Source organism: Azospirillum sp. CT11-132 (assembly GCF_047302835.1).
Classification (GTDB): domain Bacteria; phylum Pseudomonadota; class Alphaproteobacteria; order Azospirillales; family Azospirillaceae; genus Azospirillum.
In genome coordinates, this window is the sequence record NZ_JBGLZA010000003.1 from 1,359,828 (window position 1) to 1,416,406 (window position 56,579).

Genomic DNA, 56,579 nt, shown 5'->3' on the forward strand with positions numbered 1-56,579 from the left:
ATTGGGCTGCGCGGCCGGAGATGGCGGCACAGGCTCCAGAGTGGTGGTGTCGGGTGCGTCGCTCATGCCCCGGAGTCTGGCCCGACCGGAGCGCCGCCGCAAGAGGGCGCGCGAACGCCGTCGTCAGGGGTACCGCGGACGTCGACTTATGGGCCGGTCCCGGCAGACCTCAACCCTGCGCCTTCAGCGCCTTCAGCACACCGGGCAGCGCCCCCGCCAGATCGTCGGAGATCAGGCCGGGGCCGAGCGCGCGCCCCGCCTCGCCATGCAGCCAGACGGCGGTGCAGGCGGCCTCGAACCCGTCCATTCCCTGCGCCAGCAGGCCGAGAACGATGCCGGCCAGCACGTCGCCGGTGCCGGCGGTCGCCAGATCGGGCGGCGCGTTGACATTGACGACGGCACGCCCGTCGGGCGCCGCGACCACGGTGTCCGCCCCCTTGAGGACGACGACCGCGCCGGACCGCGCGGCGGCGGCCCGCACCCGCGACAGCTTGTCGCCGTCCATGCCGACCGAATCACCGAACAGCCGGGTGAACTCCCCCTCATGCGGGGTGAGGACGCAACGCTTGTCGAGCCGGTCGAGCAGTTCGTCGGCCGACTCGGTGAAGCTGGTCAGCGCGTCGGCATCCAGGACGCAGGCCCGCCCGGCGTCCAGTGCCGCCATCACGGCAGCGCGGGTCTGCGCGCCCCTGCCCGCCCCCGGCCCGATCAGCACGGCGTTCTTGCGCGGGTCCTGCAGCAGCCTGGCGAAGGCGCCGGCATCCTCCAACGGATCGACGATCACGCTGGCGCAGCCGGCGGCATAGATGGGGAACGCTTCCGGCGGGCAGGCGATGGTGACCAGTCCGGCCCCGGCCCGCAGCGCCGCGACCGAGGCCAGGCGCGCCGCGCCGGTCATCCGCGCGCCGCCCAGCACCACGGCATGGCCGCGCGCATATTTGTGGCCGTCCAGCGCCGGCCAAGGGAAACGGTGGTTCCAAAGCGACGGCTCGTTCACCGCGGTCTGCGGGGCGATGCTGTCCAGAACCCGCTCCGGGATGCCGATGTCGGCGACCACCACCTCGCCGCACAGGGTGCGGCCGGGCAGCAGCACATGGCCGGGCTTGCGGCGGAAGAAGGTGACGGTCAGCGCCGCTTGCGGAGCGGCTCCCAGCACCCGGCCGCTGTCGCCGTGAAGGCCGCTCGGTACGTCCACGGCGACGACGGTGCGCCCCTCCATCGCCTCGACGATGGCGCGAGCAAGCCCGTCGAGCGGCCGGGACAGGCCAGCGCCGAACAGCGCATCGATGACCAGCGGGTTGCCCTTGAGGATGTAGGGATCGGCCGCCTCGATCGGGCCGGGCCAGCGCTCCGCCGCCACCGCCGCATCGCCGGTCAGCGCCGAGCGCGTGCCGAGCAGCGCCAGCCGCACCGGCCAGCCGGCCTCCAGCAGAAGCCGGGCGATGACGAAGCCGTCGCCGCCATTGTTGCCGGGGCCGCAGAGCACGGCGGTCGGGTGCGGCGCCCAGCGCTCGCACACGGCGCGGACCACGGCGGCGCCGGCGGCCTCCATCAGGGCCGGGCCGGGCACCCCGGCGGCGATGGCCAGCTGGTCGGCCCGATACATCTCCGCGACGGATAGAAGCTCATCCATCCCCCACTCCCCCCGACCCTGGCTTGCCTTGCCGTTCCTTGGGCGGGCGAAGATGCGTACGCCCGCTCTACCCGTAGGCAGTGTCTTCACCCGGAACAAATGATGCGGACAAGCATAAACGTCCGCAAAACGGCGGGCCAGCCGTGCGGACGTTTATAAAACCGAAATTTTCCAAGACGCGAAGAAGAAGATGGGGCGATGGATGGGACTCGAACCCACGACCGCTCGGACCACAACCGAGAGCTCTACCAACTGAGCTACCACCGCCGCCGTCAGCGTTTCCGCCGTCGGGAGCCGCGTTATGCTCCACCGCGGCTGGCCGGTCAAGCGCCTTTTTCACGAAAAGTGAAAAAACTTCTTTCGGGGCGGAACGGCACCCCTTTCGCCCGGCCAAAAAGGCCGTGACACGCCCAGCGCCGCGGAGCGCTTGCACCAGTTGCACAAATATTGTTCACTCCGCTGAATCCTTTGGCAGCACCCTGCCCCATTGGACGGCACCCGTCCGTCTTATGACCAGCGTCGATGCCGCCGGATCGGACCGGCCGAATGTGGCACGCTCCATGCTTATCGTCGTCGCTGTCGGCAGTGCCGTGGACGGTGCCTGCCGGCGTTGGCACCTCGTACACGAGAGACCCATGAAGAAGATCGAAGCCATCATCAAGCCGTTCAAGCTCGACGAGGTGAAGGAAGCCCTTCACGAAGTCGGGATCAAGGGGATCACCGTCACCGAAGCCAAGGGCTTCGGCCGCCAAAAGGGCCACACGGAGCTTTACCGCGGCGCGGAATACGTCGTGGACTTCCTGCCGAAGGTGAAGATCGAGGTGGTGATGGAGGATTCCCTGGTGGAACGGGCGATCGAGGCGATCCAGCAGGCCGCCCATACCGGCCGCATCGGCGACGGCAAGATCTTCGTCACGCCCGTGGAGGAGGTGGTCCGCATCCGCACCGGGGAGAAGGGCGCCGACGCGATCTGATCGCGCCCGGATAGCATCGTCCACCGGCTCCTCCCTTCCGACCGGCACCCTCCCGACCAGCATCCGCCAACATGCGCCACTTTCCCCATCACCTCCTGCCGGCCCCGGCCGCACACCTCGCCGAACGGCCGATGGCCGCCTATGGCGAACGTGCGACTTTTTGGGTTGGCGCGTTGTGCGGGGAAGAAAGGCGTGAGATAACGTCCGCCGCGAGCGCCGCCCTCCGCCGCCAAGACCCCGACGGGGCTTGGGCAGCGGCTTGACGCAGCGGGATCCAACCCTCTTAAAGCGTGGAAAAAGAGACATGTCCGACATCAGCAAGGTCTTCGACCTGATCAAGGAACACGACGTCAAGTACGTGGACCTGCGCTTCACTGACCCGCGCGGCAAGCTGCACCACACGGCCCAGCACGTTTCGACCATCGACGAGGACGTGTTCGAAGACGGCATCATGTTCGACGGTTCCTCGATCGCCGGCTGGAAGGGCATCGAAGAGTCGGACATGATCCTGAAGCTGGACCCGACGACGGCCATCATGGACCCGTTCGCCGCCCAGCCGACGCTGAACATCCTCTGCGACGTCTATGATCCGGGCACCGGCGGCTCCTACGCCCGCTGCCCGCGCGGCATCGCCAAGGCCGCCGAGAAGTACACCGCTTCGGCCGGCATCGGCGACACCGTCTTCTTCGGTCCGGAAGCCGAGTTCTTCATCTTCGACAACGTGAAGTACACGGTCGAGATGAACAAGGTCTCCTACCAGTTCGATTCGGACGAGGGCACCTACTCGTCCGACAAGGACTATGAGGACGGCAACCTGGGCCACCGTCCGGGCACCAAGGGCGGCTACTTCCCGGTCGCCCCGATCGACAGCTGCAACGACCTGCGCGCCGAGATGCTGAGCGTCCTGGCCGAGATGGGCGTTCCGGTCGAGAAGCACCACCACGAGGTGGCCGCCGCCCAGCACGAGCTGGGCATCAAGTTCGACACGCTGGTCCGCACCGGCGACAACATGCAGTACTACAAGTACGTGGTGCACAACGTCGCCCACGCCTACGGCAAGACGGCGACCTTCATGCCGAAGCCGGTCTTCGGCGACAACGGTTCGGGCATGCACTGCCACCAGTCGATCTGGAAGGACGGCCAGCCGCTGTTCGCCGGCAACCAGTATGCCGACCTGTCGGAACTGGCTCTGTACTATATCGGCGGCATCATCAAGCACGCCAAGGCGCTGAACGCCTTCACCAACCCGTCGACCAACAGCTACAAGCGTCTGGTCCCGGGCTATGAGGCTCCGGTGCTGCTGGCCTACTCGGCCCGCAACCGTTCGGCCTCCTGCCGCATCCCGTACGTCGCCTCGCCGAAGGGCAAGCGCGTCGAGGTCCGCTTCCCGGATCCGTCGGCCAACCCGTACCTGGCCTTCGCCGCCATGCTGATGGCCGGCCTGGACGGCATCCAGAACAAGATCCATCCTGGCGACGCGATGGACAAGAACCTGTACGACCTGCCGCCGGAAGAGCTGGCCAAGGTCCCGACCGTCTGCGGCTCGCTGCGCGAAGCCCTGAACTCTCTGCGCGAGGACAACGAGTTCCTGCGCAAGGGCGATGTCTTCTCGCAGGACATGATCGACGGCTACATCGACCTCCGCACGGAAGAGATGATGGCCTTCGAGACCATGCCGCACCCGATCGAGTACAAGATGTATTACTCGGTCTGATGTTGCCTCGCGGCGTCCGGAAGCGGGCGCCGCGGCCGGCATTGCATCAATCGAAAGCCGTTCCCGGTTCGCGCCGGGGGCGGTTTTCTTTTTTGGCCTGTTCGATCCAGACGCCGACATCAGGCGGCGCACCGCCCGCCCGCTCCGCGCAATCCGCCTTTGCGCAATTGCAGGCCGGGAACAGGCAGCCGTCGCCGTTCAGATCGGTCGCCCGCACCGCGAGGTCATAGCGCACGCCACGCATGATGGCGGGGCCGGCGGTGCTGTGGCGCTCGTAATGCTCGACGACATGGCGGACGCGGGTGAGCAGTTCGCGCCGTTGATCGTGTCCCGGGTCCATGCCTTCGCCCCCAATCGCCAGTGATTGCAGCCATGAACAGGGACGCCGGAGAGCCGCGTCCTGTTCCAGCATCCATGCGCAGTACGGCGCATGGGGAACTCAACGCACAGGAATGATGCGGCGGCCCGGCTGTTGGCACAGCAGTGATCAAGATGGGTGACCAAGACGGGAGGGCAAGATGGATCGCGACAGGCTGCACCGCGTCGCCAAGGCGCTGGGCGATGTCCGCCTTTACGAGAAGCACCACACCGGGGAGTTCATCACCATGCGCCTGCGCGATTCGCTGGCCGACACCCCCGGCTATGATGAGGCAGAGGTGGACAAGAAGTTGTTGGAACTGGCCCGTGTGGCGCTGGAAGCCGCCGAATAGTGGGCGCGCAGGGTGACGAAGCGGCGGAGGGCCTGTTGGGTGGAGGTGAACCAAGCCAACAGAGGGAGAATGCCGCCATGGCCGAAGACAAGAGGTCCGATCTGCCGCAGAACGACCGGTCCGGCACTGATCGTCCGGCGACCAAGCCGATCCCGGTGAAGCCGGCGGTCGAGCCAATGAGCGACAAGGACGAGGCACCGCCGGGGACGCCGGGGACGGGCGAGAACATCGATCCGAAGACCGGCGAAAGCTATGTGCAGGGGATCGGCGGGGCGTGATGAGCAGGCGTCGGCCAACGACACTCCAAACGAAAAGGGCCGGCTCCTGCGAGCCGGCCCTTTCGCTGTCACATCCCCCGCGTCACGCCACAAAGGGCGGAAGCGCGGTGAAGTTGGCGGCCTTTTCGACGACGTGGCCGACGCGCAGCAGCGTCTCCTCGTCGAAGGGTCGGCCGATCAGCTGCAGGCCAAGCGGCAGGCCGTCGGCGCCCAGACCGGCCGGGACCGACATGGCCGGCAGGCCGGCAAGGTTGATCGGAACGGTGAAGACGTCGTTCAGGTACATCTGCACCGGATCGTCCATCTTCTCGCCGATGGCGAAGGGCGTGCTGGGCGCGGTCGGCGTCAGGATGACGTCGCAGCTCTTGAACGCCTCGTCGAAGTCCCACTTGATGCGCGTGCGCACCTGACGGGCCTTGTTGTAGTAGGCGTCGTAATAGCCGGCCGACAGCACATAGGTGCCGATCAGGATGCGGCGCTGCACTTCCTTCCCGAAGCCGGCGCCGCGGGTGTTCTCGTACATTTCCTTGAGGTTGCCGCCCTCGACCCGCAGGCCGTAGCGCACGCCGTCATAGCGCGCGAGGTTGGACGACGCCTCGGCCGGGGCGATGATGTAGTAGGCGGCCAGCGCGTATTTGGTGTGCGGCAGGCTGACCTCGACCGGCTCGGCGCCGGCCTCCTTCAGCCAGGCGATGCCCTGGTCCCACAGCGCGGCGATCTCGGCCGACAGGCCCTCGACCCGGTATTCCTTCGGAATGCCGACGCGCAGGCCGCGGATGTCGCCGGTCAGCGCGGCGCGGAAATCCGGAACCGGCATATCGACCGAGGTGGAGTCCTTCGGATCGAAACCGCACATGGAGCGCAGCATGATCGCCGCATCCTCGACCGTGCGGGTCATCGGCCCGGCCTGATCCAGCGAGGAGGCGTAGGCGACGATGCCCCAGCGCGAGCAGCGGCCGTAGGTCGGCTTGATGCCGACGGTGCCGGTGTAGCCGGCCGGCTGGCGGATCGAACCGCCGGTGTCCGTGCCGGTGGCGCCCAGCGCCGCGCGCGCGGCGATGACCGCGGCCGAACCGCCCGACGAACCGCCGGCGACGATCTTCTTCTCCCAGGCATCCGGCGCGCCGGGGCTCCACGGGCTGACCGTCTCGCCCTGATAGGCGGTGATGGTGGCGGAGCCCATGGCGAATTCGTCCAGGTTCACCTTGCCCAGCATGACGGCGCCGTCGCGCCAAAGCTGGGAGGTCACCGTGGACTCATATTCCGGCTTGAAGCCGTCCAGGATATGGCTGCCGGCGGTCGTCGACACGCCCTTGGTGCAGAACAGGTCCTTCACCGCGATGGGCAGGCCGTCCATCGGCCCGGCCGAGCCCTTCGCGCGGCGCTCGTCGCTGGCCTTGGCCATCGACAGGGCGGCGTCGGGGGTCTCGGTGATGAAGATGTTGAAGGGTCGCACGGCCTCGACCGCGCGCACGTGCGCCTCGGTCAGTTCGACCGCGGTGAACTCCTTCTTGGCGAGGCCATCCAGGGCCCCGGCCATCGTCAGATGCGTGAGCGCCGTCATCACTCGACCACCTTGGGCACGACGTAGAAGCCTTCGGCCGTTTCCGGACCGTTCGACAGGACCTGCGCGGCGTAGCCGCCGTCGGTGACCTCGTCCTTGCGGCGGCGCAGCTTCTGCGCGGCGACGCTGGTCATCGGCGGCACGTCCTTCGTGTCGACCTCGTTGAGCTGTTCCACGAAGGTCAGAATCTGGCTCAGTTCCCCAGCCAGGGATTCCAGTTCCTCGTCCGGCACCTTGATGCGGGCCAGATGCGCGATCTTGGCCACCGTGGCCTTGTCGAGCGACATGCCTCTACTCTCTTCCAAAACATTGGAAATCGGCCGCGAAGCTATCACCCGCGCACGCGCACCGCAACGATTGCGGCCATTCCGCCGCTCAGAAGGCGCCGGATCATGCGGCGATGCGGGTCGCCGACTGCCAATTGGCGCGTTCCATGCGCAGTTTGAACAGCGCGATCGGCTCGCCCCAGGGCGTCACCCGCGTCTCCAGCGCGATCGGCGTCATGCCGAGCTTGGCATAGAGCAGCAGGCCCGGCGTGTTGGTGTTGAAGCAATAGAGCGTCAGCTCAGGCAGGTGATGGTGATCGAAAGCGCGATCGATCATCGTCCGCACCAGATATTCGGCGATACCGCGGCGGCGCAGGGTCGGGTCGACGCTGACATTGCCGATGCTGGCGGTGCAGCCATCCTCGAAGGTGGCATAGTTGGCATAGCCGACCACGCGCTCCCGCCCATCCTCGGTCAATGTGACCACGGTCGGATCGCGGCGGAGCCCCAGCGTCGCCCGGACCTGATCCGGGGTCAGCGGCCAGACGGCGCGCGGGAACAGGAAATACAGCTCCTCCGCGTTGCGTGGGAACCCGCAGATGGTGGGGATGTCGGCGTCGGCGAGCGGCCGGTGCGACAAGGCGGTAAGGGATAGTGCGCTGCTCATACTTAGAAGAATAAGTATCTTTTACAACAACTCAAGCGATCTTGCAGTGACAAGGCTGCGGCCTTATGGTCGGATCATGATCCATACCCTCTCCGAACTCGCGGCCCGGCTGGGCAAAAACCAACGTTTGCTTGGCCTTGACGTCGGCACCAAGACCGTCGGGCTGGCGGTGGCCGATCCGGGACTGATCGTCGCATCTCCCATCGGAACGCTGAAGCGCACCAAATTCACCCAGGATGCGCGCGAGCTGGGCAAGACAATCCGCGATTACGGCATCGGCGGGCTGGTGGTCGGGCTGCCGCTGAACATGGACGGAACGGAGGGGCCGCGTGCCGAGTCGGTGCGCGCCTTCGCCAAGAACCTGTTGGAACGTCCCGACCTGCTGGGCTGGGAGGCCGAAATCGCCTTTTGGGACGAGCGGCTGTCCACCTCGGCCGTCGAGCGCTTCATGATCGGCGAGGCCGACATGACCCGCAAGCGCCGGGACGAGGTGGTGGACAAGATGGCCGCCGCCTACATCCTGCAGGGTGCGCTCGACATGCTGGCCAACCAGCGCCGCCTCGCCGCGGAAGCAGATGAAGACGAAGGCGAGGAAGAGCGGGATGACGATTACGACCGCGATTGAAGCGGTCGCCGACAAAGGCTGACCTCAGTCGAAGTTCAGGGCGAAGGACGCCCGTCCCTGCCCCGCCGCGGCGCGCTGCCACATGGCGCCGAAGGCCGCCTCCAACGCGCGGGTAAAGCGCACGCCATCCAGCGCCGGCGAGGCGGCGAGCCGGTCGCGCAGGCGGCTGCGGATGCTCGCCAGCCCGTCCGGATCGGACACCAGCGCGGCGGCCATGGCGATGTAGGCTTCCTCCCCCTCGACCGCCAGCGCCGGAAGCCCGGCGGAGGTGAGGTGGGTCACCGTGTGGCGGGCGCAGAAGCGGTCGCCGCCCAGCGTCACCACCGGCACCCCCATCCACAGCGCCTCCAGCGTCGTCAGCCCGCCCGAATAGGGGAAGGGGTCGAGCGCGACATCGATCTCGCCATAGGTCGCCAGGAATTCGGCATGCGGGGCCGCGCCGTGCAGCTCGATGCGGGCCGCGTCGGCGCCGGCGGCCGTGAACAACGCCAGCGTCCGTGCCCGCAAATCCGCATCATCCAGGCCGGGCGTGCGCAGAAGCAGCCGCGACCCAGGCACCGCCGCCAGAAGGCGGGTCCACAAGGAGGCGACCTGCGCGTTCAGCTTGGGCAGGGCATTCAGCGACCCGAAGGTCGGAGCGCCGCGCGCGATCATCGGCAGCGGCGCCACGGCGGGTGCGGCGGCCGGCGGCGACCAGGGGACATAGGCGTCGGGCATGCGGACGATGCCCTCGATGGCCCAACCGTCGGCGCCCTCCGGGCTCTGCCGCGGGTCGGAGATCAGGTAATCCATCGCCGGCAGGCCGGTGGTGCCGACATAGCCGGCCCAGGTGACCTGCACCGGCGCCGCCCGCCGGGCGAAGACGCCCAACCGGTTGCCCAGCGTGTGGCCGGCCAGATCGACCAGGATATGGATGCCGTCGGCGCGGATGCGCTCCAGCAGGGCCGCGTCATCCATCGCCACGCTGTCGACCCAGCCCTCGGCCAGACCGCGCAGCCGCGCCGTCACGGCGTCCGGGTTGGCGGTGTTGGAATAGCAGATCGCCTCGACGACAGCACGGTCATGGGCGGCCAGCACCGGTTCAAGGAATGCGCCGACCGGATGGGCACGGAAATCGGCGGAGACGTAACCGACGCGCAGCCTCGGCGCCGGCGCCGCCACCGCGGCGGCCGGCCGGTCGGGATAGCGGACACCCCAATCGGCATGGGCCTGGGCGATCTGCGGCATCGTCCGCGCCGGATCGTACTGCATCAGGAACAGCCGGGCGCTGTGCAGCGAATCAGCGCCGGGTGCCAGCCGCAGCGCACGGTCGAGCGCGGTCAAGGCCTCGCCGATGCGGGCCTGAGGGGCGAGCGACCGGCTGGCACGGTTGGCCCACAGCTCCACCCGCGACGGCTCCAGGCACAGCCCGGCGCGATAGGCGCGGTCGGCCTCGCCAAGCCGGTTCATCTCGGCCAGCGCGTTGCCGATGTTGTAGGGCGGGATCCAGTTGTCGGGTTCGAGGATCGCGGCGCGGCGGTGCAGCGCCGCCGACTCGGCCCTGCGCGCCTGCGCCCGCAGCAGATTGCCGGCATTCACCAGCGCGGCCAGCGTGGCAGGGCTGAGCGCGGTGGCGCGGCGGTAGCAGCCTTCCGCCAGATCGGCGCGCCCGGCGCCGGCCAGCGTCTCCGCCATCACCAGCAAGCCGTCCATCGCCATGGCGAGACCGCCGTCGAGGTTCAGCGCCCCGGCATAGGCCTGCGCCGCTCCCGGAATGTCGCCCTGACTTTCCAGCACCAGCCCGTAATTGGCCCACCAGACGGCGACGCCCGGCCGGGCGGTGATGGCCTGGGCGAGAAGGTCCTGAGCCTCGGCCCAGCGGCCGGCCTGCGCGGCGATCAGGCCCTGGCGGTAGATGCTTTCGGCCTGATCCGGCGTCATCGTCTTCGGTTCCGTCTTAAGCTTCGGTCCGGCCCAGTTGGTCCATCAGCTCGCGCCATTCGCGCTTGGACAGGCCACTGGCCTCCTGCGTCACCGGCTCCCCGGCCAGCAGGCGCTTCACCACGTCAAGGCCGGTGCGCGACAGGTGGGCGCCGCCCATGCGGTATTCGGTGAAGGACTCGTAGACCGCCGGAACCCAGCGCTTCACCACGTCCAGCATCGCGTCGGCATAGACGCGGATCTCATACTGGGCGTGGGCATCGGCGCGCAGCGACAGGAAATGCAGAAGGTTGTGGAGATCGACCTTCCAGTACCACTGCGTGTAGTAGTTCAAGGACAGGTTCATCCGCGCCAGTTCGCGCGCCAGACCCTGGCGGGTCGGATCGATGACGCTGCCGTCCTCACGGTGATTCAGCATCTCTTCGTAGTGGCTGTAGGCGCGTTCGGAATCCTCGCGCAGCAGCCGCATGACGTTGGCCGCCTCCTCGCCTTCCAGGACGTCGCCGCGGCCCTGGCGGTTCACCACGGCCTGGGCGCCCAGCTGTTCCGGCGCCGGCACGTAGAATTCGCGGTCGAGGATGGAGTAACGCGCCGAGTACTCGTTCACGTTCGCGGTGCGGTGGCGAATCCACTGGCGGGCGACGAAGATCGGCAGCTTCACATGGAACTTGATCTCGCACATCTCGAACGGGGTCGAGTGGCGGTGGCGCATCAGATACTTGATGAGGCCGGAATCCTCGCTGACCTTCTTGGTGCCCTTGCCATAGGACACGCGCGCCGCCTGCACGACCGCCGAATCGTCGCCCATATAGTCGATGACGCGGACGAAGCCGTGGTCCAGAACCTCCAGCGGCTGATAGAGGACCTCTTCCAACGCCGGGACGGTGGCGCGGCGGGTGGTGGCGGTGACGGCGCGCAGGCGATCGATTTCGTCGCGCTGCTCGGGCGTGATCGGCATGGTGACTCCGGGGTTACGGTGCCGGCTGTCTTACCAGACCGCGTGGCTGTCGGGAACGGTGAACGAACGAAGTGCCCCGCGTCAACGCAACGCATTCGGCGATCATGCACACACCCCCTTCCCTTGCCGAACGGGAGTGCCTATATTCGCCTCGTCGGTTCGCCGACTATGGCGATAAACGCCTTGTGGAATAAGCGTTGTGGACCCGGGGGCGGTACCCGGCGCCTCCACCAACCATACACCGGACTCGTTGACCGGGGTCGTTGGGGGCGAAATAGGATCGACACGCGTGGTAAAGGCATGGTTTTCGCTCGGCATGGTTCCGCCGTTATCGGGCCGTTGCAATAGTTGCCAACGACAACGTTGCTCAGGCTCGCCTCGCTGCCTAACGGCGGCTGGTAGCCTAAACCTAATCCCCGAGGGTTAGCGCCTAAGGGTGGGGCCGTGGGCCGCCTAGCAACAGAAGGCCCACACCTCTTCTTTCCAGCGTTTCGTGCCGGCCCTCGGCCAAGGCGGGACGCCGGACCGATCGCGTTATCAGGGACCCGCCCAAGCATGCCGAAAGAGCAGCTCCGCTATGACCGCATGGTCGAGACCGCGTTGCGCGGCGTTGTCCGCGACGCGCTGACCGAGGTTGCCGAGCGCGGCTTGCCGGGCAATCACCATTTCTACCTGACCTTCCGCACCGGCTTCCCCGGCGTGGAGATCCCGGATTACCTGGCCTCCCAGTATCCGAACGAGATGACCATCGTCCTGCAGTTCCAGTATTACGGGCTGGACGTGACGGACGATCATTTCGAGGTCACGCTGAGCTTCAACAACGTGCATGAGCGGCTGGTGATCCCGTTCGCCGCCATCACCACCTTCGCCGACCCGTCGGTGAATTTCGCGCTGCAGTTCCAGCCGCTGGCCGCCGCCGAATCGGCGGAGGTCTCGACCATGCCGCCCCGCCCCGCCGCCGAGCGTGTCGAGGAAAAGGCTGAGGAAAGCGCCCCGGCCGAGGAGCCGAAGCGCGGCGAGGTCGTGGCCCTGGACGCTTTCCGCAAGAAGTAACCGCTTCCCACACATGCCGTCCCAGCCGCCCAGCGAGTATGTCGTCACGCTCTGCGAGATGATGGCGCCGCTGGGCGATGTGCGGGCGCGCCGCATGTTCGGCGGCTATGGCCTGTCCATCGACGGGCTGACCTTCGCGCTGGTCGCGGACGAAACCCTGTATTTCAAGGCGGACGACGTGAACCGCGCGGCGTTCACGGAGTTGGGGCTAGAGCCTTTCCGGCCGATGCCGGACAAACCGACCACCCTGTCCTACTACCCGCCTCCCGACTCGGCTCTGGACGACCGCGATGAACTGCTGCCCTGGGCCCGGTCGGGGTTCGAGGCGGCCTTGCGGGCGGCGGCAAAGAAGGCGGCGAAGGTGAAGCGGAAGAAACCTGCCATAGCGGAATAGGCCCTCCCCCCCGGAGAGGGAAGGGACCCGCGCCGTCAGGCGTGGGAAGGGTGGAGGGGTGATCCAAGAATCAAGAACCGCATGGTTCCCTGTACTACCCTTCACCCTTCCCACGCGCCCCCTCAAATATTCTCCGCCATGTGGATCGTCGCGTTGCTCGCCTGGGCACCGGCGGTGCGTTGGCGCATCTGGCGGGCGAAGCGCAGCGGGTTGGGCAGGAAGTTCAGCATCGAGCCGAGCTTGCCGACCGACGAGGTCGCCTTGCCCACCGCCATCACGTCGGCCAGCCGCCGGTCGATGAAGGCGCGGGTCTCCGCATGGTCCTCCGACTTGTCGTCCAGCCAATAGAAGGTGGAGGAGCTGACCACCGCCGCCAGCAGCGCCCGCTTGGTGTAGTGGTTGTAGTCGGTGGAGGTGTCGCCGGCGGCGAACCACATGGCGTCCACCGTGCGGTAGAGCAACCGCAGGCCGAGCGTCACGTTCTGTGGCATCGCCAGGTAGGAAAGCTGCCGGCGCTTGGCTTCGCGATAGGGCTCCAGAACCTCGAAATAGGTGCGGACGGCGAGAGAGATGCGCTCGCGCACCTTCATCTCGGCCATCGGCTGGGCTTCCAGCCGGTCCAGCATCTGGCGGTCGGCCCAGTCGGCGAAATGCTCCACCGCGTCGGTGACGCCGCCGGGAAAGGCGCGAAGCAGCGCCGACGGCTCGTGCCCCGCCATCTCGGTGCCGTCGCGCAGAGCCTGCAGGCTCCAGCCGTCGAAGACGACGTTGGGCAGGCTGGCCACCAGGATCTCGTCGCGAAGCGTGTCGATGCTCATCGCCAAATCTCCCTGCGCTCGCCCTCAGGCCGGGGTCGGCGCGTCCGTGGCCGCGCCCGGCGCGGCCGTGATATGAGTCGCCGCGGCCAGCGCGGCGTTGAGGTGATGCATCTCCTCGGTGCAGACGAGGAGCCGCAGATCGTCCATGCGATCAAGATAGAGCACGCCATCCAGGTGGTCGACCTCGTGCTGGACCACACGGGCATGGAATCCCGACGCTTCCCGATCGATCCGGGCGCCGTCCAGGCCATAACCGCGGTAGCGGATGCGGGCATAGCGCGGCACCAGCCCGCGCAGGCCGGGAATCGACAGGCAGCCTTCCCAGCCCATGACCATGTCGTCGGTCAGCGGCTCGATCACCGGATTGACCAGGACGGTGTTCGCCACCTCCTCCCCCTCGCCGCGGTCGGCGGGGATGCGGAAGACGATGATCCGGCGCGACTCCGCGATCTGCGGCGCGGCCAGCCCGACTCCGGGAGCATCGAGCATGGTGGCGATCATGTCGGCCGCCAGCCGGGCGACGGCCGGATCGGTCGGGTCGGCGATGGGCTCCGCGATCTTGCGGAGTACGGGATTGCCCATCCGGGCGATTGGAAGCACTGGCATGCCGCTATATCTGGAGTGTGAATGCGGCCGGAGCAACCGATTCCTGTGGTTATGCCACAGCGGTTCTGGCCGGGCTTATGCTTGCGGGCCGAAGACTCCCCTTCACAAAGGCGGTGGAGCATGCTACACACTGCGCCCACACAAGGGGTGCGCCCGCCGCGCATACCTATCTGTTGCCTTTGCGCAACACGGCACACTTGGAAGGGTGACGGTAAACGTGCAAGTTCTGGTCCGAGATAACAACGTCGATCAGGCCCTCCGCGCGCTGAAGAAGAAGATGCAGCGCGAGGGCATTTTCCGTGAAATGAAGCTGCGTCGCAACTACGAGAAGCCCTCGGAGAAGCGTGCGCGTGAGAAGGCTGAAGCGGTGCGTCGCACCCGCAAGCTGCTCCGTAAGCGGATGGAACGCGAGGGCTATTAATCGTCGGTCGCACGTAGCGACTGCGAAGGGCGCGTGTGATGCGCGCCCAAGACCCCTTGTGTCTTGCACCCGACCGTCCCGCGATCCTCGCGTGGGCGGTTTTGGTGTATCTGCGCCATTTCGCTTGGCCTGATTGTGCGTCGGTCAAGCGTATTGAACGGTCAGCGAGCCAAAACGTCGCAGCCCGTACCGGAAAGGCCCGATCATGAGCGCTTCCAACCTCACCGCCCGCCACTCGGTCCCGGCGTTGCGCGCCCGCAAGGGGGGCGAGCCGATCGTCTGCCTGACCGCCTACACCGCCCCGGTGGCCCGGCTGCTCGACCCGCATGTCGATATCCTGCTGGTCGGCGATTCGCTGGGCATGGTGGTCTATGGGCTGGACAGCACGCTGCCGGTGACGCTGGACATGATGATCGCCCATGGCGCCGCGGTGGTGCGCGCGTCGGAACGGGCCTGCGTCGTCGTCGATCTGCCCTTCGGCAGCTATCAGGAGAGCAAGGAGGCCGCTTTCCGCGCCTCCGCACGCGTGATGGCGGAAACTGGTGCCCAGGCGGTCAAGCTGGAAGGTGGGCTGGAGATGGCGGAGACGGTGGCCTTCCTGACCGCCCGCGGCATTCCGGTGATGGGCCATGTCGGGCTGACGCCGCAGTCCGTCAACACGCTCGGCGGCTACAAGGCGGTCGGTCGCGATGCCGAGGCGGCCGAGCGGATCGCCGCCGACGCCCGTGCCATCACCGAGGCCGGCGCCTTCACCCTGGTGATCGAAGGCACGATGGAGCAACTCGCCCGCCGCATCACCGAAGAGGTGGCGATCCCCACCATCGGCATCGGCGGCTCACCAGCCTGCGACGGTCAGGTGCTGGTCACCGACGACATGCTTGGCCTGTTCGGCGCCTTCCAGCCGAAATTCGTCAAGCGCTACGCCAACCTCGGCGAAACGGTCGGCGAGGCCGCCGCGACCTACGCCGCCGAGGTGCGCAGCCGCGCCTTTCCGGGGCCGGAGCATTGCTTCGGGATGAAGAAGGCGGCGGCGGTGTAAGGCTCTGTCCCGCACATCGTTCTTCCTCCGTTCCAGGCGATCCGCTACAGTCCGATCGCCATGGATGCACCCTCCCCTGCCCTGATCCCGCCCAATGTTGCCGCGTGGTTCCGGTCGCGCGGCTGGGCGCCGCACCCGCATCAGGTCGCCATGGTGGAGGCGGCGGAGCGGGGTGAAAGCGCCCTGCTGATCGCGCCCACCGGCGGCGGCAAGACGCTGGCCGGCTTCCTGCCCTCGCTGATCGAACTGGCGGAACGGCCGCGCGAGGGGCTGCATACCCTCTACATCTCGCCGCTGAAGGCGCTGGCGGTCGATATCCAGCGCAATCTCGAACAGCCCATCGCCGAGATGCGGCTGCCGATCCGCGCGGAGACCCGCACCGGCGACACGCCGGAAGCCAAGCGCAGGCGACAGCGCACCCATCCGCCGCACATGCTGATGACGACGCCGGAAAGCCTGGCGCTGCTGCTGTCCTACACCGACGCCGACCGGCTGTTCCGCAATCTCCGCTGCGTCATCATCGACGAGTTGCATGCGCTGGCCGGAACCAAGCGCGGCGACCTGCTGGCGCTCGGTCTTGCCCGCCTGTCGCGGCTCGCCCCCGCGGCCCGCCGCGTCGGGCTGTCGGCCACGGTGGCGGAACCGGAGCGGCTGCTGGCCTGGCTGTCCCGCCGCGGCCGGCATGACGGAAGCGACTCCGACGACGTGCGACTTGTGCTGGGCCGCAGCGGCGCCCAGGCTGAGGTGGAGATCCTGACCTCGCAGGAGCGGGTGCCCTGGGCCGGCCACATGGCGATGCACGCCATGAAGGAAATCTACGAGCGCATCAACCGCCAGCGCACCACCCTGCTGTTCGTCAACACCCGCGCCCAGGCCGAGTTGGTGTTCCAGGCACTGTGGCGGGTCAACGACGACAATCTGCCGATCGCGCTCCACCACGGCTCGCTGGCGGTGGAGCAGCGCCGCAAGGTCGAGGGCGCCATGGCGCGCGGCGAGTTGCGGGCGGTGGTCGCCACCTCCTCGCTGGACCTCGGCATCGACTGGGCGGCCGTCGACCTCGTGGTGCAGATCGGCGCGCCGAAGGGATCGAGCCGGCTGGTCCAGCGCATCGGCCGTGCCAACCACCGCCTGGACGAGCCCAGCCGCGCCCTGCTGGTCCCCGCCAATCGCTTCGAGGTGCTGGAATGCCGCGCCGCGCTGGAGGCGGTGCACGACCACACGCTGGACGGCGAGGCGCCGCGGCCGGGTGGGCTGGACGTGCTGGCCCAGCATCTGCTTGGCATGGCCTGCGCCGCCCCCTTCTTGGCCGATGAACTGTATGAGGAGGTGGTCTCCGCCGCCCCCTATGCCGCGATGACGCGCGACGAGTTCGACGACGTGCTGGATTTCGTCGCCACCGGCGGCTACGCGCTCGGGGCCTATGAACGCTTCCAGCGCCTGAAGCTGCGCGAGGACGGGCGGGTGGCGGTGGCCGGCCCGGCGGTGGCGCGGCAGTACCGCATGAATGTCGGCACCATCACGCAGGAGGCGCTGCTGCGCGTCCGGCTGAACCGCGGCCCGGTGCTGGGCGAGGTGGAGGAGTATTTCATCCAGGGCCTGACCCCAGGCGACACCTTCCTGTTCGCCGGCCAGCTGCTGAAGTTCCTCGGCGTCCGCGAGATGGAGGCGCAGGTCGCCAAGGGCGGCAGCGGCGACCCGAAGGTCCCCGCCTATGCCGGCGGGCGATTGCCGTTGACCACCCATCTGGCAGAGCGCGTGCGTGCCATGCTGGCCGATCCGCGCCAGTGGGACGGGCTGCCGGAAGACGTGCAGGAATGGCTGCGGCTGCAACGCTACCGCTCGGTCCTGCCGAACCGCGACGGGTTGCTGGTCGAGACCTTTCCCAAGGCGGGCAAGCAGTTCCTCGTCGCCTACGCCTTCGAAGGGCGGAATGCGCACCAGACGCTGGGCATGCTGCTGACCCGGCGGATGGAGCGCTTCGGGCTGGGACCGCTGGGCTTCGTCGCCACTGATTACGTGCTGGCGATCTGGTCGCTGCGCTCGCCCACCGACATGGATGCGCTGTTCGACCAAGACATGCTGGGTGACGATCTGGAAGCCTGGATGGACGAATCGTCGATGCTGCGGCGGACCTTCCGCAATGTGGCGCTGATCGCCGGGGTGATCGACCGCCGCCATCCGGGGCAGGAGAAGACCGGGCGGCAGGTCACCTTCTCCTCCGACCTGATCTATGACGTGCTGCGCAAGCACGACCCCGGCCATGTGCTGCTGCGGGCGACGCGGGCCGACGCGGCGGGCGGGCTGACCGACATCCGCCGCCTGTCCGATTTCCTGGCGCGGGTGCGTGGCCGCATCACCCACAAGGACCTCGACCGCATCTCCCCCTTGGCGGTACCGGTGATCCTGGAGATCGGGCGCGAGCGGGTGGACGGCAGCGCCACCGATGAACTGCTCGCCGCCGCCGAGGCAGAGCTGCTGGCGGAGGCGATGCCGGAACTGGCTGCGCCCAAGCGTGCCAAACCGGAACAGGGCCGGTTGATCCTGTGATGAGCCTCACCGAGAGCACCAGCCGCGCGGCGCTGAGGCTGTGCGGCGCCGATCTGCTGGCCGATCCGTCGGGCGCCCTGCTGTGGCCGGAGGAAGGCATCCTCGCCGTCGCCGACCTGCATCTGGAGAAGGGATCGGCCTTCGCCGCGCGCGGCCGGATGCTGCCGCCCTATGACACGCGCGCGACACTGGGCCGGCTGGCGGAGATCATCGCGATGGCGCGGCCGGCGCGCGTGCTGTGCCTGGGCGACAGCTTCCACGACCGCCGCGCGGCGGAGCGGATGGACCCGGCCGACGTGGAGCGGCTGCGCGGCCTGACCGCCGCCGTCGCCGACTGGGTGTGGATCACCGGCAACCACGACCCCGAACCGCCGCAGGGCCTCGGCGGCCGGGTGGCGGCGGAGCTGTCCATCGGCCCCCTGACCTTCCGGCACGAGGCGCAGCCGGGCGCGGTCGGCGAGTTGTCGGGCCACCTGCACCCGGCCGCCACGGTGGCGCTGGCCGGGCGGCGGGTGCGCGAACGCTGCTTCGCCCATGACGGTGCCAAGCTGATCCTGCCGGCCTTCGGCAGTTTCACCGGCGGGCTGAACGTGCTGGATGCCGCCTTCGACGGGCTGCTGGCGCCGGGCTTCGAGGTGCTGATGACGGCGCGCGGCCGGGTCTACCGCTTCCCCTGCGCCCGTTTGTCGCCGGACCGCGCGCGCTGACGCTCTGGCCGAAGCGTGAGCGCGGCCTATATCGGTGGATCCGGATGAGACCAATCGAGCACCGCGCATGCCCGCCCCCATCATCGTCTGGTTCCGCAACGATCTGCGCCTTGCCGACAATCCGGCGCTGACCGCCGCCGCCCAGGCCTCCGCCGAACGCGGCGCCCCGGTCATCCCGCTCTACATCCTGGAGGAGGAAACCGGGGATCCCCCCTTGGATCCATGGACGCTCGGCGGGGCGCAGCGCTGGTGGCTGCACGGCAGCCTGGAACGGCTCGCCACCTGCTGCGCCCGCCATGGCTCGCCGCTGGTGCTGCGCCGGGGCGAGCCGGGGGCGGTGCTCGACGCGCTGATCGCGGAGACGGGGGCGGAGTGCGTTCTGTGGAACCGCCGCTATACCCCCGCCAAGACCGCCCGCGATTCGGCGATCAAGGAGCGTCTGAAGGCGCGCGGCATCGACACACGCAGCTTCAATGCCGGCCTGCTTGCCGAACCCTGGACCGTCCGCAACAAGAGCGGTGGTCCCTTCAAGGTCTTCACCCCCTTCTGGCGCCATCTGTCGGCCACGCTGAACCCACCGCTGCCGACCCGCGCCCCATCCGAACTGATGGCGCCGGGCACCGCACCGGCCAGTGACGATCTCGACGGTTGGGGCCTGCTGCCGACAAAGCCCGACTGGGCGGCGGGCCTGCGCAAGCGCTGGGTGCCGGGGGAGACGGCGGCGCTGTCCCACCTTGCCGATTTCCTCGACGGGCCGGTCGGGGTCTATGCGACGGAGCGTGACCGGCCGGACCGCCCCGGCACTTCCGTCCTGTCGCCCTATCTGGCCTTCGGGGAGATCGGGCCGCGGCAGATCTGGCATGCCGCCCGCCATGCCGCCGAGGCCCGGCCGGAACTGGCGCCCGGCATCGACGCCTTCCTGCGCGAGATCGGCTGGCGCGAGTTCCAATACCACCTGCTGCACCATGCGCCGGAACTGCCCGACCGGCCGCTCGATCCCCGCTTCGCCGACTTCCCCTGGCGCGAGGATGCCGCCGGCCTGCGGGCTTGGCAGCGCGGGCGCACCGGCTATCCCATCGTCGATGCCGGTATGCGCCAGCTGTGGGAGACCGGCTGGATGCACAACAGGGTGCGGATGATCGTCGCCTCCTTCCTGATCAAGGATCTGCTGCTGCCATGGCAGGAGGGGGAGCGCTGGTTCTGGGACACGCTGGTCGATGCCGATCTGGCCCAGAATGCCGGCAACTGGCAGTGGGTGGCCGGCTGCGGCGCCGATGCTGCCCCCTTCTTCCGCGTCTTCAACCCGGTCCTGCAGGGCGAGAAGTTCGACCCCCAGGGCGATTACGTCCGCCGTTACGTCCCGGAACTGGACCGGCTGCCGCCGCGTTGGATCCACCAGCCCTGGGCCGCGCCGACCGAGGTGCTGCGGCAGGCCGGCGTCCGGCTGGGCGACGATTACCCGCGCCCGATCATCGACCATGCCGTCGCCCGCGACCGCACGCTGGCCCTCTACAACGAGCACAAGGGCAAGGTGGAAGCCGAGTCCTGAGTGTCGATCTTCATCGAAGAGTCATGGCGTCGCCCGCAATCGGTCACGCGCATTCGCTATCGTGTGTTCAGCGGCCCGGTGCGGTCGCGCCATCCCAAAAAGAAAGAACGACCGCCACCTGACAAGGCGGCCCCTCCCCCGGGGCCGCCTTTTCCCTTGTCGCGTTGCATCAGCCGACAGAGTGTTATAAAGTAACACCCATGTCCGCGCTTCACGACCATACCCACTGCATCGCCGATGCCCTGACCCGTGCCGACGCGCTGTGCGCCGAACGGGGCGCGCGGCTGACCGCATTGCGCCGCCGCGTGCTGGAGCTGGTGTGGTCCAGCCACCGGCCGCGCGGCGCCTATGCGATCCTGGAGGATCTCAGCCAGCAGGACGGCAAGGCGGCGGCACCGCTGACCGTCTATCGCGCGCTGGAGTTCCTGGTCGAACAGGGGCTGGTCCACCGCATCGAATCGCTGAACGCCTATGTCGGCTGTGCCGCGCCGGGGGATGTCCATTCCGGGCAGTTCCTGGTGTGCGAGGCCTGCGGCGACGCCGCCGAGATCGACGATCCGGGCGTCGGCGCCGCCATCATCGCCGCGGCGGCCGAGCGCGGCTTCCGCGTCCAGCGCCCCACCGTCGAGGTGCGCGGCCTGTGCAAATCCTGTCAGGAGAATCCCCGTTGAGCGCTCCCGCCGCCTCTCCCGCCCGTCTTCCCGTCTCGGTGCTGACCGGCTTCCTCGGCAGCGGCAAGACCACGCTGCTGCAGGCACTGCTGCGCAATCCGGCGATGGCTCGCACCGCCATCGTCATCAACGAGTTCGGCGAGGTCGGGCTCGACCATCTGCTGGTCGCCAAGGCGTCGGAGAACATGGTGCTGATGGACAGCGGCTGCCTGTGCTGCACCATCCGCGGCGATCTGGTCGACACGCTGCGCGACCTGTTCCTGAAGCGGGTGAAGGGCGAGATCCCCGAATTCGACCGGGTGGTGGTGGAAACGACCGGGCTGGCCGATCCCGCCCCGATCATCCACACCCTGATGTCCGATCCGTTGCTGGCCGCCCGCTTCCGCCTGGACGGCGTCATCGCCACGGTGGACGCGGCGCACGGCTCGCTCCAGCTCGACCGCCAGCCGGAAAGCGTGAAGCAGGCCGCCGTCGCCGACCGCATCGTCCTGACCAAGACCGACGTCGCCACCCCGGCGGCGACCACCGCCTTGATGCAGCGCCTCGCCGCCATCAACCCGGCCGCCCCGATCATCCCCGCCGCCCATGGCGAGGTCGATCCGAACAAACTGTTCGACGCCGGTCTGTACAACCCGGAGACCAAGAGCCCCGACGTTGCCCGCTGGCTGCGCGAGGAGGCCTATCGCGACGAGCTGGCCAAGGCGCAGGGGCATGGGCATGGGCATGGGCATCATGACCATGATCACCATGGACATGATCACGACCATGACCACGACCACGGCGACCATTGCGGTCCCGATTGCGGCCATGACCATCATCACGACGCCAACCGCCATGACGACCACATCCGAGCCTTCTGCATGGTGATCGACCGGCCGATTCCCTGGAACGGATTCGTCGATTTCATGGAAGCGCTGATCGCCCAGGCCGGCGAGAACCTGCTGCGGGTGAAGGGCCTGCTGAACGTCCAGGAAAGCGAGCTGCCCGTGGTCGTCCACGGCGTACAGCACATGTTCCATCCGCCCGTCCGCCTGGAGGACTGGCCCAGCGACGACCACCGCACCAAGCTGGTCTTCATCACCCGCGACCTCGGCCAGCCGGTGATCGAGCCGCTGTTCAACGGGCTGGTCTGGGGTGAGGGGAAAGAGGGGTAAGTGCGGGCTATGGGGTGCCCCCTCACCACATTGGTTGCCCCCTCCCCATCCCTCCCCCGCTTCGCGGGAGAGGGGGCAGGACCTTTGCAGAGGTTAGCAAAGAACGGCGGCAGTCCCCTCTCCCGCGAAGCTCTCGCACAAAGCTTTGCTTTGTGCTGACGCGACAGGCGGACCATAGGTCCGCTGAGAGCGGGGGAGGGTTAGGGAGGGGGCACTCGAAGCCGACACCGCCCCACCACCCTCACTTCCCCACCACCCGCCGCAACGGGCTGTCGCCGACCGCCCAAACCCCGCGGTCCGTCGCCTTCGCGCCCTCAAACACCAGCCAGCTCTGCCGCCCGTAATGCGGCAGCGGCCGGAGCAGCGCCTTCAGCGCCTCGGCATCGGCGCCCGACACCACCAGCGCCGTCCGCCCATCCGCCGCACGTGACACCCACACCCGTGCGCTGCCGCGCCCGGCCAACTCCGCCGGCACCGGCGGCAGCCTGCGCGCCTCCAACGTCCGCGCCACCGCCGCGTCGGTGCCGACCAGCAGCAGCGGCGCCGCTCCACCGCCACTCTCCCTGCCGCCACTCTCCCGACCGGAAGCGTCGATCAGCCGGCCGGCCAGCGTCCCTGCCGCCTCCGCCGCCTCGCCATCCATAGGGCCATCAACGGCGATCACCCGCTCCGCACCCGGACGCAGGGTCACGTCGCGCAGGATCGGCGGCGCCTCCCCCGGAGCCAGACGGCGGAACAGGTCGAAGTCGGGGTCGACCGCCACCGCCCGGACCTCCGCTTTCGATGGAATGCGCAACGTCGCCTGCCGGCTGTCGAATTGGACGCTATGCTCCTCCACCCCGGCCGCCGTCTCCAGCCGCACCGGTAGGGTCAGGGCATAGGGCGCGTCGGCCTCCTGCCGCAGGGTCAGCTGTACACCGTCGCCCACGGCACGGGCATCGACCAGGGTCAGCATCGGTGCGCCCCGCCGCCCCACCCATTGACTGAACAGCCCGCTTAGGTCACGGCCGGACGCCGCCTCGAAGGATTGGCGGAGGTCGGACCAGCCGGCATTGCGAAAGGCAAACCCACTCCAGAATTTCCGGATGCCGGCGTCGAAAACGTCGTGCCCGATCTCCGCTTCCAGCATGTGGAACAGCATCGCCGCCTTGCCGTAGCCGACGATCTGCGAGGCATCGTGCGTCTTGGACAGGAACTCCGTCAGCGGGCGGTCGCGCTCGGCCGGCAGGGCGGCATAGTCGCGCAGCCAGTCCAGCCGCATCGCCCGCGCCGCGTCGGCGCCGAGTTCGCGGGCGGCGGCATAATCGGCCATGTAGGTGGTCAGCCCCTCCGCCCAATTGCCGCCCTCACCGACCCGCACGCCGTTGCCCCACCAGTTGTGCATGATCTCGTGGGTCAGCGACTGGCTGCGGATGAAGGGCAGCGGCAGCACCGCACGGCCGATGGCGGTCAGGCCGGGGAAACCCAGCCCCACCGGCGGTGGAACCGATACAACGCTGAAGCCGTCGAAGGGATATGCGCCGATGCGGGCGGACCCGGCGGCGATCGCCTGCTCCGACAGTCCGAGATAGCCGTCGGCCAGCCCCGCCTGATCCGAATGGCGGTAGAGCCGCAGGCGCAGGTTCCCCGCCATCCGCTCCTCCACCGTCCAGGGACCGGCGAAGACGGAGGGTTCTTCCACGCTGCGGCTTTCCTCGAACACCGCGCGGTAGCCGGCGGCGTCGCGCCCCTCCTCCACCAGCCGGCCGGTGGCGACCGCGACATAGGGCGCCGGCACCCGCACCGACAGCCGCCAAGTCGGTGGTTCTTCCGATGCCGAGGCCGGATCGGGCAGCCAGCCGCCGAGTCCCGGCAGGAAGGCGCCCTCTCCATCCAGCGCAAGGCCGGTGCCGGCGGTGAAGCCCGGCAGCCGGCCGCCATAGCGGATGGTCACCGGCCCGCCTCCCTCCGGCACCACCAGCCGCAGCCGGTCGCCACGCCGATCCACCGGGACGGGCTTGTCGCCGGCCCGCGCCTCCTCCAGCGTCAGGGCCGGGTCCAACCGCAAGGACTGAGTCCCGGCCGGCAGTGTCAGCCGATCTACCGCCTCTATCCGTCCGGCGGCGGGATCGAGCGTCAGGTCGATGTCGTGGTGAAGCGGTGCGGCACCGGCCGGGGCGACCACGCCCAGGACCAGTGCCACTCCCACCAGGGTCCCCAGGGCAGGGAACCGGATGCGCAGGATCGTCGTCATGGCCCTGAAGATGGTCGCCGGACCGGCAAGGCGCCAGCGCGGCGTCATGCCGCGCGGATGCTCTCCAGGAAGCCGTCCACCTCGCGGCGCAGCCGGTCCGCGACGCCGGTCAGGAGCCCGGATTCATCCAGCATCTCGTTGGCCTTGGCACCGGCATCGGTGGTCGCCTCGCTGGCGCCGGCGACATTGACCGAGACCGCCTGCGCACCCTGGGCCGCCTGATGGACGTTGGCGGAAATGTCCCGCGTCGCAGCCCCCTGCTGTTCCACCGCCGCGGCGATGGCGCTGGAGATGCTGGTCATCTCGCCAATGACATGGCCGATGTCGCGGATCGCCACCACCGCCACGTTGGTCGCCTGCTGGATTTCGGCGATCTTCTTCTGGATGTCGTCGGTGGCACGGGCGGTCTGGTTGGCCAGTCCCTTCACCTCCGACGCGACGACGGCGAAGCCCTTGCCGTGCTCGCCGGCACGCGCGGCCTCGATGGTGGCGTTCAGAGCCAGCAGGTTGGTCTGCCCGGCGATCGAGTTGATGAGGCTCACCACCTCGCCCACCTCGTTGGCGGCGCGGACGAGGCCATTCATCACCTCGTTGGTCTTGGCCGCTTCGGTCACCGCCTGGTTCGCCACGTCGTTGGAGGCGCTGACCTGCCGGCCGATCTCGCCGATGGAACTGGACAGCTCCTCCGTGGCACCGGCGACGGTGTTGACGCTCACTGCCGCCTCTTCCGCGGCCTGGGCGGCGGCGCTGCTGCGGCTGGTGGCTGTGCCGGTGCTGACGGTCAGCGACTGGGCGGTCTGGCGCATGGTGCCGGCCGAGGCCGTCACCTGCCGCACCACCTCGCCGATGGACCGTTCGAAGCCGTCGGCCAGCCTGGACAGCAGGGCCACCCGCTCGGCCTCCGCCTTGACGTGCATCTCCTCCTGCTGGGCGCGCAGGCGGCGGTTTTCCAGCCCTCGTTCCTTGAACACGCCGACCGTCGCGGCGATCTGCCCGATCTCGTCCCGGCGGTCGGTGTCGGTGACCTCGACATCCAGGTCGTCATTGGCCAGCCGCCGCATCGCCGCGGTCAGCCGCGACAGCGGATGAGTGATGGAGCGCGCAATCCACAACGACAGCAACAGCGCCGCGATGCCCAAACCACCGCCGAGCAATCCGGCCTGCAGCGCATGGCGGCGGAACTCGGCCTCGATGTCGTCGACATAGACACCGGTGGCGACGATCCACTTCCAGCCCGGCGTCATCTGCGAATAGGCGATCTTGGGGCTTGGCTGGGCCCCCGCCACCTTCGGCCAGGAATAGGAGACGTACCCGCCACCCTTGCGCCCCTCTTCGACCAGAAGCTGTGCGAAGGGAATGCCATTCGGGTCCTTGGAGTCGCCGAGATTTCGTCCTTCGATTTGCGGCTGTCCACCGTGGACTTCAACCAAGCCATCGGCATCTGTGGCGAACAGATATTCGTTCCCGGCGTAACGCATCGAACGTATGGCGTTGCGGGCCGCGGTACGGGCCGCGTCCAAGGGCATCTCACCCTTTGCAGCACGGGTTTCAAAATCTTTGACGACACCGATGGCAGCCTCGACGATCGAACGAACCTTTGCCTCGCTGGCCTCCTGTTGAGTGGTGTGAAGAGAAGAGAGAAGGATGGCGGCCACACCTATGATTGCGCAGAGCATAACTGCGGAAATGGTGAGGAATTTTTTTCCTATGCTGACGTTCTGCATTCACACGACCTCCCGGATAGAATATTAGAATTCTATGGATTCGGTCGGTCAGTGTCAAAACGGAATAGTGAAGACACAATTGAACGTCAAATGCGTCAGAAGATTACAGGCTGCTAAGAGATTGATAGCAAATCATCACAATTGATCGGAAAGACTCCAAAAACAGATCCCAAGCCTAGGTCAACCCGCATAGGCGCGCACCCGATCATACAACTTTGACAACCGGACATCGCAGATCTCTAGCTCTTTCAAGTGATCAACTGTGTTGGCCAAGTAATCGATGTTGGGCCCGCGTTGGCCGCAGCAGCCGGCGATGCGACAAACGACCGCAGCCTCGTCCAGGCCTCGGCAGTATTGCGGGTGGTTGCGGTCGACGACGAAGCAGCAGGCGCTGACCGACTCCAGCCCTTCCGCCGAGCGGCCGTCACGCAGGCGCACGCGCAGCAGCCTCGGCCGGTAGACCCGGCTGTCCATCTCGCGCTCCCACAGATAGTCGAGGGTCGAGGGCACCTCCGCCGCGGCCACCCGGAAGACGATGCCCCGACAGGAGCCGCCGCGGTCCAGCCCCAGCACCAGCCCCGGCCGCTCCGGTGTTCCGCGATAGCGATAGGAGGCGACGCAGAAGCTGCGGTGATATCCCGCCAGGGTCGCCGCATGCCGCTCCGCAAACAGGAAGCCGGGGTTCCACATCAGCGAGCCATAGCCGAACACCCACAGGTCGGCGCCGGGTTCGACGGCGATGTCGCCGGTCCAGGCGGGAGTCGGAATCGGTGAATCGGGAGCCATGGCAGATCGCAGAAGGAAAGATCGCTTGGGACTGGTTGGAACCGAATCGGCGGCCACCGAGCCTAGCATGCGGGTTCCGGGGTCGCTATAACGGTACGGAGATGGAACGGACATGCCACCGATGCGACCCAACGCCACCTCTTCCGTCCCGCGCCGCCTGCTGACCGGGCGCCGGATCGCGACCATCCTGGTTCTGATGGTCCTGCTGCTGCCTGCCCTTCTTTATTCATTGTGGTGGTGGCAGGCGGCCCGTTCCGTGCGGGAAGGGCTGGAGACCTGGGTCGCGGACCAGCGTGCCAACGGGGCGGTCGTCGAACATGGCGGGCTGACCGTAGGCGGTTTCCCCTTCACCCTGCGGGCCGAGCTGGAAAAGCTCCATCTGGCGACCCGTGGCGCCGACTGGCAGGGAGCGGGCCTGGTGGCGGAGGCAGCCCCTTGGAATCCGACGCGCATCGCCCTGACCTTTCCCGGCGAGCAGCGCCTCTCCATCGTCCAGCCCGGTCAGCCGCCCGTCGACATCCTGGCACCGCAGGGCGGCAGCGGCGACGTGACGATGCGGATGTCGGGCACGCTGGAGCGGCTCGCCCTGCACTTCACCGGTCTGACCGCGCAGGTCGCCGGACAGCCGGTGCCGGTCGCCGCGTTCGACGTCAGCGCCGCCCAGCCGGACCAGCCGCCGGCCGAACGCGGCACCGCCGGCCTGACCGTGACGCTGTCCGCCGACGGGCTAACCCTGCCCGACGGCATGCCGCCGACGCTGGGCCGCGAGGTGAAACGGACGGAACTGACCCTGCGCGTCATGGGCATACCGCCACGACCGGAACCGGCGAGCCTGTCGGCCTGGAGCCGCGACGGCGGCACGGTGGAACTGGACCGGCTGGCGCTGGATTGGGGACCGCTGGGAGCGGTGCTGTCCGGCACGCTGGCGCTGGATGCCCAGTTGCAGCCGCAGGCGGCGCTGACCGCGGAGATCCGCGGCGCGCCGGCCATCCTGGACGCGGTGAAGCCGATGATGCGCCCGAACGAGGCCGCCATCGCCAAAACCGTGCTGGCCATGCTGGCGCGTCCGACCGGCCCGAACGGCGAACCGGTGGTCACCGCCCCGGTGACGGTGCAGGACCGCGCCCTGTATGTCGGGCCGCTGCGCGTCGCAGCGTTGCCCAAGCTGGTCTGGTGACAAGTATCGGGCGGTGCTGTCGATAACCGGCGGAAATGCAACAGGTGTCGGCGGGCATGACGCTTCCATGACTCCGCCCCCTTGTTTCACACGGCGCGTCAGGTCAAATTGACGCAGTCCCTGTCGCGGCTGCCATGGTGCGTCGGTCGATGTGTCGGTTTCTTGCCTATTGCGGCGAACCCGTGTTCCTGGAAACGCTGGTCTGCACGCCCTGTCATTCCCTGATCGAACAGTCGATGCACGCCGCGGAGGCGAAGACCGAAACCAACGGGGACGGCTTCGGCGTCGGCTGGTACAGCGAGCGGACCGAGCCCGGCCGCTATTGCGAGATCCGCCCGGCCTGGTCGGACGAGAATCTGCAATCGATCTGCAGCCATGTCCGCTCCCACCTGTTCTTCGCCCATGTGCGGGCGGCCACCGGCACCGCGGTCAGCCGGGCCAACTGCCATCCCTTCAAGGCCGGGCGTTTCCTGTTCATGCACAACGGGCAGGTCGGCGACTGGCCCCGCCTGCGCCGCCGGGTGGAGGCGATGATCCCGGACGAGCTGTACAGCTCCCGCACCGGCACCACCGACAGCGAGGCGATCTTCCTCGCCGCGATCGGCCAGGGGCTGGAGCAGGATTCGGTCGGCGCCTTCCAGCGCGTGCTGCATGCCATCCGCGACGAGATGCAGGCGCTGGACATCACCGCACCGCTTCGCTTCACCGCGACCTGGACCGACGGCGAGCGGGTGTGGGCGGTGCGCTGGGCATCCGACGACAAGCCGCCCAGCCTGTACTGGCGCCGGGGCGAGAACGGCCTGATCGTGGTGTCGGAACCGGTCGACGCCCAGCGCGACCAGTGGCGGCAAGTGCCCCCCAGCGGCGGACTGGTGGCGCGCATCGGTGCCGCGCCGGAGATGTTCACGTTTCATTGAGCGAGGATTGAGCGAGGGGCCATCACCCCTCCAGCAACCGCTCCTTCGGCAGCAGGATGGTCACCGCCGTCCCACGCTCCGGTGCGCTGTCGATCTCAACGCCGCCGCCATGCAGCTCGGCGAAGCGGCGCACGATGGGCAACCCCAGCCCGACCCCCTCATGCTGGCGGACCAGCGAGCGTTCGGCCTGGGTGAAGGGGTTGAAGATGCGCCCCATCAGCTCGGCTGGAATTCCCGGCCCGTTGTCGCGCACGGTCAGCCCGACGAAGTTGCCGCGGTCCTCCACCGCCACGGCGACATGGCCGCCGGTGGGCGTGAACTTGACCGCGTTGTCCAGCAGGTTCAGCACCATCTCGCGCAACCGGCGGCGGTCGATGCGCATACGGAAGGCGGGACAGGGATGGACGGCCACCGTCAGCCGCTTGCCCGCCGCCTTCGGCGCCAGCATGTCGGCGCAGCCGGTCAGCAGTTGGGGGATGTTGACGTCGCTTTCCTGGATCTCGATGGAGCCGGTGGAGCCGCGCGTATAGTCCAGGATGTTGTTGACCATGGTCAGCAGCGACCGGCCGCTTTCCTCGATCAGCTTCACATATTCCAGGTAATCGGGATGGCCCAGCTTGCCCATCCCCTCCCCGGCCAGCACGTCGGCGAAGCCGATGATGGAGTTCAGCGGGGTGCGCAGCTCGTGGCTCATCACCGCAAGGAAGTCCAGCTTGGCGCGATCGGCCTTGCGTGCCGCCTCCAGCGCGTCCGACAGCTCGGCGGTGCGCTCCGACACACGGTGTTCAAGCTCGCGGTTCTGTTCGGCGGCGCGGCGGTAGAGCTTGCGGATCTCCACCATGTTGCGGACGCGGTGCAGAAGCTCCCAGGCGATGAAGGGCTTGGTCAGGAAATCGTTGGCGCCCAGTTCCAGCGATTTGCGCCGGGTCTCCTGGTCGGTCTGGGCGGTGAGCACCAGGATCGGCACGTAATCGTCGCCGAAGATCGGCTTCAGCCGCTCCATCAGGTCGAAGCCGCTCATGTGCGGCATGCGGATGTCGATCAGCAACAGGTCGAACGGCTCCGCCGCGCAGAGGTCCGGCACCTTGCGCGGGTCGGTCTCGCCGCGCACACGGCGATAACCGTCATGGCTCAGGATTTCCCGCAACAGGTCGACGTTGGACGGGTTGTCGTCCACGATCAGGATGCTCGCGTCCTTGACCTGCTGGGCGAGCGCCGGGTCGATCTGGCTCCTGTTCATCGGGAGCGTGCACCTTTGAACCGTCCGCGTGGGCAATTAGATTTGCCTCTGAACGGATCGAATGCAATCCAAAATGAGCAGCCGGGCGAAATGAACGACCGGATACCCGGTCCGGTGGCGCTCAGGCCCGCTTTTCCCAGCCGCCGCGGTCGGTCTGCTGCCAATAGGTCAGGCTGTGGCCGGCCGCTTTGCAGGCTTTCCAGCGCTGGCGGGCGGCCAGCACCGCCTCGTCGTCGTTGCCGTCGAACAGGTCGCAGACCAACTCGAAGCCGTCCATCCGGTCGCTGACGCAGCCGTCCACCGTAACCAGCACGGTGGCGCCGTTGGGGTTCTCGTCGGCATCGGTCAGCCACACCGGCTGCTTGTCGGCGAAGCCGTCGCGCGCCGCACCGTGCGGCAGGAAGGAGCCGGGATCGTAGGTCCACAGATGCTGGTTCAGCATGTCCACCCGCTCCGGCGAACCGGCCAGCACGACGGCGCGCCAGTTCCGCTCAAGAACCTTCTCCAGGATCTTGGGCAGCGCCTGCTCCATCGTGCGCCGTTGCAGGTGGTAGAAGCGGACTTCGGTCATGGCTCCTTCACACAACTCAGGTCATCAGCCTTCGTGGTATTCCGCCACGAAGCGGTCGAGCAACCGCACGCCGAAGGCGGAGGCGCCCTTCGGAACCGTGGGTCCGTCCTTCTTCGCCCAGGCGACACCGGCGATGTCGATGTGCGCCCAGGGCAGGTCGTTGACGAAGCGCTTCAGGAACTGCGCGCCGACGATGCTGCCGGCGCCGCCGCCCGACCCGGTGTTCTTCATGTCGGCGGCCGGCGAGTCGATTTCCTTGTCATAGCCGTCGCCCAGCGGCATGCGCCACACCGGCTGGCCCACCTTCAGGCCGGCGGCCGTCAGGTTCATGGCAAGGTCGTCGTCGTTGGCGAACAGGCCGGCATGCTCGTGGCCCAACGCGACGATGACGGCGCCGGTCAGGGTGGCGAGATCGATCATCAGCTTGGGCTTGTAGACGTCCTGCGCGTACCACAGGCAATCGGCCAACACCAGACGGCCTTCGGCGTCGGTGTTGATGACCTCGATGGTCTGGCCGGACAGCGAGGTGACGATGTCGCCCGGACGCTGCGCCGTGCCCGACGGCATGTTCTCCACCAGACCGACGATGCCGACGGCGTTGACCTTCGCCTTGCGGGCGGCCAGCGCGTACATGGTGCCGATCACGGTGGCGGAGCCGCCCATGTCCCACTTCATGTCTTCCATGCCGGCCGCACCCTTGATCGAGATGCCGCCGCTGTCGAAGGTCACGCCCTTGCCGATGAAGGCGACCGGGCGCTTGTCGGCGGCATCCGGGTTGCCGTTCCAGCGCATCACGACCACGCGCGGCTCGAAGGCGCTGCCCTGGGCGACGCCGAGCAGGGCGCCCATGCCGATCTTCCTCAGCTTCTTCTGGTCGAGGATCTCGACCTCGACGCCGAACTGCTCCAGCTCCTTCGTCTTCTCGGCGAGGCTTTCCGGATAGATGACGTTGGCCGGTTCGGACACCAGATCGCGGGTGAAGCGGATGGCGTCGGCCAGCGTGTCCAGCTTTTTGAAGGCGGCCTTGGCGGCGCCGTCATCCTCGACCAGCAGCGTCACCTTGCGCAGGCTGGGCTTCGGCTCCTTCTTGTCGGACTTGCGGTCGTTGGTCCGGTACTTGTCGAACTTGTAGCTGCGCAGCTGCGCGCCGAAGGCGATCTCCGCCGCGGCGGCGGCCGGGGAAAGCTTGGCCCCCTCCGGCAGTTCGACCAGCAGCGCCGCCTCGTCGGCAGCCTTGTCGAGCTGGACGGCGATGGCGCCGCCGGCAGCCTGGAGGACCAGATCGGTCAGGTCGGCGCCCTTGCCGATGCCGACCAGCAGGATGCGGTCAAGCTCGGTCCCGGCCGGGGCGAGCAGCGTCAGCGTCTCGTCCTTCTTGCCGGTGAAGCGGGCGGCGGCCATGGCGCGGGCCAGCGCCCCGCCGGTCTTCTGATCCAGCTCGCGCCCGATCAGGCCGAGGCTACGGTCGGCGGCGACGGTCACGGCGAGCACGCCGGAGGACGGCAGGGACGGCTTGGCGAAGGAGAACTTCATCTGGTCCTCTTGAGGGGGATTGGGCGAATACGCCCGGATGGCATCGGCGGCGGAAAGCCTACCCCACCGATAAGGAGCGCGCCACCCCGGCTGTCAAGGGTGGGGTTCTTCGGCTTTCGTGCGAAGTCAGACCCCCACCTAACCTCCCCCGCTGGGCGGGGGAGGGACTGCCGCCACTCTCCCGCATAAGCACTTGCCCCCTCCCCCGCCCAGCGGGGGAGGGTTGGGGTGGGGACATTCAGCAGGCGCTACTCACGCATCGATCGCCTTGCCCAGTTCGACAGGATCGACCTCGCCCTGCTCCATCCCGACGTCGGACACGCTTTCCTCCGACACCGTCTCCTCTACACGGCGTTCCAGCACGGCGGCGAAGAAGCCGTCGGTATCGTGCTTGGCCGGGGTCAGGCGCAGGTACGGACCCTCGACCGGCGGCGCGCCGGCCTCCTCCTCCGCCCACACCTCGGCGACGGGCTTCACGATGAAGTCGTGGTGGGTCTGCAGGAAGGCCTCGACCTGCGCCTCGTTCTCGTCATGCAGCATGGAGCAGGTGGCGTAGATCAGCCGCCCGCCCGGCTTCACCAGACGCGCCGCGCTGTCCAGGATGTTGGCTTGCAGCGGCAGCAGCTGCTCCAGCCCCGGACCGAGCTGGCGCCAGCGGGCGTCGGGGTTGCGGCGCCAGGTGCCGGTGCCGGAGCAAGGCGCGTCGACCAGCACGCGGTCGAACTTGCGCTTGTGGCGCTTCACCCACGGGTCACGCTCGCTGGTCAGCGGGTGGGCCTCGATGTTGTGCAGGCCGGCGCGGCGGAAGCGCTCGGCGGCGCGCTTCAGGCGCTTGTCCAGCACGTCGCAGGCCACGACGCGGCCCTTGTTCTTCATCAGCGCCGCGACGGCCAGCGTCTTGCCGCCGGCGCCGGCGCAGAAATCGACCACCTGATGGCCGGGCTTCGGCGCCACCGCCAGCGCGACCAGCTGCGAGCCCTCGTCCTGGATCTCGACCAGACCGTCCTTGAAGGCATCGACGCTGCCCAGCGGCGGCCGGCCCTTCACCCGCAGGCCCAGCGGCGACCAGCGCGTGGTCTCCGCCGTGATCTGCGCCTTGGCCAGCGCCTTGATGGCGCTCTGCTGGTTCGCCTTCAGCGGATTGATGCGCAGGTCGAGCGGCGCCGCCTCCAGCAGCTTTTCCATTTCCACCCCGAAGCGGTCGCCCAGCGAGGCGCGCATCGCCGCTTCCGCCCACTCCGGGCATTCCACCCGCACCGTCTCCGGCATGTCGGGATGGTCCATCGTGTGGCTTTCCAGCTTGCCGACCAGCGCCAGTTCGTCATCGGTCAGGCGGGCCGGGGCGAACTTGCCACCGCTGAACATCTCCAGAACCACGCCGGCGTTGCGGTTCTCTTCCAACAGCAGATAGGCCAGGACGCGGGCGCGCGGGGTGGCGCGCTCGTAGCCGCCGCGCTCGATCCACCAAGTGAGCCGGGCATGGCGGCGCAGGATCGCGTAGGCCATCTGGGCGACGGCGGTGCGGTCCTTCGACCCGATGTAGCGGCGATTGCGGAAATAGGCGCTCATCACCGCGTCGGCGGGGCGAGGGGTCTCGTCGATCTCGGTCAGCAGATCGATGACCGCCTGGAGGCGGGCGGCGGGTGTCATGGCGTCTGGTCCCTTGGGGTGTCACATGGCGGCGAACAGGACCGGCCGCCCGCATGTTCCCCCGCATCGGATCGGGGACGGGATGCACAGTTGCGGACGGTCCTTCACGTATGGGCTGTCGATACCGCGTTTGCCGCGTCCTGTCACGCCTTGCCGCCGCGCGGCTGCCCCGCTTGCCGCCGGAAAGGCGCGGCCGGCGCCCACCCGTGACAACCGGCCGCGACCTACCCGAAAGTGCAGGTTGGGGATTGACGACTCGGGGTAACCACCGGCACAAACGATCGGGTGATGTGACCTTATCGTGACCGGACCGCCAGAGCGGCCGGACGATCCGGGTCTTCGAATGGACAGATCGATTGCTGGTGGCGGAGTGCGCGATGGCGGCTGCGGCTGGGGTGGCGTGTGCGCGTGAAATGAAGCGGCCCAAAGTGCGGCAGCTCCTGCGGCTTTCCCTGCTCGGCGGCCTACTGGCGACGCTGGCGGCCTGTGCCGGCACCGCGCCGACGGTGGACGGGCAGCGGACCACGGCCCAGCGTCCGACCTGGGATCAGGTGTCGCCCGACTTCCGCCATCTCGCCGGCTGGATCGACGACGACCATGCCCAGGCGGTTCCGGCGGTGCAGCGCACTTGCGGCTGGGTGAAGAACCAGCCGCCGGGCAAGGCGCTGGGGCAGTTGCGCGCCGCCGGCACCACCGACGACTGGCGCGCCATCTGCGCCGCCGCCCGCGACCTGCCCGCCGGTGACAGCGAGGCGGCCCGCCGCTTCTTCGAGACCTTCTTCACCCCGCGCGACGTCAGCAACGGCGAGAACGGCCTGTTCACCGGTTACTACGAGATCGAGCTGCACGGCAGTTGGACGCGGACCGAACGCTACAACGTCCCGCTCTACCGCATGCCGGCGCGCGGCAAGCGCGGACTGCCGACCCGCGCCCGGATCGAGTCCGGCGCGCTGAAAGGCAAGGGGTTGGAACTGATGTGGGTGGACGACCCGGTCGACGCCTTCTTCCTGGAAATCCAGGGCTCCGGCCGGGCGGTCATGGCCGACGGCTCGGTGGTCGGCATCCATTACGCCGGCCAGAACGGTCACAGCTATTACCCGATCGGCCGCCATATCATCGACATCGGTGACGCCACGCCGGAACAGATGTCCTTGCAGACGATCCGCCGCTGGCTGAAGGACCATCCGGCCGAGGCCCAGCGGGTGATGAACCTCAATCCCTCCTACGTCTTCTTCAAGGTCAAGCCCGAGGTTGGCGCCCGCGGCGCCCGCAACATGGAGCTGACCCCCGGCCGCAGCCTCGCCGTCGATGTCGAGCATATCCCGCTGGGCGTCCCGCTCTGGCTGGAGGTGCGCGACGCCCCGGTGCCGGGCGGCGCCATCAACCGGCTGGTGGTGGCGCAGGACACCGGCGGCGCCATCAAGGGTCCCGTGCGCGGCGACCTGTTCTGGGGCCACGGCCAGCAGGCGGAGGAAGGGGCCGGCGTGATGAAGGCGCGCGGTCACTACACCATGCTGGCACCGCGCAGCCTGTCGGTCCAGACCGCACAGCGGAAGTGATGACGGAGGGCGGAGATATCCGGCTGGAGCGCCTGACCGCCCTGCCGGACCGCGCGGCGGCGCTGTCTGCCCTGGAGGACATCTTCTTCGCCTCCACCACCCGGACGGAGTTCGCGTCCCCTGCCGACCGCGCCGCCTTCCTCTCCACCTGGACCGGCTGGTTCGTGGCGGAGGTGCCGCGGGACATCTGGATGGCAGTGGCGGCCGACGGGCTGGTGGTCGGCTATCTCACCGGCTGCAAGGACAGCGCTGGCTCGGCTGAGCTGGCGCGGCGCATCCCGAAATACGAGGTCTTCGCCGACCATTTCACCGCCTACCCCGCCCATTTCCATGTGAATGTCCGGCCGGGCTGGCGGCAGCATGGGCTGGGACGCCGGCTGGTCGACCGCTTCGCCGAGGATTGCCGGGCCGACGGTCTGCCCGGCGTGCATCTGGTCACCGCCGTCTTCGCCCGCAATGTCGAGTTCTACCAGCGCGCCGGCTTCACCGACGCCTGCCAGCGCGGTCCCCTGCTGTTCCTCGGCCGCCGTCTGAACCCCTGACTTTGGGGACGCCGCTGTGCTAGGCAGGGGTATCCCCTTGCTGGAAAGCCCGTTGCCATGACCCGCCCGCCCCTGTTGATCGAAAGCCCGCAGAACCCGCAGTTCAAGCTGTGGGAATCGGCGCTGGAAAGCCGTGGGCTGAAGAAGAACGGCAAGTTCCTGCTGGCCGGCCTGAAGACCGTGCCGGAGGCGCTGCGTCAGCATCCCGACCGGTTCGAGCGGCTGCTGTTCACCGACCCGGCGCAGATATCCTCCTGGCGCCTGCCGCCGGGGGTGGAGCCGGTGCAGTTGGCCCCTGCCCTGTTCCGGACGCTCGACGTGTCGGGTACCGGTTTCCCGCTGCTGGTCGGCGCGGTGCCGAAGATGCCAGCCATCGACCTGTCGCAGCCGCCGCAGGGGCTGGAACTGCTCTGTGCGCTGGGCGATCCCAGCAATTTGGGTGCTTTGCTGCGCAGCGCGGCGGCGTTTGGGGTGTCGCGGATCGTGCTGCTGGAGGGGGCTGCGCATCCCTTTCATCCAAAATGCCTGCGAGCAGCATCGAATGCGCAGTTCGCGCTGACTCTGCTGCGCGGGCCGCGATGGTCGGCGGTGAACGACGCGGCCGGGCCGCTCTATGCGCTGGACGGTGGGGGCGAGGATCTGACGCGCTTCGACTGGCCGGCCGACATGCGGCTGATCCTGGGCGAGGAAGGCCAGGGCGTGCCGGCCGACTGCCCGGCGACGCGGCTGTCGGTGCCGACGACCGGCGCGGTGGAGTCGCTGAACGCCACGGTGGCGGTCAGCGTGGCGCTGTTCGCGCGGTACGCGGCGGTGAGGGGCGGTTAAGGGATGGGCTTCGATTTGCCCCCACCTATCCTCCCCCGCTGGGCGGGGGAGGATAGGTGGGGGTCTAATTCAGCAAGTAACCTACCTACCCCATCACCGACGCCAGCACCTGCACCACCTGATCCGACCCGTAAGGCTTCTTCAGCACCGGCACGTCCGCAAACCGCTCCGGCACCGCGGCGCTCTCGCCATAGCCTGTCGCGAAGACGAAGGGGATCCCCAGTTCCCGCAGCCGTTCGGCGACCGCGAGCGAGGTCTCGTTGCCCAGGTTGATGTCCAGCACGCCGACCACCGGCGGGTCCTCGTCGATCAGGCGCAGGGCGTGGCGGACGCCGGCGGCGGTGTTGACGCGGCTGGCGCTGAAGCTCAGCAACACGTCCTCCGTCGCCATGGCGATGATCATGTTGTCTTCCAGCAGCAGCACCGGACCATCGATTGAGAAATCGGCCGCAGGCACCGGCAGGCTGCGCCGGCCGCCCCCCGGCAGGCTGGCGGCGACGGTCACATACTGGGCCGGGATCATGAAACGCGCCCGCAAGCCCGACAGGGCATAGGTCACCTCGGCCTCACCCTGCAGATCGTGGGGGACGGAGCGCTCGATCACCGTGGTGCCGAAGCCGACGCGCGAGGGCGCCCGCACCGGCGGACCGCCATTCTCCTGCCAGTCGATCTGCAGCCGTCCGCCCTCGTCGATCGACCAGGCGGCCTCCACCCAGCCGCCGCTGTCGCTGAGCGCACCGTATTTGGCCGAATTGGTGGTCAGTTCATGCACCACCAGCGCGAAGACGGAGAAGGCCTGCGGCGCCAGCAGCACCTCCGGCCCGGTCAGCCGCACCCGCTCGCTTTTGGCCGACAGATAGGCGCCGATCTCCGCCGCGATCAGGGCGCGCAACGAGGCCGGTCCCCAATTGTCGGCGGTGATCTGGTCATGGGCGCGGGCCAGCGCCTCGATGCGGCCGGCGACGATGGCGGCGAACTGCTGCACCGTCTCCGCCCCGGTTTCGCTCTGCCGCACCAGGGCGCGGACGAGGCTGAGGATGTTGCGGACGCGGTGGTTCAGTTCGGCGATCAGCAGCTCCTGCCGCTCGGTCGCCTCCTTGCGGGTGCGGCCGGCGATGTCGGCCAGCCGCAACACCACCTCCAGCAGCGTCACCCGCAGGGATTCGGCGTTGCGCTCGTCCAGCTCGGCCCAGGGCTTGGACCGGCCGCGCACGGTTTCCTTCCAGGCCTCGAAGCTCTTGCGCGGGGTCAGGCGCGGACCGTTGGGCCCATATTGCGCCGGCTTGGTCGGGTCGCCGCCCCAAGTGACGGTGCGGATCAGCTCCTTGCGGAAGAAGACCAGATAGTCGCGCGGCATGCGCGAGACCGGGATGGCCAGCAATCCGCAGGCCCGTTCGGTGAAGTCGCGGGCCGGCGGGTGGACGGCCCCCAATTCGTCGGTCAGATAGACCTTGCTGGGCGGCGTCCGGTGGAGGAAGCGCATGATGCCCTGCGTCTCCTCCCGCGTTGGCGTCTCGCCCTCCATATGCAATTGGCCGTCGATACAGCAGGCGAAGCCGTCGCACTCGATCAGCGTCCGCAGCTCCGCCGCGAAGGTGAGCAGGTTTTCCAGCGGCGATTCGCTGTCGGCCAGCATCGACATGATGCGGACATGGGCGCGGCGGGCCTGCGCCTCGTGCTGGCTTTCCTGTTCGCGCTCGCGTCCCTCCAGCAGAAGCGAGACCATTTGGCCGAACAGTTCAGCGGTGGTGCGCCGTTCGAAGGAAAGCGAGCGGGCATGGCGATGGTGGCAGGCGAACAGACCCCACAGCTTGCCATGCCGCAGGATCGACACCGACAGCGAGGCGTTGACACCCATGTTGCGCAGATATTCGACATGGATCAGCGAGACGCTGCGCAGCAGGCTGAGCGACAGGTCCAGCGGCTGCCCCGTGGGATCGAGCGTCGGCACCACCGGCACCGGCGGCGCATTCACGTCGGCGATGCAGCGCAGCCAATTGCGTTCGTACAGGCGCCGGGCCTGCTGCGGGATGTCGGAGGCCGGATAGCGCTGGCCAAGGAAGCTGCCGATGCCGTGCACCGCCGATTCGGCGATCACCTCCCCCGCCCCGTCGGGGCCGAAGCGATAGACCATCACCCGGTCGAAGCCGGTCAGCGCCCGCATCTGGCGCGCCGCCTCGCGGCAGAAGGCATCGAAGCCGCGGGTGTTCTGGACCCGCGCGATCATCGAGCGCAGGAGCGACCCGGAGTCCTGCGGCCCCTCCCCCTCGCTCGGCTCCGCTTCGATCACGATAGCGGAGCCGGACAGGTGAACGGCGACGTCGCAGATTGGAGCGAGTTCGGACAGATGGACGCCGAAGGCGCGCTCGACGCTGCCGTTGATGTGGGCGACCTGCAACCGGCCGCGGATGGTGTGCAGCGCCTCACCGGTGATCACGCGGGACAGCGGAAGCCCCAGCAGGTCTTCGGGTTCCCCCCCCAGCCAGCGGCCGATATTGGCCGAGACATGCAGGACGATCCAATCGGCCGTAACGGCGATCAGGAATCCGGTGGGCTGGATAAGACCAAGCTGGTGAATGGGCTCCCGGTCACAATCGGTGAGGTCTACATACCCCGAAGGAACCGGGCCGCTCATCGAACAAAGACTTCGGACAAACGCGACCTCAAGCGGAAGCTGGACCGGCGGCGTTTGTCACGCACTGCCAAGGGATTTCGTCAACAATTTAGGCAGGTGGATGGAAGGCCGCAACGCTCCAAAATGGCTATACCTTTGCTCTCATTAAGGCTTGTTAACTTAACATAGGATAAGCACCTGAGCGTTCTGCGCGTGATTTGAACCGCCAAGCTTTGGCATTGCGCGAGATCGTCAGAACTTGGCGCCGGCTTTCTACAACCAGGAATACGTGGCACGAGAACCGGACGCGCGACCCGCAAATTTCCGCAGTGGGACCTTTCATCCCTGACGGGCTGCTCGAAAGCCGACGGCGGCGCAGGATGCCGGCCTTTCCAACCGCCACAGGATTCCCGCAATGACGACGCTGGCCGCAGGTCAGGACGACCGCATCCGCATCCGTGAGGTCACGCTGCTGTCCGACGACTGGTATGTGCTGAAGAAGACCATTTTCGATTACCGCCGCCGCGATGGCCGTTGGCAGACCCTCAGCCGGGAGACCTATGACCGTGGCAACGGGGCCGCCCTGCTGCTGTACGATCCGACCCGCGGCACCGTCCTGCTGACCCGGCAGTTCCGCTTTCCCGCCTACGTCAACGGCCACGCCGAGCCTCTGCTTGAGGTGTGCGCCGGCCTGCTCGACGACCGCAGTCCGGAAGAGGCGATCCGGGCCGAGGCCGCGGAGGAGCTGGGCGTGACCGTCCAGGCGCCGCGCCGGGTGTTCGATGCCTTCATGAGCCCCGGTTCGGTGACGGAGCGTTTGGCCTTCTTCGTCGCCGAATACCGCGCTGCCGACCGCAGTGAGGGTGGCGGGGTTGCCGAAGAAGGCGAGGACATCGAGGTGGTCGAGTTGACCTTCGCCGATGCCCTTGCCATGGTCGGCAGCGGGGCGATCCTGGATGGCAAGACCATCATGCTGCTGCAGCACGCCGCCCTTCATGGCCTGCTGCCACGGTGACGACATCCGCCCGCCCCGCCGGCCCAGGCAATTCGGATGGGGCGATTCGGATGGGGACTGGATGATCGACGATGCGGATCTCGACTGGGAAGATATCCGCGCCTTCCTGGCCACGGCGCACAGCGGCAGCCTGACCGCAGCGGCACAGCGCCTGCGGCTGAGCCCGCCGACCCTGGGCCGCCGGCTGAAGCGGTTGGAAGAGACGGTGGGCGGTCCATTGTTCGACCGGCTGCCCAACCGGCTGGAACTGACGGCGCTCGGCCGCACCGTGCTGGACAGTGCTGCGGCCATGGGCGATGCCGCCGCGGCCTTCGCCCGCAATGCCGACCGGCTGGTCGCAACGGCCCGGCCGGTGCGGGTGACGGCAACCACGTCCGTCTCCGCCTTCCTCACGCTGCATCTGTCCGATCTGCTGGCGGATACCGGCGCCGACCTGACCATCCTCAGCACCCGCAACCCCTTGAACCTCGCCCAGCGCGAGGCCGACATCGCGCTGCGCATGGACCGGGTGCCGGCCGAGGGCGATCTGGTCACCCGCCGGCTGGGACACTTCGGCTTCACCCTCTATGCAAAGCGGGAACTTCGCGACGATTGGTCCGGCCGCTGGGATGGCGTTCCGGTGGTCGGCCTGCCGGAAACCCGGCGGCGGCCGTCACAATCGGGATGGGTGGACGATACGATCCGGGATCGCGGCGCCCGAATCGTGGCGCGGCTCAGCGAATTGCCGATGCGGCTCGACGCCGCCCGGCGCGGAATGGGGATGACGCTGCTGCCCTGCGTGCTGGGCGATGCCGAACCGGCGCTGGTCCGCGTCGTCGATCCGCCGGCCGCGCTCGGCGAGGATGTTCATCTGCTGGTCCACCGCGACCGGCGCGAGGCGCCGGCCGTGGCAGCGGTGGTGGATGCTCTGGTCCGTCTGTTCCGCCGCCATGCCAAGGCGCTGGCGGGGAAGTGATGCTCCTTTTCAGAGCATCCGCTCTGGGCGTCAGCCGCGGCCGGCGATCAGGCTGTCGGCGGCCGCGCGGGCCTCTGCCGTGACGGTGGCGCCGGACAGCATGCGGGCGATCTCCTCGCGCCGCTCGTCGCCGTCCAGTTCGGCGACGCCGGTGGTGACCTGCTCGCCCTTCTGCGACTTCTGCACCTTCAGGTGAACGGCGCCGCGCGCCGCGACCTGCGGGCTGTGGGTGACGACCAGCACCTGCAGGCCATGGCCCAGCGTTTCCAGACGCTCGCCCACCGCCGCGGCGACGGCGCCGCCGATGCCGGTATCGACCTCGTCGAACACCAGCGTGCCGACGGTGGAGGTCTGGGCCAGCACCACCTTCAGCGCCAGCATGAAGCGCGCCAGTTCGCCGCCCGACGCGATCTTGTTCAAGGCACCCGGCGGGGACCCGGGGTTGGTGGCGACCTGGAAGGCGACGCGGTCGATGCCGGCCGCATTCCATTCCGACTCGTCGAGCGGCTCGACCAGCGTGCGGAACTTGGCCTTTTCCATCTTCAGCGGCGCCAGTTCGCCGGCGACCGCAACATCCAGACGGCCGGCGGCCTCGCGACGGGCGGCGCCCAGCGCCTCGGCGGCCTTGTGGAAGGCGGCGCGGGCCTGTTCGGCCTCCTTCGCCAGCTTGGCAAGCAGGTCGCCCTGATCCTCGATCAGCAGCAGGCGTCCGGCCATCTCCTCGCGCAGAGCGGCCAGCGCATCGACATCGACGCCATGCTTGCGGGCGGCGGCGCGCAGCGCAAACAGCCGCTCCTCCAGCTTCTCCAGCGCCCGCGGGTCCATGTCGACACTGCTGGAGGCGGCCTGCAGCGCGGCGATGGCCTCCCCCGCCTCGGTGGCAGCGCGGTCGAGGGCGGCGATCACCGGGTCCAGCGTGCCGCCGGCCTTGTCGGCGATGCGGGACAGGGTGCGGATGGCCGAGGACAGCGCGCGTTCGACACCGCGGTCGCCCGACAGTTCCGCATAGGCGGCGTTCATGCCGTCGACCAGCTTCTCGCGATGCATCAGCACCGCGCGGGTCTCCGACAGTTCCTCCTCCTCGCCGGCCTTGGGGGCGAGCGCATCCAGCTCGGCCACGGCGTGGCGGAGATATTCCTCTTCGGAGCGGGCGCGGGCGATGTCGGCGGCGGCGGAATGGCGCGCATCCTCGACCTGACGCCAAGCCCGATGCGCGGCGGCGACCTGCGCCGCTTGCGCGGACAGCCCGGCATAGGCGTCGAGCACGCCGCGGTGGGTCTGCGGGTTCAGCAGGCCGTGGGTGTCGAACTGCCCATGCACCTCGACCAGCTCGGCGCCCAGCGTCTTCAGCAGGCCAACGCCGACCGGCTGGTCGTTCACCCAGGCGCGGCTGCGCCCATCGGTGTTGACGGTGCGGCGGATTACCAGTGTTTGGTAACCGGCCGCGCCGTCGCCCGAATCGGCGTCCAGCCCCTGTTCCTTCAGGATGGCGAAGGCCGGGTGGTCGCCGGACAGCTCGAACTCCGCGGTGACGGAGGCCTGATCGGCACCATGGCGCACCAGCCCGGAATCCGCACGCGCGCCAAGGGCCAGCCCCAGCGCGTCGAGCAGGATGGACTTGCCGGCACCGGTCTCGCCGGTGAGGGCGCACAGGCCCTTGCGGAAGGACAGGCTCAGCCGCTCGATCAGGACGACGTCCCGGATCGTCAGCGACACGAGCATGGAGCGTCCTAGAACAGGGAGTTCCAGGCTCGATTGAGCCACGACTTCTCGTTTCGCTCGGGACGCAGATTGGCGTCCACCAGCAGTGCGTAGCTGTCCGTGTACCATTCGCTGCCGGGGAAGTTGTGGCCGAGCACGGCCGCGGCGGCCTTCGCCTCGTCGGTCACGCCCAGCGCCAGATAGCACTCCACCAGGCGGTGCAGCGCCTCAGGCACATGGGACGTGGTCTGGTAATTTTCAACGACGGCGCGGAACCGGTTGATCGCGGCGGTATACTGATGCTGACGCAGGTAGAAGCGCCCGACCTCCATCTCCTTGCCGGCGAGGTGGTCGTTGGTCAGGTCGATCTTCAGCTTCGCGTCGCGGGCGTATTTGCTTTCGGGGAAGCGGCGAACCACTTCCTGCAGGGCGTCGAGCGCCTGACGCGTCATCTTCTGATCGCGGCGCACGTCGGTGATCTGCTCGTAATAGCACAGCGCCCGCATGTAATAGGCGTAGTCGACATCCGGGCTGCCCGGATGAAGCTGGATGAAGCGGTCGAGCGCCAGGATGGCGTCGTCGTACTTCAGGTCCTGATAGTGGGCATAGGCGGCAAGAAGCTGCGCCTTGCTGGCCGAATCCGAATAGGGATGCTGGCGCTCCACCTCGTCGTAGAGCTTCGCGGCCTTCTTGAAGGCGTCCTCGCGCATCGCCGCGTCGGCTTCCGACAGAAGCTGGTCGGCCGGGCGTTCGACATACGCGTCCTCCTTGGTGGAGGAACAGGCGGACAGGGCGGCGGACAGGAGGATGGCCGTCAGCGGCAGGCGGTACGGGCGAGGAAGCATCGTCGTCTTGGGCGCTTTCGAAGTTGCCCCTGTATAGCACGCCGGGGTGAGGGCGCCGCAAGCGGTAACGCGGGGGCGGGCGATATGCCCCTCCCCGCCCCTGGCGGAAAATCTGCGGATAAGCGCCTTAGCCGAACAGCGCGTCGATGTCGGCCTGGCTGATGTTGCCGCTTTCGGGCGTGGCTTCGGCCGGACCGTGCAGGTCCAGATCCTCGTCCTTCTTGGTGACGGACGGCGGCAGCGGCATCGCCTCGAACTCGCGCTTGTTCCACAGGCCCATCATCGCGTCGACGCGCTCTTCGATGAAGGACATGGCGCGGACGACCTTGGTGATGCGCTGGCCGGTCAGATCCTGGAAGTTACAGGCTTCGTAGATGCGGACGATGACGTCGACCATGTCGTTGACGCGGTCGTTGTGATAGCCCTCCGGCAGGGACGACTTCAGTTCCGACACCACCTCTTCCAGCTCTTCGGCGCAGGCCATGATGGTGTTGGTCGCGGCCTCCGTCGCGGCGACGACGGCGCTCAGCTCCTGGCTGGCCTGCTGGAACTTGTCGTCGCCGGCCAGCGGGTGGCGGATGGCCGCCATTTCCACCTTGGTCGCCTTGATGCGGCCGGAGATGTCGGCGATCTCCACCTGAATTTGGTCGATCTGCGCCGCGTCCATCGTCAGGAAGCGGTCCAGCTTGGCGCCGAGATCGCCGATGGCGCGCAGCACTTCGGTGTTGTCGGCCTGGACAACCGGAGCCGGCACAGGAAGGGTCGGGGCCGCTGCGCCGTCCTCGATCAGGGACTGGAAGGGATGCCCGGATTTGCGGGCTTTCTGAAGCTCGGCCATGAAGGGCTTGGTCATCTGCTTCATTCTCGGTCCCGCCTCTCGGAAACGGCCGCCAGTGGCCTGTATGTGGTGGATGTCTGGTCGCGTGCGTCGGTTCTGCGTTTGGATCGGCTGACCGCACGCCATCCAGCCATCGGCGGGCGGAGGCGGTCAATCGGGAGAGAGCCTGAATGCCCGGGTCGGAATGCCCTTATCTGAATGCCTGCGCCGGAGTCGGACCGCCCCCTATCCGAACAGGGCGTCGATGGCCGCCTGATCCAGCGGTGCCGGCGGCTCTGCCGCGGCGGGCGGCGGAGGCGGGGCGGCGGGCTTGGGAGCGGCCTTGGCCTTCGGTGCGGCGCCCGGCGGCTTCGGCACCGGCTTCTTTGCCGGAGCGGGTGCGGGCGTGTCGAACATGCTGTCGATGTCCGACTGGCTCGCCACCACCGGAGCCGCGGCGGGTGCGGGCGAATCGAACAGGCTGTCGATATCCGCCTGGCTCGACTGGACCGGAGCCGCAGCGGGCGCCGGCGCAGGAACGGGAGCCGGACTGTCGAACATGCTGTCGATGTCGGCCTGGCTCGACTGGACCGGGGCGGGCGGCGGCGGAGGCGACGGGGCCGCGACCGGTGCCGGCGCCGGTGCCGGGCTGTCGAACATGCTGTCCACGTCGGCCTGGCTGACGCCATGGCCATCCAACTGCGGGCCGTTCAGCAGATGGGCGTCGGGACGGCTGTCCGTCTGCTCTTCCTTGACGATGATGCCGGCCAGCCCATCCTCGCCCCAGATGCTGATCATGGCCATGACGCGCTGCTCGATGTAGCGGAGCGCGTTGACGACCTTGCTGGTGCGCTGGCCGGTCAGATCCTGGAAGGAGCAGGCGGTGAAGATGTCGTTCACCTGGGTGTCGATCTCGCCGCACATCGCGGGATCGGCACCGCTGGACCGCAGTTTGCCCGCCAGATCCATCAGTCGTTCCGCGGCGTTCAGGATCTCGAAGGACGCGCGTTCGGTCGAGATGACGATGGCGTCCAGCTCGTTGGTGGCGGACAGGATCTTGTCGCCCGACCCGTCCGGGGGCCGCAGCGCCGCCACTTCCCGCCTCGCCTGCTCGATCGAGGCGGCCATTTCCATCAGCTCGCGGCGCAGGACGCCGACATGCTTGCCGGCCTCCACCGCCTCGTTCTGGCGATTCCAGGAGTCGCGGAACTCCTGGAGCATGGCGCGCACTTCCTCCGTCGCGGCCCCAAGGGACCGCCGGTGGAGCCGCCGCAGGAACGCCCTGCCCTTCGCCGATCGGGCGATGGCGTCCTCGATCTGCTCGAACTCCTCATCGGACAGCTGCGGAAGCTGCTCCAAACCGGTCCACTCCCCAAACTGGATTCGCCAGCCGCCCTATGGACCGGGCACCGAACGGCAGATGCCGTCGTCCGCCCGGACCGAACAGTCAGTCGCGATCACGAAAACCGAGGATCAGCCGCCGATGACGGCCTGGATCTTCTGCTTCAGCGTGTCGGCGTTGAAGGGCTTGACGATATAGTTGTTCACGCCGGCCTGCTTGGCGGCGATCACGTTCTCGGTCTTGCTCTCGGCGGTGACCATGATGAAGGGCGTCGCCGCCAGCTTCGCGTCCGCGCGGATTTCCTTCAGCAGCTGCAGACCGGTCATCGGCTCCATGTTCCAGTCGGAGATGATGAGGCCGAACTTGCTCTCACGCAGCTTCGCCAGCGCCGACACGCCGTCGCCGGCCTCGTCGATGTCGGTGTAGCCGATCTGGGTCAACAGGTTCCGCACGATGCGCCGCATGGTGGCGTAATCATCGACGACGAGGATCTTCATCTAGACGTCTCCGCAATAATCCGTTGCCGGTGTCTGACCGGCCGTTACGCCCACCCGGCGCGGGGGCTGCGCCGTAATCCGGGAAGTGATGCCGACTGTAGTGCCCTAACTGCCGCCAAAAGTCATCCCCTTGGGTCACACTGCAGCAGGCTGGTAAAGAACGTGTTACCACGGACGGCAACATCCTGCGGAATCAGGGCCGCCCCCAGCAATGGGCCATGATTTGATACAGCCGTCCGCTCCCGTTACAGGGGGGCGGTCGCCTGCTCCAGCCAGCGGCGGGCCGCCTCGTCCAGCAGCGGCGACAGCGACTCGCGCACCCGCGCATGATAGGCGTCGACCCAGGCGGCCTCCGCGTCGTTCAGCAGCGCCCGCTCGATCACCGACCGGTCGATCGGCACCAGGGTCAGCGGCTCGAACTCCAGAAGCGGACGCTCGGCCCCAGCCAATTCGCCTGCCAGTTCGCCTTCCGGCTCCACCGGCCGGACGACGATCAGGTTCTCGATGCGGATGCCATAGGCGCCGGTCTTGTAATAGCCGGGCTCGTTGGACAGGATCATGCCCGGCTGCAGGGCGACGGTGTTGCCGACCTTCGACACCCGCTGCGGCCCCTCATGCACCGACAGGAAGCTGCCGACGCCGTGGCCGGTGCCATGGTCGTAGTCCAGCCCTGCCTGCCATAGCGGCAGACGCGCCAGCACGTCCAACTGCGAGCCCGTCGTGCCCTGCGGGAAGCGGACGGTGGACAGCGCGATGTGGCCCTTCAGCACGCGGGTGAAGCGGTCGCGCATCTCCGCCGCCAGCGCCGGGTCCAACTCGCCGACCGCCAGCGTGCGGGTCACGTCGGTGGTGCCGTCCAGATACTGCGCACCGCTGTCCAGCAGGAATAGGCTCCCCGGCTCCAGCCGGCGGTCAGTCTCCGGCGTGACGCGGTAATGGACGATGGCGCCGTTGGGACCGGCCCCGGCGATGGTGTCGAAGCTGACGCCGCGGAAGCGCTCATTCTCCCGGCGGCAGGCCAGCAGGCGCTCCACCACCGCCAACTCGGTCAGCATGCCCTTCGGCGCCTCTTCCGAGAACCAGTGCAGGAAGCGGACGAGCGCGGCGCCGTCACGGACATGGGCGGCGCGGGTGCCGGCCAGCTCCGCCGCGTTCTTGCAGGCCTTGGGCAGGGCGCAGGGATCGCCGTCCCGCTCCACCTTCGCACCGGCCAGATGCAGCCGGTCGACGATCCAGGCGGATGTGCAACTCGGGTCGGCCAGCACGCGGGCGGAGCCGCGGGCGACGGCGTCGAGCGCCGGGCCGAACTCCTCCACCGGCCGCACCCGCACCTGATTGCCGAGGTGGGTGCGGGTCTGCGGCGCCAGCTTGCGCGGATCGAGGAACAGCTCCACCGACGCATCGGCGGACAGGATGGCGAAGGACAGCGGCAGCGGCGTGCAGGGCACGTCGGCACCACGGATGTTCAACAGCCAGGCGATGCTGTCCGGCTGGGTCAGCACGGCGGCGGCGATGCCCTTCTGCCCCAACTCGTCGGCCAGGCGCGCCCGCTTGTCGGCGGAGCTTTCGCCGGCGAAGGCATCGTCCTGCGGCACCACGGGGGTCAGCGGAGCCGGCGGCTGGCCCTGCCACACCGAATCGAGCGGATTGTCCTCGCAGGCCACCAGCAGGATGCCGGCGCGTTCCAGCGCGGCGCGGGTCTTTTCCACCCAGCCGATGGTGTGCAGCCAGGGATCGAAGCCGAAGCGTCCGCCGTCCGGCAGCGCGGCGACGATCCAGTCGGTCAGCGGATCCTCGACCAGATGCTTGTACTCGTACAGATCGCCCGGCACCTCGCTGCGGACCTGGAGGGTGTAGCGGCCATCGACGAAGATCGCCGCGCGGTCGGCGGCGACCACCGCGTTGCCGGCCGATCCGGTAAAGCCGGTCAGCCAGCCCAGCCGCTGGGCGCGCGGCGGCACATACTCGCCCTGATGTTCGTCACCGCGCGGGATGATGAAGCCGTCGAGATCGCGGCGCTTCAGCGCGGCGCGCAAAGCGGCCAGACGCTGGGCCGGGCCGGGCTTGTCCGCCGGCGCCTCGGCAGCCATCAGGGTTTTCAGCGCCTGGAGCTGTTCGGTCAGGGCCGGCGGGAGGTTCTCGCCCACCAGCACCGTCCAGGCGGCGGGTTCCTCCCCCTCCGGCGCCGCCAGCACGCCGGCGAGCAGCGCACGGACATCGGCGGGAGACCGGCCGGTCACGGCCTCGGTCAACAGGGTCGCAAGGGCGTCGTCGCCACGATAGGCAGCGGAGGGAATCGCGCTGGGCACGGAACCTGTTCCTCGGAAGAGTGAATCCTGTCGCCACAGGCTAGGCACCCCGCAGGCACTGCGCAAGCGGCGGGGCGGCGGCTATGCCGGTTGGGAGGGGGGGCACAGGCCGCCGCACTCCCTTCAAACCGGCAACCCCGCATCGTCCGGCAGTCCCAGCCGCGCCAGAACGCGCTTGCGGGCCTCGCCGCGCTCCACGTCGGAGATGTGCAGCAACCCGCCGATCCGCCGCAGCAGGCTCGACTCCAGGTCGTTCAGCACACCGTCGGCGTAGGCGACTTCCCACAGCATCTCGATGATCCAGATGCGCTGGCCGGGCGGGCAGCGGTCCATGATGATGCTGATATAGCGATGGTAGGGCGATACGTCCTCGGTGTCGAAGACGGCGGCGGACAGCAGGTCCTGCGCCTCTTCCTCGCTCAGATTGAAGTGGCGGCGGGCGACCGACATGATGCGGTCGCGCTCGGCTTCGGAGATGGTGTCGTCGGTACGCGCGGCCTCGACCATCAGGGCGGCGGCGGCGGCCTGCAGGGCGTCCTCGCCCGGCTCGACGCCGTCGTCGCCTGCGAACAAGGACCGGATGCGGTTCAGCATGGTGGCTCCCCAGAAACGTGTCGGAACATCGTCCCTAGGGGAAGTCGCATCACGGCCCTTTGGTTTCAACGGCCCCTGGATTAACGCTTGACCACAAGAGTGGTCCATTCCCCGACCGGGATGCGAGCGACCAGACGCAGACCTTGGTTGCGGTGGGCCTGGATGACGTGGCGTTCCTGCCGGTTCAACAGGCCGGCCAGCACGGCATAACCACCCTTCTTCAGGTGGCGGCGCAGCTGCGGCGCCATGCGCGACAGCGGGCGGGCCAGGATGTTGGCGGTGATAAGCGTGTAGGGCTTGTGCCGCCCGACGATCGGGGTGTGATAACCGTCGCCGCCCTGGGCGCGGATCATGTGCTTCTGCCCGTTCAGCGCCGCGTTGATGAGGGTGACGCGCACGGCCTCCGGATCGATGTCGACGGCGGTGACCGGGACGCGCCAGCGCTTGGCCACCGCCAGCGCCAGGATGCCGGAGCCGCAGCCCATGTCGAGCGCGCCGCGCCGGCCGCCGCGCGGCAGCTTCAAATGGCGGGACAGCCGGTCGAGCGCCTGCAGGCAGCCGTTGGTCGAGCCATGCTCCCCCGTGCCGAAGGCGGTGGCGGCGTCGACCAGCAGAGGAATGCTGCCGGCCGGCACGATGCCCTCATGGTGGGAGCCGTGGACGAAGAAGCGCCCGGCGCGAATCGGCGGGAAGCCCTGGTAGCTGTGCGACACCCAGTCGATCGGCGGCAGGTTCTCGACCGCCAGCTTCGGCTCCTCGATGCCCAGCGCCTTGGCCAGCACGGCGACGCGGGATTGCAGCCGCGCCTCGTCCGGGGCGCCGTACAGAGTCGCCTCCACCAGCCAGTTGCCGCCCTCCTCCAGTTCGAAGGTCGACACCGCATCGGCATGGTCCCCCACCGCCTCGGCGAAGGCCGGCGCATGGGCTTCGGGAACGACCAGCGCGATGCGCCAGAGCGGAGTTTGCGACATGACAGGGGCTTTCCGACGACGACGCGAGAACAGAAGCGGCGTTTTTAGCATCAAGCCGGAAAGAGACCAAGGTTTCAGGTAATCGGGAGAATCCTTAATCGTTCGACCGCCCGTTACCGCCCCGACAACCGATCGGCGATGTCATGCATGCCCTGGGCGCGCAGGACCGACTGGCGGTGGCGCAGCAGCCGGCGCTCCAGCGCCTTCTCCATCGCCGCCCCGCCGAGCAGCGCACCGTCCGCCCCCTTCATCCGGTCGGCAAGGTCGTGGGTCAGCATCCCATCCGCCTTGGCGTCGCGACGGTCGAGCGGCTGGTCGCCGGCGATGCTCTGGCGCAGGCGCTCCAGCAGGACGGTCCGGCTCTGCGGCGCACGGCCCTGCAGGGCAAGGCGGCAGACCCGGCGCAACGAGCCGGCCATCGGCGCCAGCGCCGGATCGGGATCGCGGTCGAACAGCCCGTCGGCCAGCACGCAAAGCCCGGCATGCAGGCTGGGCTGCGCGCCGAGCAGCTCCTTCACCGTGTCGGCGGACCCCATGATGTCGGCGACCACCCCGTCCAGCAGGCCGAGATGGCGCGGTTCGGCATCCTCGCCCATCATCGCCAGCAGCAGGTCCAGCTTCCCCGCCAGCGGTCCGCCGGCCTCCAGATGCTGGCACAGCAGGATCAGGAACAGCGCATCGTGGCCGGCCGGTTCCACCGCTTCCTCGATGCGGCGGCTGGTGCCGGGCAGGTCGGCGGTATCGAAACGCGGCAGCCGGCGCCGTTCGGCCAGCGCATCGCGGGCGGCGCCGATGACCACCTCCACCAACTGGCGCAGTTCGCGGGCGCGGGCGGTGTGGGAAACGCCGTGAATGTCGGCATGATGACGGGCGACGGCGTGGATGGCGGCGCCCAGCAGCGCCCCCTGCTCCTCGAACCGGCGGAACAGCGGCCAGGAATGCAGCAGTTCGGTCGGGGTGATGCGCTGGGCGTCCAGATAGGGGCGCAGCAGCCGGCCGATCACCACCCGGCTCTCGAAGCCGCGCAGATCGTCGGGCGTGCGGCAGAGCGGCGCCCCCTCCGCCGTACCGCCCAGGGTCAGGCCCTTGCGCGGGGCCTGCGGGACGGTCTTGTGCAGGATCACGGTTTCCAGCGACAGGCCGGCGATGGTGCGGAACTTCACCACCTTCGCCTCCTCCACCCCGGAAGCGGCCAGCTGCGAGCGGGCGGCCGACATCGCCGACTCCTGGTCGGTATAGGCCCCCTCGATGCGCCAGCGGCCCTCGCGGCGGCTCTGCACCTCGTAACTGACGCTGCCCGTTCCGAACACGGCGGATGGCCTCCGGCTCTGTTGCACCGCTGCAATCTTGAGCCGCACCGGCAGCCGCGGCTGTGACGGCCGTCACACTGCGGCAACCCGTCCAGTACGGATCAGCCCGCCTTCTCGACGGGCACGACGAAGCTGTCCATCACCTTCTTGCTGCCGGAATGATCGAAGTCGATCTCCAGCTTGTCCTCCGACACGGCGACGACGGTGCCGTAGCCGAATTTCTGGTGGAAGACCCGCGCCCCCTTGGCGAAGGGCGCATCGGGCCGCGCGCGCGCCGCCACCGCATAGGCACCCTGGTCCAGCGTGATGGTCTTCGGCGCCGGCGCCTGCCGGGTGGAGCCGCGGAACTGGAATCCACCGGCCCCGCCATACCCCCCTGCCCCGCCGCCGAAACCGCCGCCGAAACTTCCACGGCCGCCGCTGCCGGCGAACAGGCCGTTGGCGGCCTCGGCCTCCACATTGTCCTGCGGGATTTCCTCGACGAAGCGCGACGGCACGGCGCTGACCCAGTTGCCGTAGAGCCGGCGGTTGGCGGCATGGCTGACATAGGCGCGGCGACGGGCGCGGGTCAGGCCGACATAAGCCAGCCGCCGTTCCTCCTCCAGCCCGGCGATGCCGGTCTCGTCCAGCGCGCGCTGGTTGGGGAACACGCCCTCCTCCCAGCCCGGCAGGAAGACATGGTCGAACTCCAGCCCCTTGGCGCCGTGCAGGGTCATCACCGTCACCTGCTCGATCCCGGCGGCCTCGGCATTCTCCATCACCAGCGCCACATGCTCCAGGAAGCCCGGCAGGTTCTCGAACTCCGCCATGGCGGTGATGAGTTCCTTCAGGTTCTCCAGCCGTCCGGGCGCCTCGGGCGTCTTGTCCTCCTGCCACATGCGGGTGTAGCCGGATTCGTCCAGGATGGTGCGGGCAAGCTCGGTGTGCGGAACCGTCGCCATCAGCGTCCGCCAGCGGAAGAAGTCCTGCAGCAACCCGCGCAGGGTGGCGCGCAGCTTCGGCTTCAGCTCGTCCGTCTCGGTCAGCGCCCAGCCGGCCTCGGTCAGCGGGATGCCCTGCGCCCGCGCCGCGGTGTAGAGGCACTGCATCGCCGCCGGGCCGACGCCGCGCTTGGGCAGGTTGACGATGCGTTCGAAGGCGAGGTCGTCGTCGCCGGAATTGACCACGCGGAAATAGGCCAGCGCGTCGCGGATTTCCTGCCGCTCGTAGAAGCGCGGGCCGCCCAGCACCTTGTAAGGCAGGCCGAGCGTGATGAAGCGTTCTTCGAACTCGCGGGTCTGGAAGCCGGCGCGGACCAGCACGGCGATCTGCGCCAGGGAGGTGCCCTTGCGCTGGAGCGTCTCGATCTCCTCGCCGACCCAGCGCGCCTCCTCCTCGCCGTCCCACACCGCCTTGACCTTGACCGGTTCACCGCCGTCGGCCTCGGTCCACAGCGTCTTGCCCAGCCGCCCCTGGTTGTTGGCGATCAAGCCGGAGGCTGCGGCCAGGATATGGCCTGTGGAGCGGTAGTTCTGTTCAAGCTTGATGATGGTGGCGCCGGGGAAGTCGGTCTCGAAACGCAGGATGTTGCCGATCTCGGCACCGCGCCAGGCGTAGATGGAATTATGGGTGAAGATGCCATCGGCGGAAAAATTATGCGTCGACTCGATATCCAGATCGTGAACCGTGCCTTCGTAGAATTCCCGCTCCACCGAAGCGACGATGTCGTAACTGCCATCCTCAGCGAACATCGCCATGCCCGGAAGGACCGAAGCGGCAGGCGTGAACGGAAGGGAGTTCGCCTCCGTCACGTCGCCCAAATTGGTCCCCAGCCGCGCCACGCGGATCAGGTTCGCCGAACCGAAAGCGTTGCGGACCCGCTCCGCCTCGCCCATCAACTGGTCATAATCCTTGTTCGCAGTTTCCACGCGCCAGCTGTCGGATCCGGCTTTGGCAGCCCGTACGCTGAAGCCAAGCTCCTTCAGCGCGGAACTTCCCGGCTCGTCGTTGCCGACGATGGAAATGCGGTGCATCGGAGTGGGGCCGCGCCGGTCACCGCACAGCGTCACCACGACGTTTCGCCGGCTGGCATTGCGTGAGCGAGGGCGGTGATGCGGATGGTCCGCCGGCAGACCCCGGTCGGCCAGAAGACGTGCGGCGCTCTCGTCGGTGTTGAAGGCCGTGAAGACCTTCGACAGATAGGCGGCATCCTGAACCAGCCCATTCTCCGACCTGCCCTTGCGCGGCACAAACGGGAGGGTTGGAATCTGATAGCGCAGGGACGTGATGTATTCGTCGGCCCGCGCGTCGTTTTCGCTGGCGTGGGTTCCGACGATCCAAAGCGCGTCGGCCCGTTCCTGCAGCAGGCGCTGCATGAACCCGACCATCGGCTTGACTTGCCCCGCGGTATAGACCTGCGACGTGCCGAGCCGCCAGCCGATCCCTTCCTTGTGCATCAGGTAGGTGAAGTAGGTCTGGGGCGTCAGCCCGAGGCGATAGCCGGCGAAGTGGACATGCTCCGGCGTACTGACGATGCGGCGGCCGGCGCTGGTCCGGATGACCACGACCTCGCCACGATACTGTTTGACATGGGTCCGCGCGACGATGGCCGGCCGCAGGTCGCCGCTTCCATAGTTGGACAGGATGGCGTCGCCGGCCTGGATTTCTTCGATGGCCCGCCGGCTACCATCGGCCATGGTCACCGGCGTGCCGGCGATCAGGCACTGATCCTCGTCCCCGACGCAGCAGATGTTCTTGTGCGCCTGGGAGAGTATCCGCAGCCACAGATACTGTGCGACGTTCGTATCTTGGTACTCATCCACCAGAACATATTTGAACTTGCGGTGGTATTCCGCCAGCACGTCCGGATTGTTCTGGAAGATCGTGATGTTGTGCAGCAGCAGGTCGCCGAAGTCGCAGGCGTTCAGGGTGCGCAGGCGCTCCTGATAGGCGCGGTAGATCGCCACCACCCTGCCGCCGGCCACATCGCCGCCGTCGGCGTCGCCGAGACGGTCGGGGGTCAGGCCGCGGTCCTTCCAGCGCTCGATGGCGCCCAACACCTGACGGGGCGGCCACTTCTTGGAATCGATGTTCGCGGCTTCCAGCAACTGCTTGATCAGGCGGACCTGATCGTCGGTGTCGAGGATGGTGAAGTTCGACTTCAGCCCGACCAGTTCGGCATGACGGCGCAGGATGCGGGCGGCCAGCGCGTGGAAGGTGCCGAGCCACCAGCCCTCCGGCTCGATCCCCACCAGATGGGCGACACGCTCGCGCATCTCGCGGGCGGCCTTGTTGGTGAAGGTCACCGCCAGGATCTGGAAGGCGGCGGCGCGCCGCGTCATCAGCAGATGGGCCAGCCGCGTGGTCAGCACCCGCGTCTTGCCGGTGCCGGCACCCGCCAGCACCAGGACCGGACCGTCCAGAGCCTCCACCGCCGCCCGCTGGGTCGGGTTCAGCCCGTCCAGATAGGCGAAGCGCTGCGCAGCAGCGGGAACGGCTGCGGCAGGAGCGGCGTGGCTCAGCGGATCATCATCAAAAGCGTCTGACATGGCGTCCCGGTCCGGGGATGAACGAAATTCCGCTCAAGCATGCGAATGCTGTCTTGCGGTCAGAACGTATACAGCACAGAGCCGGCCGGCACGACCCCCCGTGAGAAGCCCCTCACCCCTTCGGGAACCGCGTGCCTCGGCGCCCACGCTTATGCCGAACGGCGAGCTGTTGAGATGTAGGACTCCAACCAACGGGCGATGACATAGTCCTGATCCACCGGATCCATTCGCTATGACAGTCCATCGCCGCTGTAGTTCAGTGTCCCGACGAAGTCACAGGGGTCAGGTTAACGATTTCCCCTTTTCTGTCACAGACAGTTATTCCACCTGACCAATGCGAGCTGATTTATGTCCGCATCTTGTCTTATGCAGGCTTACGGCATATGCCCATTGCTCGACGCGAAATTTACCTAAGCGAAATTTTGCGCGGCGCAAATCGGGGGTATCTATGGATCACAACGAGGCACCCCCGAACCCTGAGGGTGAGTGGGCCGGACGCAGGAGCGGAAGGTCGGGGATGCCTCCGAAGCGCCAATCGGCGCCACATCGATCCGAACGGAACAAAAGGCGGGCTGAGACCATGGATCCCATCAACGTTTTCCTCATCGACGCCAACAAGCTTTTCCGTGAAGGCATGAAGCGCCTGTTCGAAGGCACGCCCTTCAACGTCGTCGGCGAGGCCGGCAGCCTGCGCGAGGGCCTGTCGGCGCTCGGCACCGGCACCAATCCCGACCTGATCCTGATCGACCTGCCGAGCGGCGCCGACGAGGAAGTCGATGCGATGCGCACGCTGCGTGAGAACCACCCGTCGATCAAGGTCGTCATCCTGACCAATGATCTGGAAACCCGCCGGCTGTCGGCGGCCTTGAGCGCCGGCGCCGGCGGCTATCTGCTGAAGGACATCGCCTGCGAGGCGCTGATGCAGTCGCTGAAGCTGGTGATGATGGGCGAGAAGGTGTTCCCGACCCATCTGGCCGAGCTGCTGGTCAATGGCCGCACCGAGGACATGGGCGCCGAGTTGCCGACCCGCCGCAAGGGGCTGTCGCAGCGCGAGGTT

General features: G+C 68.1%; 50 protein-coding genes, 1 tRNA gene and 1 other RNA gene (2 of these 52 cut by a window edge). 23 read left to right on the forward strand and 29 right to left on the reverse strand.

Features of this window, described 5'->3' with window-relative positions; genetic code table 11:
• The 3 genes from ACCD06_RS12160 to ACCD06_RS12170 all read right to left on the reverse strand — a co-directional run.
• Positions 1-66, reverse strand: partial view of a malonyl-CoA decarboxylase gene (locus ACCD06_RS12160; RefSeq protein ID WP_136704254.1) — the 5' end (the start) only. The gene continues 1,488 nt to the left of window position 1, outside the view; the window shows 66 of its 1,554 coding nt (coding positions 1-66); the start codon lies at positions 64-66; its stop codon lies off the left edge, out of view.
• 103 nt (positions 67-169) lie between these two features.
• The gene (locus ACCD06_RS12165; RefSeq protein ID WP_413340912.1) at positions 170-1,633 is read right to left on the reverse strand and encodes an NAD(P)H-hydrate dehydratase; all 1,464 of its coding nucleotides are present in this window, start codon (positions 1,631-1,633) and stop codon (positions 170-172) included.
• A 191-nt stretch (positions 1,634-1,824) separates the two neighbouring features.
• Positions 1,825-1,900: transfer RNA gene (locus ACCD06_RS12170), tRNA-His, on the reverse strand.
• Between the two features lie 368 nt (positions 1,901-2,268).
• Between ACCD06_RS12170 and ACCD06_RS12175 the strand changes: the two genes are divergently transcribed.
• Both ACCD06_RS12175 and glnA read left to right on the forward strand, forming a co-directional pair.
• Entirely contained in the window at positions 2,269-2,607 is a 339-nt protein-coding gene (locus tag ACCD06_RS12175) for a P-II family nitrogen regulator (protein WP_012974531.1), read from the forward strand.
• A gap of 304 nt (positions 2,608-2,911) precedes the next feature.
• A complete protein-coding gene (gene glnA, locus ACCD06_RS12180; RefSeq protein ID WP_109073834.1) occupies positions 2,912-4,321 on the forward strand; it encodes a type I glutamate--ammonia ligase in 1,410 nt (469 codons plus the stop codon).
• 46 nt (positions 4,322-4,367) lie between these two features.
• Here glnA and ACCD06_RS12185 read toward each other — a convergent pair whose 3' ends face one another.
• Positions 4,368-4,733: a hypothetical protein gene (locus ACCD06_RS12185; RefSeq protein ID WP_413340914.1), complete on the reverse strand. Its 366-nt coding sequence runs from the start codon at positions 4,731-4,733 to the stop codon at positions 4,368-4,370.
• Between the two features lie 106 nt (positions 4,734-4,839).
• Here ACCD06_RS12185 and ACCD06_RS12190 point away from each other — a divergent pair, with 106 nt between their 5' ends.
• On the forward strand, positions 4,840-5,031 hold the full coding sequence (locus tag ACCD06_RS12190; protein WP_109073844.1) for a hypothetical protein: 192 nt from the start codon (positions 4,840-4,842) through the stop codon (positions 5,029-5,031).
• A 77-nt stretch (positions 5,032-5,108) separates the two neighbouring features.
• Positions 5,109-5,309 carry a hypothetical protein gene (locus ACCD06_RS12195; protein ID WP_109073845.1) on the forward strand — a complete coding sequence of 67 codons (201 nt, stop codon included), beginning with the start codon at positions 5,109-5,111 and terminating at the stop codon, positions 5,307-5,309.
• A gap of 82 nt (positions 5,310-5,391) precedes the next feature.
• On the opposite strand, the gene gatA is transcribed toward ACCD06_RS12195, so the two are convergent.
• The 3 genes from gatA to ACCD06_RS12210 all read right to left on the reverse strand — a co-directional run bounded on the left by gatA (position 5,392) and on the right by ACCD06_RS12210 (position 7,806).
• The gene (gene gatA / locus ACCD06_RS12200; protein WP_109073846.1) at positions 5,392-6,873 is read right to left on the reverse strand and encodes an Asp-tRNA(Asn)/Glu-tRNA(Gln) amidotransferase subunit GatA; all 1,482 of its coding nucleotides are present in this window, start codon (positions 6,871-6,873) and stop codon (positions 5,392-5,394) included.
• Complete coding sequence (gene gatC, locus ACCD06_RS12205; protein WP_014248134.1) at positions 6,873-7,160, reverse strand: Asp-tRNA(Asn)/Glu-tRNA(Gln) amidotransferase subunit GatC; 288 nt, start codon at positions 7,158-7,160, stop codon at positions 6,873-6,875. The genes gatA and gatC overlap by 1 nt, the downstream gene beginning before the upstream one ends.
• Positions 7,161-7,263: 103 nt before the next feature.
• Positions 7,264-7,806 carry a GNAT family N-acetyltransferase gene (locus tag ACCD06_RS12210; protein ID WP_109073847.1) on the reverse strand — a complete coding sequence of 181 codons (543 nt, stop codon included), beginning with the start codon at positions 7,804-7,806 and terminating at the stop codon, positions 7,264-7,266.
• Positions 7,807-7,879: 73 nt separating this feature from the next.
• On the opposite strand from ACCD06_RS12210, the gene ruvX reads away from it, so the two are divergent.
• Complete coding sequence (gene ruvX, locus ACCD06_RS12215; RefSeq protein ID WP_413342492.1) at positions 7,880-8,431, forward strand: Holliday junction resolvase RuvX; 552 nt, start codon at positions 7,880-7,882, stop codon at positions 8,429-8,431.
• A 24-nt stretch (positions 8,432-8,455) separates the two neighbouring features.
• Here ruvX and ACCD06_RS12220 read toward each other — a convergent pair whose 3' ends face one another.
• A complete protein-coding gene (locus ACCD06_RS12220) occupies positions 8,456-10,351 on the reverse strand; it encodes a hypothetical protein (RefSeq protein WP_413340917.1) in 1,896 nt (631 codons plus the stop codon).
• Between the two features lie 16 nt (positions 10,352-10,367).
• On the reverse strand, positions 10,368-11,309 hold the full coding sequence (gene thyX / locus ACCD06_RS12225; RefSeq protein WP_109073850.1) for an FAD-dependent thymidylate synthase: 942 nt from the start codon (positions 11,307-11,309) through the stop codon (positions 10,368-10,370).
• A gap of 114 nt (positions 11,310-11,423) precedes the next feature.
• Between thyX and ssrA the strand changes: the two genes are divergently transcribed.
• The 3 genes from ssrA (at position 11,424) to ACCD06_RS12240 (ending at position 12,756) form a co-directional block, all read left to right on the forward strand.
• Positions 11,424-11,784: a transfer-messenger RNA gene (ssrA, locus tag ACCD06_RS12230) on the forward strand.
• An 80-nt stretch (positions 11,785-11,864) separates the two neighbouring features.
• Positions 11,865-12,362 carry an SspB family protein gene (locus ACCD06_RS12235; protein ID WP_109073851.1) on the forward strand — a complete coding sequence of 166 codons (498 nt, stop codon included), beginning with the start codon at positions 11,865-11,867 and terminating at the stop codon, positions 12,360-12,362.
• A gap of 13 nt (positions 12,363-12,375) precedes the next feature.
• Positions 12,376-12,756 carry a TfoX/Sxy family protein gene (locus ACCD06_RS12240; protein WP_109073852.1) on the forward strand — a complete coding sequence of 127 codons (381 nt, stop codon included), beginning with the start codon at positions 12,376-12,378 and terminating at the stop codon, positions 12,754-12,756.
• Between the two features lie 122 nt (positions 12,757-12,878).
• Here the strand turns inward: ACCD06_RS12240 and ACCD06_RS12245 are convergent, their stop codons facing one another.
• Both ACCD06_RS12245 and def read right to left on the reverse strand, forming a co-directional pair.
• The gene (locus ACCD06_RS12245; RefSeq protein ID WP_109073853.1) at positions 12,879-13,574 is read right to left on the reverse strand and encodes a COQ9 family protein; all 696 of its coding nucleotides are present in this window, start codon (positions 13,572-13,574) and stop codon (positions 12,879-12,881) included.
• 24 nt (positions 13,575-13,598) lie between these two features.
• The gene (gene def, locus ACCD06_RS12250) at positions 13,599-14,180 is read right to left on the reverse strand and encodes a peptide deformylase (protein ID WP_109073854.1); all 582 of its coding nucleotides are present in this window, start codon (positions 14,178-14,180) and stop codon (positions 13,599-13,601) included.
• Between the two features lie 217 nt (positions 14,181-14,397).
• On the opposite strand from def, the gene rpsU reads away from it, so the two are divergent.
• The 7 genes from rpsU to ACCD06_RS12285 all read left to right on the forward strand — a co-directional run bounded on the left by rpsU (position 14,398) and on the right by ACCD06_RS12285 (position 22,268).
• Positions 14,398-14,601, forward strand: a complete 204-nt coding sequence (gene rpsU, locus ACCD06_RS12255; protein WP_012974546.1) for a 30S ribosomal protein S21 — start codon at positions 14,398-14,400, stop codon at positions 14,599-14,601.
• A 205-nt stretch (positions 14,602-14,806) separates the two neighbouring features.
• Positions 14,807-15,640 (forward strand): 3-methyl-2-oxobutanoate hydroxymethyltransferase, encoded by an 834-nt coding sequence (gene panB / locus ACCD06_RS12260; RefSeq protein WP_413340922.1) that lies wholly within the window; start codon positions 14,807-14,809, stop codon positions 15,638-15,640.
• A 60-nt stretch (positions 15,641-15,700) separates the two neighbouring features.
• Positions 15,701-18,187 carry a ligase-associated DNA damage response DEXH box helicase gene (locus ACCD06_RS12265; RefSeq protein ID WP_413340924.1) on the forward strand — a complete coding sequence of 829 codons (2,487 nt, stop codon included), beginning with the start codon at positions 15,701-15,703 and terminating at the stop codon, positions 18,185-18,187.
• A complete protein-coding gene (gene pdeM, locus ACCD06_RS12270) occupies positions 18,187-18,894 on the forward strand; it encodes a ligase-associated DNA damage response endonuclease PdeM (protein WP_413340926.1) in 708 nt (235 codons plus the stop codon). The genes ACCD06_RS12265 and pdeM overlap by 1 nt, the downstream gene beginning before the upstream one ends.
• Positions 18,895-18,961: 67 nt before the next feature.
• The gene (locus tag ACCD06_RS12275; protein WP_413340928.1) at positions 18,962-20,443 is read left to right on the forward strand and encodes a cryptochrome/photolyase family protein; all 1,482 of its coding nucleotides are present in this window, start codon (positions 18,962-18,964) and stop codon (positions 20,441-20,443) included.
• Positions 20,444-20,643: 200 nt separating this feature from the next.
• On the forward strand, positions 20,644-21,114 hold the full coding sequence (locus ACCD06_RS12280) for a Fur family transcriptional regulator (RefSeq protein WP_109073859.1): 471 nt from the start codon (positions 20,644-20,646) through the stop codon (positions 21,112-21,114).
• Positions 21,084-22,268, forward strand: a complete 1,185-nt coding sequence (locus tag ACCD06_RS12285) for a CobW family GTP-binding protein (RefSeq protein ID WP_413340931.1) — start codon at positions 21,084-21,086, stop codon at positions 22,266-22,268. The genes ACCD06_RS12280 and ACCD06_RS12285 overlap by 31 nt, the downstream gene beginning before the upstream one ends.
• 241 nt (positions 22,269-22,509) lie before the next feature.
• On the opposite strand, the gene ACCD06_RS12290 is transcribed toward ACCD06_RS12285, so the two are convergent.
• The 3 genes from ACCD06_RS12290 to ACCD06_RS12300 form a co-directional block, all read right to left on the reverse strand.
• Complete coding sequence (locus tag ACCD06_RS12290; protein ID WP_413340933.1) at positions 22,510-24,549, reverse strand: M1 family metallopeptidase; 2,040 nt, start codon at positions 24,547-24,549, stop codon at positions 22,510-22,512.
• Entirely contained in the window at positions 24,546-26,225 is a 1,680-nt protein-coding gene (locus ACCD06_RS12295; protein ID WP_413340935.1) for a methyl-accepting chemotaxis protein, read from the reverse strand. The genes ACCD06_RS12290 and ACCD06_RS12295 overlap by 4 nt, the downstream gene beginning before the upstream one ends.
• A gap of 180 nt (positions 26,226-26,405) precedes the next feature.
• Entirely contained in the window at positions 26,406-27,011 is a 606-nt protein-coding gene (locus ACCD06_RS12300) for a gamma-glutamylcyclotransferase (protein ID WP_136704270.1), read from the reverse strand.
• Between the two features lie 112 nt (positions 27,012-27,123).
• Between ACCD06_RS12300 and ACCD06_RS12305 the strand changes: the two genes are divergently transcribed.
• Both ACCD06_RS12305 and ACCD06_RS12310 read left to right on the forward strand, forming a co-directional pair.
• The gene (locus ACCD06_RS12305; RefSeq protein WP_413340937.1) at positions 27,124-28,188 is read left to right on the forward strand and encodes a DUF2125 domain-containing protein; all 1,065 of its coding nucleotides are present in this window, start codon (positions 27,124-27,126) and stop codon (positions 28,186-28,188) included.
• A 149-nt stretch (positions 28,189-28,337) separates the two neighbouring features.
• Positions 28,338-29,105, forward strand: a complete 768-nt coding sequence (locus ACCD06_RS12310; RefSeq protein WP_413340939.1) for a class II glutamine amidotransferase — start codon at positions 28,338-28,340, stop codon at positions 29,103-29,105.
• 22 nt (positions 29,106-29,127) lie between these two features.
• On the opposite strand, the gene ACCD06_RS12315 is transcribed toward ACCD06_RS12310, so the two are convergent.
• The 4 genes from ACCD06_RS12315 to ACCD06_RS12330 all read right to left on the reverse strand — a co-directional run bounded on the left by ACCD06_RS12315 (position 29,128) and on the right by ACCD06_RS12330 (position 34,099).
• Positions 29,128-30,345, reverse strand: coding sequence for an ATP-binding protein (locus tag ACCD06_RS12315; protein WP_413340941.1), 1,218 nt, complete (start codon positions 30,343-30,345; stop codon positions 29,128-29,130).
• A 121-nt stretch (positions 30,346-30,466) separates the two neighbouring features.
• The gene (locus tag ACCD06_RS12320) at positions 30,467-30,916 is read right to left on the reverse strand and encodes a DNA polymerase III subunit chi (RefSeq protein WP_149198301.1); all 450 of its coding nucleotides are present in this window, start codon (positions 30,914-30,916) and stop codon (positions 30,467-30,469) included.
• Between the two features lie 24 nt (positions 30,917-30,940).
• Positions 30,941-32,449 (reverse strand): leucyl aminopeptidase, encoded by a 1,509-nt coding sequence (locus tag ACCD06_RS12325; protein ID WP_136704273.1) that lies wholly within the window; start codon positions 32,447-32,449, stop codon positions 30,941-30,943.
• Positions 32,450-32,701: 252 nt separating this feature from the next.
• A complete protein-coding gene (locus ACCD06_RS12330; RefSeq protein ID WP_109073867.1) occupies positions 32,702-34,099 on the reverse strand; it encodes an RsmB/NOP family class I SAM-dependent RNA methyltransferase in 1,398 nt (465 codons plus the stop codon).
• Between the two features lie 413 nt (positions 34,100-34,512).
• Between ACCD06_RS12330 and ACCD06_RS12335 the strand changes: the two genes are divergently transcribed.
• The 3 genes from ACCD06_RS12335 to ACCD06_RS12345 are packed head-to-tail and all read left to right on the forward strand — an operon-like array spanning position 34,513 to position 37,025.
• Positions 34,513-35,658, forward strand: a complete 1,146-nt coding sequence (locus ACCD06_RS12335) for a murein transglycosylase A (protein WP_413340944.1) — start codon at positions 34,513-34,515, stop codon at positions 35,656-35,658.
• Positions 35,658-36,200: a GNAT family N-acetyltransferase gene (locus ACCD06_RS12340; RefSeq protein WP_413340946.1), complete on the forward strand. Its 543-nt coding sequence runs from the start codon at positions 35,658-35,660 to the stop codon at positions 36,198-36,200. The genes ACCD06_RS12335 and ACCD06_RS12340 overlap by 1 nt, the downstream gene beginning before the upstream one ends.
• A 57-nt stretch (positions 36,201-36,257) precedes the next feature.
• Positions 36,258-37,025, forward strand: a complete 768-nt coding sequence (locus ACCD06_RS12345; protein WP_136704277.1) for a TrmH family RNA methyltransferase — start codon at positions 36,258-36,260, stop codon at positions 37,023-37,025.
• An 85-nt stretch (positions 37,026-37,110) separates the two neighbouring features.
• Here the strand turns inward: ACCD06_RS12345 and ACCD06_RS12350 are convergent, their stop codons facing one another.
• Positions 37,111-39,660 (reverse strand): HWE histidine kinase domain-containing protein, encoded by a 2,550-nt coding sequence (locus ACCD06_RS12350; protein WP_413340948.1) that lies wholly within the window; start codon positions 39,658-39,660, stop codon positions 37,111-37,113.
• Positions 39,661-40,054: 394 nt separating this feature from the next.
• On the opposite strand from ACCD06_RS12350, the gene ACCD06_RS12355 reads away from it, so the two are divergent.
• On the forward strand, positions 40,055-40,654 hold the full coding sequence (locus tag ACCD06_RS12355) for an NUDIX domain-containing protein (RefSeq protein ID WP_413340951.1): 600 nt from the start codon (positions 40,055-40,057) through the stop codon (positions 40,652-40,654).
• Positions 40,655-40,715: 61 nt separating this feature from the next.
• Positions 40,716-41,609: a LysR family transcriptional regulator gene (locus tag ACCD06_RS12360; protein WP_413340953.1), complete on the forward strand. Its 894-nt coding sequence runs from the start codon at positions 40,716-40,718 to the stop codon at positions 41,607-41,609.
• A 30-nt stretch (positions 41,610-41,639) separates the two neighbouring features.
• On the opposite strand, the gene recN is transcribed toward ACCD06_RS12360, so the two are convergent.
• The 10 genes from recN to ACCD06_RS12410 all read right to left on the reverse strand — a co-directional run bounded on the left by recN (position 41,640) and on the right by ACCD06_RS12410 (position 55,522).
• A complete protein-coding gene (gene recN, locus ACCD06_RS12365) occupies positions 41,640-43,331 on the reverse strand; it encodes a DNA repair protein RecN (protein WP_109073873.1) in 1,692 nt (563 codons plus the stop codon).
• A gap of 8 nt (positions 43,332-43,339) precedes the next feature.
• Positions 43,340-44,155 carry an outer membrane protein assembly factor BamD gene (locus tag ACCD06_RS12370; protein ID WP_109073874.1) on the reverse strand — a complete coding sequence of 272 codons (816 nt, stop codon included), beginning with the start codon at positions 44,153-44,155 and terminating at the stop codon, positions 43,340-43,342.
• A gap of 127 nt (positions 44,156-44,282) precedes the next feature.
• Positions 44,283-45,017: a protein phosphatase CheZ gene (locus ACCD06_RS12375; protein ID WP_109073875.1), complete on the reverse strand. Its 735-nt coding sequence runs from the start codon at positions 45,015-45,017 to the stop codon at positions 44,283-44,285.
• Between the two features lie 201 nt (positions 45,018-45,218).
• Entirely contained in the window at positions 45,219-46,331 is a 1,113-nt protein-coding gene (locus ACCD06_RS12380; RefSeq protein WP_413340956.1) for a protein phosphatase CheZ, read from the reverse strand.
• 114 nt (positions 46,332-46,445) lie between these two features.
• Positions 46,446-46,811, reverse strand: coding sequence for a chemotaxis response regulator CheY (locus ACCD06_RS12385; RefSeq protein WP_012974572.1), 366 nt, complete (start codon positions 46,809-46,811; stop codon positions 46,446-46,448).
• A 245-nt stretch (positions 46,812-47,056) separates the two neighbouring features.
• Positions 47,057-49,120 carry an aminopeptidase P family protein gene (locus ACCD06_RS12390; RefSeq protein WP_413340959.1) on the reverse strand — a complete coding sequence of 688 codons (2,064 nt, stop codon included), beginning with the start codon at positions 49,118-49,120 and terminating at the stop codon, positions 47,057-47,059.
• Positions 49,121-49,243: 123 nt separating this feature from the next.
• The gene (locus ACCD06_RS12395) at positions 49,244-49,714 is read right to left on the reverse strand and encodes a TerB family tellurite resistance protein (RefSeq protein WP_413340961.1); all 471 of its coding nucleotides are present in this window, start codon (positions 49,712-49,714) and stop codon (positions 49,244-49,246) included.
• 80 nt (positions 49,715-49,794) lie between these two features.
• A complete protein-coding gene (locus ACCD06_RS12400; protein ID WP_109073879.1) occupies positions 49,795-50,685 on the reverse strand; it encodes a 50S ribosomal protein L11 methyltransferase in 891 nt (296 codons plus the stop codon).
• Between the two features lie 113 nt (positions 50,686-50,798).
• Entirely contained in the window at positions 50,799-51,995 is a 1,197-nt protein-coding gene (locus ACCD06_RS12405; protein WP_413340963.1) for a hypothetical protein, read from the reverse strand.
• Positions 51,996-52,096: 101 nt separating this feature from the next.
• Positions 52,097-55,522 carry a UvrD-helicase domain-containing protein gene (locus ACCD06_RS12410; RefSeq protein WP_413340965.1) on the reverse strand — a complete coding sequence of 1,142 codons (3,426 nt, stop codon included), beginning with the start codon at positions 55,520-55,522 and terminating at the stop codon, positions 52,097-52,099.
• 580 nt (positions 55,523-56,102) lie between these two features.
• On the opposite strand from ACCD06_RS12410, the gene ACCD06_RS12415 reads away from it, so the two are divergent.
• Positions 56,103-56,579, forward strand: partial view of a LuxR C-terminal-related transcriptional regulator gene (locus ACCD06_RS12415; protein ID WP_109073881.1) — the 5' portion only. The gene runs 204 nt beyond the window's last position; only the first 477 of its 681 coding nucleotides appear in the window; the start codon lies at positions 56,103-56,105; the stop codon falls past the right edge of the window.

Bases quoted from the DNA above. Each gene is read 5' to 3' on its own strand.
- ACCD06_RS12165 (WP_413340912.1), bottom strand. From the start codon at position 1,633: ATGGATGAGCTTCTATCCGTCGCGGAGATGTATCGGGCCGACCAGCTG.
- ACCD06_RS12175 (WP_012974531.1), top strand. From the start codon at position 2,269: ATGAAGAAGATCGAAGCCATCATCAAGCCGTTCAAGCTCGACGAGGTG.
- glnA (WP_109073834.1), top strand. From the start codon at position 2,912: ATGTCCGACATCAGCAAGGTCTTCGACCTGATCAAGGAACACGACGTC.
- ACCD06_RS12185 (WP_413340914.1), bottom strand. From the start codon at position 4,733: ATGCTGGAACAGGACGCGGCTCTCCGGCGTCCCTGTTCATGGCTGCAA.
- ACCD06_RS12190 (WP_109073844.1), top strand. From the start codon at position 4,840: ATGGATCGCGACAGGCTGCACCGCGTCGCCAAGGCGCTGGGCGATGTC.
- ACCD06_RS12195 (WP_109073845.1), top strand. From the start codon at position 5,109: ATGGCCGAAGACAAGAGGTCCGATCTGCCGCAGAACGACCGGTCCGGC.
- gatA (WP_109073846.1), bottom strand. From the start codon at position 6,873: ATGACGGCGCTCACGCATCTGACGATGGCCGGGGCCCTGGATGGCCTC.
- gatC (WP_014248134.1), bottom strand. From the start codon at position 7,160: ATGTCGCTCGACAAGGCCACGGTGGCCAAGATCGCGCATCTGGCCCGC.
- ACCD06_RS12210 (WP_109073847.1), bottom strand. From the start codon at position 7,806: ATGAGCAGCGCACTATCCCTTACCGCCTTGTCGCACCGGCCGCTCGCC.
- ACCD06_RS12220 (WP_413340917.1), bottom strand. From the start codon at position 10,351: ATGACGCCGGATCAGGCCGAAAGCATCTACCGCCAGGGCCTGATCGCC.
- thyX (WP_109073850.1), bottom strand. From the start codon at position 11,309: ATGCCGATCACGCCCGAGCAGCGCGACGAAATCGATCGCCTGCGCGCC.
- ACCD06_RS12235 (WP_109073851.1), top strand. From the start codon at position 11,865: ATGCCGAAAGAGCAGCTCCGCTATGACCGCATGGTCGAGACCGCGTTG.
- ACCD06_RS12240 (WP_109073852.1), top strand. From the start codon at position 12,376: ATGCCGTCCCAGCCGCCCAGCGAGTATGTCGTCACGCTCTGCGAGATG.
- ACCD06_RS12245 (WP_109073853.1), bottom strand. From the start codon at position 13,574: ATGAGCATCGACACGCTTCGCGACGAGATCCTGGTGGCCAGCCTGCCC.
- def (WP_109073854.1), bottom strand. From the start codon at position 14,180: ATGCCAGTGCTTCCAATCGCCCGGATGGGCAATCCCGTACTCCGCAAG.
- panB (WP_413340922.1), top strand. From the start codon at position 14,807: ATGAGCGCTTCCAACCTCACCGCCCGCCACTCGGTCCCGGCGTTGCGC.
- ACCD06_RS12265 (WP_413340924.1), top strand. From the start codon at position 15,701: ATGGATGCACCCTCCCCTGCCCTGATCCCGCCCAATGTTGCCGCGTGG.
- pdeM (WP_413340926.1), top strand. From the start codon at position 18,187: ATGAGCCTCACCGAGAGCACCAGCCGCGCGGCGCTGAGGCTGTGCGGC.
- ACCD06_RS12275 (WP_413340928.1), top strand. From the start codon at position 18,962: ATGCCCGCCCCCATCATCGTCTGGTTCCGCAACGATCTGCGCCTTGCC.
- ACCD06_RS12280 (WP_109073859.1), top strand. From the start codon at position 20,644: ATGTCCGCGCTTCACGACCATACCCACTGCATCGCCGATGCCCTGACC.
- ACCD06_RS12290 (WP_413340933.1), bottom strand. From the start codon at position 24,549: ATGACGCCGCGCTGGCGCCTTGCCGGTCCGGCGACCATCTTCAGGGCC.
- ACCD06_RS12295 (WP_413340935.1), bottom strand. From the start codon at position 26,225: ATGCAGAACGTCAGCATAGGAAAAAAATTCCTCACCATTTCCGCAGTT.
- ACCD06_RS12300 (WP_136704270.1), bottom strand. From the start codon at position 27,011: ATGGCTCCCGATTCACCGATTCCGACTCCCGCCTGGACCGGCGACATC.
- ACCD06_RS12305 (WP_413340937.1), top strand. From the start codon at position 27,124: ATGCCACCGATGCGACCCAACGCCACCTCTTCCGTCCCGCGCCGCCTG.
- ACCD06_RS12310 (WP_413340939.1), top strand. From the start codon at position 28,338: ATGTGTCGGTTTCTTGCCTATTGCGGCGAACCCGTGTTCCTGGAAACG.
- ACCD06_RS12315 (WP_413340941.1), bottom strand. From the start codon at position 30,345: ATGAACAGGAGCCAGATCGACCCGGCGCTCGCCCAGCAGGTCAAGGAC.
- ACCD06_RS12320 (WP_149198301.1), bottom strand. From the start codon at position 30,916: ATGACCGAAGTCCGCTTCTACCACCTGCAACGGCGCACGATGGAGCAG.
- ACCD06_RS12325 (WP_136704273.1), bottom strand. From the start codon at position 32,449: ATGAAGTTCTCCTTCGCCAAGCCGTCCCTGCCGTCCTCCGGCGTGCTC.
- ACCD06_RS12330 (WP_109073867.1), bottom strand. From the start codon at position 34,099: ATGACACCCGCCGCCCGCCTCCAGGCGGTCATCGATCTGCTGACCGAG.
- ACCD06_RS12335 (WP_413340944.1), top strand. From the start codon at position 34,513: ATGAAGCGGCCCAAAGTGCGGCAGCTCCTGCGGCTTTCCCTGCTCGGC.
- ACCD06_RS12340 (WP_413340946.1), top strand. From the start codon at position 35,658: ATGACGGAGGGCGGAGATATCCGGCTGGAGCGCCTGACCGCCCTGCCG.
- ACCD06_RS12345 (WP_136704277.1), top strand. From the start codon at position 36,258: ATGACCCGCCCGCCCCTGTTGATCGAAAGCCCGCAGAACCCGCAGTTC.
- ACCD06_RS12350 (WP_413340948.1), bottom strand. From the start codon at position 39,660: ATGAGCGGCCCGGTTCCTTCGGGGTATGTAGACCTCACCGATTGTGAC.
- ACCD06_RS12355 (WP_413340951.1), top strand. From the start codon at position 40,055: ATGACGACGCTGGCCGCAGGTCAGGACGACCGCATCCGCATCCGTGAG.
- ACCD06_RS12360 (WP_413340953.1), top strand. From the start codon at position 40,716: ATGATCGACGATGCGGATCTCGACTGGGAAGATATCCGCGCCTTCCTG.
- recN (WP_109073873.1), bottom strand. From the start codon at position 43,331: ATGCTCGTGTCGCTGACGATCCGGGACGTCGTCCTGATCGAGCGGCTG.
- ACCD06_RS12370 (WP_109073874.1), bottom strand. From the start codon at position 44,155: ATGCTTCCTCGCCCGTACCGCCTGCCGCTGACGGCCATCCTCCTGTCC.
- ACCD06_RS12375 (WP_109073875.1), bottom strand. From the start codon at position 45,017: ATGAAGCAGATGACCAAGCCCTTCATGGCCGAGCTTCAGAAAGCCCGC.
- ACCD06_RS12385 (WP_012974572.1), bottom strand. From the start codon at position 46,811: ATGAAGATCCTCGTCGTCGATGATTACGCCACCATGCGGCGCATCGTG.
- ACCD06_RS12395 (WP_413340961.1), bottom strand. From the start codon at position 49,714: ATGCTGAACCGCATCCGGTCCTTGTTCGCAGGCGACGACGGCGTCGAG.
- ACCD06_RS12400 (WP_109073879.1), bottom strand. From the start codon at position 50,685: ATGTCGCAAACTCCGCTCTGGCGCATCGCGCTGGTCGTTCCCGAAGCC.
- ACCD06_RS12410 (WP_413340965.1), bottom strand. From the start codon at position 55,522: ATGTCAGACGCTTTTGATGATGATCCGCTGAGCCACGCCGCTCCTGCC.